The 57,671-nt window shown below is 64.1% G+C and carries 45 protein-coding genes (1 of these 45 running past the window's edge); 15 read left to right on the top strand and 30 right to left on the bottom strand.

The features are described 5' to 3' along the window. Positions 1-958: the 3' portion of an autotransporter domain-containing protein gene (locus tag M2S36_RS07305; protein ID WP_233693651.1), read on the top strand. It extends 119 nt beyond the left edge of the window; 958 of the gene's 1,077 nt are visible here — the last part of the coding sequence; its start codon lies off the left edge, out of view; the stop codon is at positions 956-958. A gap of 117 nt (positions 959-1,075) precedes the next feature. On the opposite strand, the gene glgB is transcribed toward M2S36_RS07305, so the two are convergent. The 3 genes from glgB to M2S36_RS07290 all read right to left on the bottom strand — a co-directional run bounded on the left by glgB (position 1,076) and on the right by M2S36_RS07290 (position 8,787). Further along, positions 1,076-3,286: a 1,4-alpha-glucan branching protein GlgB gene (gene glgB, locus M2S36_RS07300; protein WP_207831118.1), complete on the bottom strand. Its 2,211-nt coding sequence runs from the start codon at positions 3,284-3,286 to the stop codon at positions 1,076-1,078. After that, on the bottom strand, positions 3,287-6,604 hold the full coding sequence (treS, locus tag M2S36_RS07295) for a maltose alpha-D-glucosyltransferase (protein WP_333956895.1): 3,318 nt from the start codon (positions 6,602-6,604) through the stop codon (positions 3,287-3,289). It abuts the gene before it with no gap. A gap of 164 nt (positions 6,605-6,768) precedes the next feature. Beyond that, a complete protein-coding gene (locus tag M2S36_RS07290; RefSeq protein WP_333956894.1) occupies positions 6,769-8,787 on the bottom strand; it encodes an alpha-1,4-glucan--maltose-1-phosphate maltosyltransferase in 2,019 nt (672 codons plus the stop codon). Positions 8,788-8,927: 140 nt separating this feature from the next. Here M2S36_RS07290 and M2S36_RS07285 point away from each other — a divergent pair, with 140 nt between their 5' ends. Next, entirely contained in the window at positions 8,928-9,089 is a 162-nt protein-coding gene (locus M2S36_RS07285) for a hypothetical protein (RefSeq protein ID WP_172827510.1), read from the top strand. A gap of 140 nt (positions 9,090-9,229) precedes the next feature. Here M2S36_RS07285 and M2S36_RS07280 read toward each other — a convergent pair whose 3' ends face one another. Beyond that, on the bottom strand, positions 9,230-10,912 hold the full coding sequence (locus tag M2S36_RS07280; RefSeq protein WP_333956893.1) for an AMP-binding protein: 1,683 nt from the start codon (positions 10,910-10,912) through the stop codon (positions 9,230-9,232). Positions 10,913-11,232: 320 nt separating this feature from the next. Here M2S36_RS07280 and M2S36_RS07275 point away from each other — a divergent pair, with 320 nt between their 5' ends. From M2S36_RS07275 to M2S36_RS07260, 4 genes are read left to right on the top strand one after another with little or no spacing between them, the layout of a single operon-like run. Beyond that, a complete protein-coding gene (locus tag M2S36_RS07275; protein WP_025339821.1) occupies positions 11,233-12,396 on the top strand; it encodes an isovaleryl-CoA dehydrogenase in 1,164 nt (387 codons plus the stop codon). A gap of 19 nt (positions 12,397-12,415) precedes the next feature. Further along, the gene (locus M2S36_RS07270) at positions 12,416-14,023 is read left to right on the top strand and encodes a carboxyl transferase domain-containing protein (protein ID WP_207831107.1); all 1,608 of its coding nucleotides are present in this window, start codon (positions 12,416-12,418) and stop codon (positions 14,021-14,023) included. A gap of 2 nt (positions 14,024-14,025) precedes the next feature. After that, positions 14,026-14,841 (top strand): gamma-carboxygeranoyl-CoA hydratase, encoded by an 816-nt coding sequence (locus M2S36_RS07265; RefSeq protein ID WP_207831104.1) that lies wholly within the window; start codon positions 14,026-14,028, stop codon positions 14,839-14,841. Further along, positions 14,838-16,790, top strand: a complete 1,953-nt coding sequence (locus tag M2S36_RS07260; RefSeq protein WP_333956891.1) for an acetyl/propionyl/methylcrotonyl-CoA carboxylase subunit alpha — start codon at positions 14,838-14,840, stop codon at positions 16,788-16,790. Before M2S36_RS07265 ends, M2S36_RS07260 begins: the two co-directional genes overlap by 4 nt. A 136-nt stretch (positions 16,791-16,926) precedes the next feature. On the opposite strand, the gene M2S36_RS07255 is transcribed toward M2S36_RS07260, so the two are convergent. Together M2S36_RS07255 and M2S36_RS07250 are read right to left on the bottom strand one after the other, a co-directional pair. Beyond that, positions 16,927-17,541 (bottom strand): LexA family protein, encoded by a 615-nt coding sequence (locus M2S36_RS07255; protein WP_333956890.1) that lies wholly within the window; start codon positions 17,539-17,541, stop codon positions 16,927-16,929. A gap of 79 nt (positions 17,542-17,620) precedes the next feature. Then, the gene (locus M2S36_RS07250; RefSeq protein ID WP_284379434.1) at positions 17,621-18,328 is read right to left on the bottom strand and encodes a LexA family transcriptional regulator; all 708 of its coding nucleotides are present in this window, start codon (positions 18,326-18,328) and stop codon (positions 17,621-17,623) included. A gap of 88 nt (positions 18,329-18,416) precedes the next feature. Between M2S36_RS07250 and M2S36_RS07245 the strand changes: the two genes are divergently transcribed. Both M2S36_RS07245 and M2S36_RS07240 read left to right on the top strand, forming a co-directional pair. Further along, a complete protein-coding gene (locus tag M2S36_RS07245; RefSeq protein WP_284379437.1) occupies positions 18,417-18,728 on the top strand; it encodes a DUF6124 family protein in 312 nt (103 codons plus the stop codon). Positions 18,729-19,167: 439 nt separating this feature from the next. Then, positions 19,168-19,683 (top strand): DUF4880 domain-containing protein, encoded by a 516-nt coding sequence (locus tag M2S36_RS07240; RefSeq protein ID WP_063912627.1) that lies wholly within the window; start codon positions 19,168-19,170, stop codon positions 19,681-19,683. Between the two features lie 53 nt (positions 19,684-19,736). Here the strand turns inward: M2S36_RS07240 and M2S36_RS07235 are convergent, their stop codons facing one another. The 4 genes from M2S36_RS07235 to M2S36_RS07220 all read right to left on the bottom strand — a co-directional run bounded on the left by M2S36_RS07235 (position 19,737) and on the right by M2S36_RS07220 (position 23,830). Next, complete coding sequence (locus tag M2S36_RS07235; RefSeq protein ID WP_241105846.1) at positions 19,737-20,927, bottom strand: Bcr/CflA family efflux MFS transporter; 1,191 nt, start codon at positions 20,925-20,927, stop codon at positions 19,737-19,739. A 272-nt stretch (positions 20,928-21,199) separates the two neighbouring features. Then, a complete protein-coding gene (locus M2S36_RS07230) occupies positions 21,200-21,610 on the bottom strand; it encodes an SRPBCC family protein (protein WP_333956887.1) in 411 nt (136 codons plus the stop codon). 73 nt (positions 21,611-21,683) lie between these two features. After that, complete coding sequence (locus tag M2S36_RS07225) at positions 21,684-22,694, bottom strand: aldo/keto reductase (protein ID WP_233686910.1); 1,011 nt, start codon at positions 22,692-22,694, stop codon at positions 21,684-21,686. A gap of 215 nt (positions 22,695-22,909) precedes the next feature. Further along, positions 22,910-23,830 carry a LysR substrate-binding domain-containing protein gene (locus M2S36_RS07220; RefSeq protein WP_063912631.1) on the bottom strand — a complete coding sequence of 307 codons (921 nt, stop codon included), beginning with the start codon at positions 23,828-23,830 and terminating at the stop codon, positions 22,910-22,912. A gap of 196 nt (positions 23,831-24,026) precedes the next feature. On the opposite strand from M2S36_RS07220, the gene M2S36_RS07215 reads away from it, so the two are divergent. The 4 genes from M2S36_RS07215 to M2S36_RS07200 all read left to right on the top strand — a co-directional run bounded on the left by M2S36_RS07215 (position 24,027) and on the right by M2S36_RS07200 (position 28,014). Further along, positions 24,027-24,776, top strand: a complete 750-nt coding sequence (locus M2S36_RS07215; RefSeq protein WP_063912632.1) for an SDR family NAD(P)-dependent oxidoreductase — start codon at positions 24,027-24,029, stop codon at positions 24,774-24,776. A gap of 74 nt (positions 24,777-24,850) precedes the next feature. Further along, complete coding sequence (locus M2S36_RS07210; protein WP_108480834.1) at positions 24,851-26,149, top strand: MFS transporter; 1,299 nt, start codon at positions 24,851-24,853, stop codon at positions 26,147-26,149. 21 nt (positions 26,150-26,170) lie between these two features. Then, entirely contained in the window at positions 26,171-27,019 is an 849-nt protein-coding gene (locus tag M2S36_RS07205; protein WP_063912634.1) for a transketolase, read from the top strand. Further along, a complete protein-coding gene (locus M2S36_RS07200; protein WP_015271019.1) occupies positions 27,016-28,014 on the top strand; it encodes a transketolase family protein in 999 nt (332 codons plus the stop codon). The genes M2S36_RS07205 and M2S36_RS07200 overlap by 4 nt, the downstream gene beginning before the upstream one ends. A gap of 209 nt (positions 28,015-28,223) precedes the next feature. Here the strand turns inward: M2S36_RS07200 and mdeB are convergent, their stop codons facing one another. Together mdeB and M2S36_RS07190 are read right to left on the bottom strand one after the other, a co-directional pair. After that, positions 28,224-30,887 carry an alpha-ketoglutarate dehydrogenase gene (gene mdeB, locus M2S36_RS07195; RefSeq protein WP_333956884.1) on the bottom strand — a complete coding sequence of 888 codons (2,664 nt, stop codon included), beginning with the start codon at positions 30,885-30,887 and terminating at the stop codon, positions 28,224-28,226. A 103-nt stretch (positions 30,888-30,990) separates the two neighbouring features. After that, positions 30,991-32,013, bottom strand: a complete 1,023-nt coding sequence (locus M2S36_RS07190) for a D-cysteine desulfhydrase family protein (protein ID WP_085622669.1) — start codon at positions 32,011-32,013, stop codon at positions 30,991-30,993. 111 nt (positions 32,014-32,124) lie between these two features. On the opposite strand from M2S36_RS07190, the gene M2S36_RS07185 reads away from it, so the two are divergent. Then, positions 32,125-33,006 (top strand): LysR substrate-binding domain-containing protein, encoded by an 882-nt coding sequence (locus tag M2S36_RS07185; protein WP_063912637.1) that lies wholly within the window; start codon positions 32,125-32,127, stop codon positions 33,004-33,006. Positions 33,007-33,057: 51 nt separating this feature from the next. Here the strand turns inward: M2S36_RS07185 and M2S36_RS07180 are convergent, their stop codons facing one another. Genes M2S36_RS07180 through M2S36_RS07165 form a run of 4 tightly spaced genes read right to left on the bottom strand, consistent with a single transcriptional unit; the run spans position 33,058 to position 35,900 of the window. Then, positions 33,058-33,792, bottom strand: coding sequence for an amino acid ABC transporter ATP-binding protein (locus M2S36_RS07180; protein ID WP_046615618.1), 735 nt, complete (start codon positions 33,790-33,792; stop codon positions 33,058-33,060). Continuing rightward, on the bottom strand, positions 33,779-34,426 hold the full coding sequence (locus tag M2S36_RS07175; protein WP_063912638.1) for an amino acid ABC transporter permease: 648 nt from the start codon (positions 34,424-34,426) through the stop codon (positions 33,779-33,781). The genes M2S36_RS07180 and M2S36_RS07175 overlap by 14 nt, the downstream gene beginning before the upstream one ends. Beyond that, complete coding sequence (locus tag M2S36_RS07170) at positions 34,427-35,092, bottom strand: amino acid ABC transporter permease (protein WP_207831086.1); 666 nt, start codon at positions 35,090-35,092, stop codon at positions 34,427-34,429. A 22-nt stretch (positions 35,093-35,114) separates the two neighbouring features. After that, on the bottom strand, positions 35,115-35,900 hold the full coding sequence (locus tag M2S36_RS07165; protein WP_207831083.1) for a transporter substrate-binding domain-containing protein: 786 nt from the start codon (positions 35,898-35,900) through the stop codon (positions 35,115-35,117). Positions 35,901-36,163: 263 nt separating this feature from the next. On the opposite strand from M2S36_RS07165, the gene M2S36_RS07160 reads away from it, so the two are divergent. Continuing rightward, the gene (locus M2S36_RS07160; protein ID WP_333956882.1) at positions 36,164-36,850 is read left to right on the top strand and encodes a FadR/GntR family transcriptional regulator; all 687 of its coding nucleotides are present in this window, start codon (positions 36,164-36,166) and stop codon (positions 36,848-36,850) included. On the opposite strand, the gene M2S36_RS07155 is transcribed toward M2S36_RS07160, so the two are convergent. The 13 genes from M2S36_RS07155 to M2S36_RS07095 all read right to left on the bottom strand — a co-directional run bounded on the left by M2S36_RS07155 (position 36,851) and on the right by M2S36_RS07095 (position 54,141). Beyond that, on the bottom strand, positions 36,851-38,233 hold the full coding sequence (locus tag M2S36_RS07155) for an MFS transporter (protein ID WP_207831078.1): 1,383 nt from the start codon (positions 38,231-38,233) through the stop codon (positions 36,851-36,853). Then, a complete protein-coding gene (locus M2S36_RS07150; RefSeq protein WP_233686913.1) occupies positions 38,230-39,441 on the bottom strand; it encodes an acyl-CoA dehydrogenase family protein in 1,212 nt (403 codons plus the stop codon). The genes M2S36_RS07155 and M2S36_RS07150 overlap by 4 nt, the downstream gene beginning before the upstream one ends. Positions 39,442-39,569: 128 nt before the next feature. Next, positions 39,570-41,282, bottom strand: a complete 1,713-nt coding sequence (locus M2S36_RS07145; protein ID WP_207831074.1) for a dipeptide ABC transporter ATP-binding protein — start codon at positions 41,280-41,282, stop codon at positions 39,570-39,572. Next, positions 41,279-42,142 (bottom strand): ABC transporter permease, encoded by an 864-nt coding sequence (locus M2S36_RS07140; RefSeq protein ID WP_207831072.1) that lies wholly within the window; start codon positions 42,140-42,142, stop codon positions 41,279-41,281. Before M2S36_RS07140 ends, M2S36_RS07145 begins: the two co-directional genes overlap by 4 nt. Then, positions 42,139-43,125, bottom strand: coding sequence for an ABC transporter permease (locus M2S36_RS07135; RefSeq protein ID WP_207831071.1), 987 nt, complete (start codon positions 43,123-43,125; stop codon positions 42,139-42,141). The genes M2S36_RS07140 and M2S36_RS07135 overlap by 4 nt, the downstream gene beginning before the upstream one ends. Further along, the gene (locus M2S36_RS07130; protein WP_442969519.1) at positions 43,122-44,717 is read right to left on the bottom strand and encodes an ABC transporter substrate-binding protein; all 1,596 of its coding nucleotides are present in this window, start codon (positions 44,715-44,717) and stop codon (positions 43,122-43,124) included. Before M2S36_RS07130 ends, M2S36_RS07135 begins: the two co-directional genes overlap by 4 nt. Positions 44,718-45,127: 410 nt before the next feature. Then, positions 45,128-46,777 (bottom strand): ABC transporter ATP-binding protein, encoded by a 1,650-nt coding sequence (locus M2S36_RS07125; RefSeq protein ID WP_333956880.1) that lies wholly within the window; start codon positions 46,775-46,777, stop codon positions 45,128-45,130. Further along, positions 46,774-47,622 (bottom strand): ABC transporter permease, encoded by an 849-nt coding sequence (locus tag M2S36_RS07120; RefSeq protein ID WP_207831063.1) that lies wholly within the window; start codon positions 47,620-47,622, stop codon positions 46,774-46,776. Before M2S36_RS07120 ends, M2S36_RS07125 begins: the two co-directional genes overlap by 4 nt. A gap of 140 nt (positions 47,623-47,762) precedes the next feature. Next, positions 47,763-48,818: an NADP(H)-dependent aldo-keto reductase gene (locus tag M2S36_RS07115; protein ID WP_207831061.1), complete on the bottom strand. Its 1,056-nt coding sequence runs from the start codon at positions 48,816-48,818 to the stop codon at positions 47,763-47,765. A 45-nt stretch (positions 48,819-48,863) separates the two neighbouring features. Further along, positions 48,864-50,213 (bottom strand): LLM class flavin-dependent oxidoreductase, encoded by a 1,350-nt coding sequence (locus M2S36_RS07110; protein WP_333956879.1) that lies wholly within the window; start codon positions 50,211-50,213, stop codon positions 48,864-48,866. Positions 50,214-50,227: 14 nt separating this feature from the next. Beyond that, entirely contained in the window at positions 50,228-51,472 is a 1,245-nt protein-coding gene (locus M2S36_RS07105; protein ID WP_333956878.1) for an acyl-CoA dehydrogenase family protein, read from the bottom strand. Between the two features lie 21 nt (positions 51,473-51,493). Next, on the bottom strand, positions 51,494-52,426 hold the full coding sequence (locus M2S36_RS07100; RefSeq protein ID WP_063912652.1) for an ABC transporter permease: 933 nt from the start codon (positions 52,424-52,426) through the stop codon (positions 51,494-51,496). Then, positions 52,423-54,141, bottom strand: a complete 1,719-nt coding sequence (locus tag M2S36_RS07095) for an ABC transporter substrate-binding protein (RefSeq protein ID WP_442969518.1) — start codon at positions 54,139-54,141, stop codon at positions 52,423-52,425. Before M2S36_RS07095 ends, M2S36_RS07100 begins: the two co-directional genes overlap by 4 nt. 520 nt (positions 54,142-54,661) lie before the next feature. Here M2S36_RS07095 and M2S36_RS07090 point away from each other — a divergent pair. Then, the gene (locus M2S36_RS07090) at positions 54,662-56,773 is read left to right on the top strand and encodes a TonB-dependent receptor family protein (protein ID WP_233686921.1); all 2,112 of its coding nucleotides are present in this window, start codon (positions 54,662-54,664) and stop codon (positions 56,771-56,773) included. Between the two features lie 146 nt (positions 56,774-56,919). On the opposite strand, the gene M2S36_RS07085 is transcribed toward M2S36_RS07090, so the two are convergent. Continuing rightward, positions 56,920-57,405: an adenosine-specific kinase gene (locus M2S36_RS07085; protein ID WP_207831053.1), complete on the bottom strand. Its 486-nt coding sequence runs from the start codon at positions 57,403-57,405 to the stop codon at positions 56,920-56,922. Positions 57,406-57,671 lie beyond the last annotated feature (266 nt).

Below are 57,671 nucleotides of genomic sequence, written 5' to 3'. Positions count from 1 at the left end.
GCCCGGCTTCCTGCAACAACCGGCAGTACCACAGTTGTCGCTCGACCCGATCAGCGCCAGTGGCTTGAGTATCGGTACCTTGACTGCGTTTTCGCAGAAGATGAGCGAGCGCCATGGGCAGGCTGCACCGGACCTTGTCGCCAGCCAGTGGGCGCAGTTCTTTCCGATCGCGCCAGGCAAGGGTGCGCAACCACCAGACCAGCTGGAGGCACCCAGCCAGCAACTGATGATCGGCCCGGACCTGTTTGTGCGTGAAACTGCAGCGGGCAATGTGCACCGCGCGGGGATTTTCGTCGGGCACAACAACCTGCAGACCAACTTCAACGGCACGCGCCGGCTGCTGGGCGACAAGCAGCGCAACGCGGTGAACCTGAGCGGGGAAAGCCTGGGGGTGTACTGGAGCATGACCCATGAGCAGGGCTGGCACCTGGATGCCGTGGCCATGGGCTCGCGCATCGACGTCAATGGCCGTGGCGAGAACGGCCAGCGGCTGGACGACAGCGGCCACGCGGTGTCCTTCTCGCTGGAGGGGGGCATCCCCATCGGCCTGGGGGGCGGCTGGGTGATCGAGCCGCAGGCGCAGTTGATCAACCAGCAGTTCTTCCCCGGCAGCCGGGCGCAGGAAGAGACCTTGCAGGCCTTCGACAGCCAGCCGAGCTGGAGCGGCCGGGTGGGTGCCAGGCTGTCCGGACGCTATGAGGTACGCGGCATGCCGATCGAGCCCTATGTACGGACCAACGTGTGGTATGACTTCAGCAATGCCGAGGAGGTGAAGCTGGACCAGGTCGACAAGATCTCCAGCTCGCGCTACTCGACCACGGTGGAACTGGGGTTGGGGCTGGTGGCGCGGGTGACGCCCACGGTGGCGCTGTTTGTCAGTGCCGATTACAGCAGTGACGTGGACGACAATGACCTGAACGGGTTGATTGGCAGCCTTGGGGTGCGGATGCGGTGGTAGGCAGGTTCGGCCCTTTCGCGGGTGAACCCGCTCCCACAAGGACCGCACAGGGTCTGAAGCTTGTGCAATTCCTGTGGGAGCGGGTTTACCCGCGAAGAGGCCAGTACTGGCAACACATCAGGCTGGTTTCATTATCAGAACCCCAAGTGGCGGCAGGTTCAGGGCCAGCGACTGCGGCTGCCCATGGCTGGCTATCTCGTCACTCTCCACCACCCCCAGGTTGCCGACATTGGACCCGGCATACAGCTCTGCATCGCTGTTCAACAGCTCCTGCCAGCGCTCGCCGAACGGCACGCCAATGCGATAGCCCTCGCGCGGCACCGGCGTAAAGTTGGCCACCACCAGCACCGGCTCGCCATTGCTGCTCCAGCGCAGCCAGGCATACACGCTGTTCTGCGCATCGTCACCAATCAACCACTGGAAACCCTGCGGCTGGCAATCCTGCTCGTGCAGCGCCGGCACTTCGCGATACAGGCGGTTGAGGTCGCCCACCAGGCGCTGTACCCCCTGGTGCTCAGGGTACTGCAGCAGGTACCAGTCCAGCTCGCCATCGTGGTCCCACTCACGCCACTGGCCGAACTCGCAGCCCATGAACAGCAGCTTCTTGCCCGGATGCGCCCACATGAAGGTGAGGTAGGCACGCAGGTTGGCGAATTTCTGCCAGCGGTCGCCGGGCATCTTGTCGATCAGCGAGTGCTTGCCGTGCACCACTTCGTCGTGGGAGATGGGCAGGATGAAGTGCTCGGAATAGGCATAGATCAGCCCGAAGCTCATCTCGTTGTGGTGGTAGGTACGGTGCACCGGGTCGTTCTGGATGTAATGCAAGGTGTCATGCATCCAGCCCATGTTCCACTTGTAGGCAAAGCCCAGGCCGCCCTGCTGGGTCGGCTGGCTGACGCCGGGCCAGGCGGTGGACTCCTCGGCGATGATCAGCGCGCCCGGGGCCTCGTGGGCCGCCACGCCGTTGAGGTGGCGGATGAAGTCGATGGCCTCCAGGTTCTCGCGCCCGCCGTGGCGGTTGGGCACCCATTCGCCGGCTTTGCGTGAATAGTCGCGGTACAGCATCGAGGCCACCGCATCGACACGCAGGCCATCGATGTGGAAGTGCTTCAGCCAGTGCAGCGCCGAGGCCATCATGAAGCCGCGCACTTCGTTGCGGCCAAGGTTGTAGATCAGCGTGTTCCAGTCCTGGTGGTAGCCCTCCAGGGGGTTGTCGTATTCGTACAGGGCGGTGCCGTCGAAACGCGCCAGGCCGTGTTCGTCAGTGGGGAAATGCGCCGGCACCCAGTCGAGCAGCACGCCAATGCCGCCCTGGTGGCAGGCGTCGACGAAGGCGGCGAAGTCCTCGGCACTGCCGTAGCGCGAGGTGGGCGCGAACAGCGACAGCGGCTGGTAACCCCAGGAGCCGCCGAACGGGTGCTCCATGATCGGCAGCAGTTCGATGTGGGTGAAGCCCAGCTCCTGAACGTACGGCACCAGGCGCTCGGCCAGCTCGCGCCAGTTGTAATAGCGCCCGACTTCGCCCGCCTCATCCAGCTCGCAGCGCCAGGAACCGGGGTGCAGCTCGTAGATCGACAGCGGCGCGTTGTAGGCATGGCGCTGCGCGCGTTGCGCCATCCAGTCGTGGTCTTGCCAACCGTGGCTGAGCGCCCCGGCAACCTTGGAGGCGGTGCTCGGCGGCAGTTCGGTGGCGCGCGCCAGCGGGTCGGCTTTCAGGGGCAGTATGCCGTCCTTGCCCAGCACTTCGAACTTGTAGGTTTCGCCCACGCCCAGGCGCGGCACGAACAACTCCCACACCCCGGCGCTATGGCGCAGGCGCATGGGGTGGCGGCGGCCGTCCCAGTTGTTGAAATCGCCCACCACCGACACCCGACGCGCGTTCGGCGCCCACACCGAAAAGCACACGCCGTCGATACCATCGACCTGGATCGGCTGGGCACCAAAGCGCCCCGACAGGTCGCGGTGGTTGCCTTCGGCGAACAGGTACAGGTCCATGTCGCCCAGTTGCGGGCCGAAGCTGTAGGGGTCTTCGGTGACCTGCTCGCCGCCGGCCCAGCCGATCTGCAGCAGGTACGGGTGTGCTTCATCGAGGTGCGCGGTGAACAAACCGGGCAGGCTGCCCTGCTCCATTTCGGTGAGGATGCGCCCGTCATGCCGGGCCAGCATGCGCACATTCAGGGCATTGGGCAGGAAGACGCGGACCACCTGCCCGCCCGTACCGTCGCCGTGGGGGCCTAGTACCGCAAATGGATCGGCGTGCTCGGCGCGGGCCAGGGCGTCCAGGTCCCGTTGCCGAAGGCCGCCGTTTTCACGCGTGGTTGCATTCATCTATGACTCTCCCCAGGTACTGATCAGTCCATGCAGGCCATGCAAGGGCACGGCCAACCAACTCGGACGGTTCTCGGCTTCGTATGTGATTTCGTAGGCGGCTTTCTCCACGCAGAACAGCTCCAGTGCGGCACGCTCGCCCTCGGCCTGCTGCCAGGCGTGGGGCATGGCTGCAGTGGCCAGGCCATAGGCTTCGACAAAGGCATGCCGCGACTGGTGCAGGTACTGCCGGGCAACACGTTGCCGGGCCTGGCGGGCCGGACCGGAAAGGTCGACCGCAGACGCATTGCGCAAGATCATGGCAGCAGCATAGTCGAAGGATCGCAGCACGCCGCTGACATCCTTGTACGGGCTGTGTTTTGCCCGGCGCTCTTGCAGCGGCCGGGCCGGCTCACCTTCGAAATCGATGAGGTAGGCATCGCCCTGCACCACCAGCACCTGGCCCAGGTGCAGGTCGCCGTGCACGCGCATCAGCAGGCCGCCCTGGGCCTGGCGGGCCAGGTTGGCAATGTGCTGGGCCAGGCCGTCGCGCTGTTGCTGCAAGTCGTCGACCAGCGCCTGGCTGTCGCTGTCGAGGCTGTCGCGGTGCTGGGCCAGCAGGTCGAGGGCATGGGTAAGCTCGGCACTGATCTGCGTACTCCAGCGTTCGCTGTCGTCGGCATCGCTTGGGCGCGGCTGGAAGGCCTCGTCATTGGTCGGTGCGGCCAGCAACAGGTGCATCTCGCCCAGGCGTTGGCCGAGCAAGGCGGCAAAGCCGGTGAGTTCGGCCAATGCGTCGGTGTGTGCCTCGGCGTCGAGGCTGGAGGGCTCCATCTGGTCGCGGATGGCCCGCTCCAGGGTGTTCTGGGTCCAGGCCCAGGCATCACCCTGGTTGCTCAGGTAGCCCTGGGCGATCATCAGCAGGTGTGGCGCGCCCTGCTCGTCCACCCGGCTGACCCAGGCCAGCAACGGCGAAATATTGGCAAAGCCTGCGGCGGTCAGGTAGGCACTCATTTCCAGCTCCGGGTGCACGCCCGGGCTGACCCGGCGGATCAGCTTGAGCACCACATGGTCGCCAACCACCACCGAGCTGTTGGACTGCTCGGCGCTGAGGTAGCGCACGCTGCTTTCGTCGTTCAACGCCAGGTCCGCCAACTGCTGCGTGCTTTCGAAACACAGCTCGCCCTCGCCGTTGCCACAAGGCAGATGCATGCCCTCCTCACAGGCACGCAGCACTGCGCGGACGAACGGCTCGAGAACAAAGGCGTCGGTGATCAGGCCAACCTGATGGGTACGGCGTACCCGCGCCAGGGCGAGCTGTTGCGGCAGCGCGGTGTTGATCTGTTCCTCGGGCAGCAACCCGAACGGCAGTTGGTAGCGGTTGGCCACACCGTCGCTGAGCACTTCGATTTCACCGAGCAACACCGGCGTGGTGGCCGTGCCGAAGCGCACGCCGTAGCACAGGCGCACGGCGTCGATCGGCCCTTCCTTGCCGGCGAACCAGCGCCGCTTGGGCAGGTACTGCGGCAGGATGGCGCTTTGCAGGGTATCGCTGGCGGGGGCTTCCAGCAGTTCTTCCATGCGTTTGCGCAGTACCAATGTGGTCAATTCGGGTAACCCCTCGGTGGCCTGGATGTGCCAGCTGGGCATGCGGTCGTGGGACGCCAGCAGGAACCAGTAGAAGGCATAGGGTGGCAAGGTCAGCAGGAACGGCAGTTGGCCGATCGGCGGGAAGGCGCTGCCGCCGAGCATCTCCACCGGTACTTTGTCGGCGTAATGTGACAATTCCAGTTCAGCCGCCTGGGCGGCGCGGGAGACGTTGGCCACGCACAGGATGACCTCGGTGTTGCCCTCGGCGTCGGTGTACTCGCGCAGGTAGGCGAGGATGCGCCGGTTGTTCGGCGTGAGGGTGCGCAGGCTGCCGCGGCCGAAGGCCTTCTGCTGCTTGCGCACCGCCAGCATGCGCCGGGTCCAGTTCAGCAATGAGTGCGGGTCGTTGGCCTGGGCCTCGACGTTGACGGTCTGGTAACCGTACAGCGGGTCCATGATCGGCGGCAGCACCAGCCGCTGCGGGTCGGCGCGGGAGAAACCGCCGTTGCGGTCCGGTGACCATTGCATGGGCGTGCGCACGCCGTCGCGGTCGCCCAGGTAGATGTTGTCGCCCATGCCCAGTTCGTCGCCGTAGTACAGCGTGGGGGTGCCGGGCATCGACAGCAGCAGGCTGGTGAGCAGTTCGATGCGCCGACGGTCACGCTGCAGCAACGGCGCCAGGCGCCGACGGATGCCCAGGTTGATGCGCGCGCGGCGGTCTTCGGCGTAGTAGTTCCACAGGTAGTCGCGCTCGCGGTCGGTGACCATTTCCAGGGTCAGCTCATCGTGGTTGCGCAGGAAGATCGCCCATTGGCAGTTGGCGGGGATTTCCGGGGTCTGGCGCAGGATATCGGTGATCGGGAAGCGGTCCTCCATGGCCAGGGCCATGTACATGCGCGGCATCAACGGGAAGTGGAAAGCCATGTGGCATTCGTCACCCTCGCCTTCGCCGAAGTACGGGCGGGTGTCCTCGGGCCATTGGTTGGCCTCGGCCAGCAGCATGCGGTCGGGGTAATTGGCGTCGATTTCGGCGCGGATCGCCTTGAGCACGTCGTGGGTTTCGGCGAGGTTCTCGTTGTTGGTGCCATCGCGCTCGATCAGGTAGGGGATGGCGTCCAGGCGCAGGCCATCGACCCCCAGGTCGAGCCAGAAGCGCATCACCCCGATCACGGCCTTGAGCACTTGCGGGTTGTCGAAGTTGAGGTCGGGCTGGTGCGAGTAGAAGCGGTGCCAGAAGTACTGGCCGGCGACCGGGTCCCAGGTCCAGTTGGACTTCTCGGTGTCGAGGAAGATGATACGCGTGCCGTCGTACTTCTGGTCGTCATCCGACCACACGTAGAAGTCCCGCGCCTTGCTGCCGCGCTTGGCATGGCGGGCGCGCTGGAACCAGGGGTGCTGGTCGCTGGTGTGGTTGATGACCAGCTCGGTGATGACCCGCAGGCCGCGTTTGTGCGCCTCGGCGATGAAGCGGCGGGCATCGGCGAGGTTGCCGTAGTCGGGGTGCACGGCCTTGTATTCGGCGATGTCGTAGCCGTCGTCGCGACGTGGCGAGGGATAGAACGGCAGCAGCCACAGGGTGTTGACGCCCAGCTCGGCGATGTAGTCGAGCTTGCTGATCAGGCCGGCGAAATCGCCGATGCCATCGTTGTTCGAATCGAAGAACGACTTGATGTGCAGCTGGTAGATGACGGCGTCCTTGTACCACAGCGGGTCGTCGATGAAGGCTGCCGGGCGGGAACGCTTGGCCATATGCGACTCCTTTCAATTCCAGGTTGCTCTGGCCCCAATGCACAAGCAACTGACTTGACACGAACCCTGTGGGAGCGGGTTTNNCACCGGCGAAGCCGGTGCCATGCTCCGCGGCGCCTGCTTCGCGGGTAAACCCGCTCCCACAGCGGATGGCGTGTACCTTGTTAACGGGCCTTTTCGATGCGCCAGATGCCGAACGGCAAATGCCAAGGCTCGATGCGCATCCATTGGGTCTTGCCGTACCACGACCAACGGTGGCCGTTCATCAGGTCTTCACCCTGGGTTTCGGCGTTGTCGTCCAGCCCCAGCTCCCAAAGCGGCAATTCGAAATGCGCCTCCTGGGCGTTGTGCGGATCGAGGCTCACCGCGATCAGGATGTAGTTGTCGCGCTCCGGCGTGCGCTTGGCGAAGTACAGGATGTTGTCGTTCCAGCAGTTGAAGAACGCCACGCCCAGGTGAGTCTGCAAGGCGCGGTTCTGTCGGCGGATGCGGTTGAGCTGGGCGATTTCGGCAATGATGTTGCCGGGCTGGCTGAAATCGCGCGGGCGAATTTCGTACTTCTCCGAATCCAGGTACTCCTCCTTGCCCGGCAGTGGCGTGCCTTCGCACAGCTCGAAGCCCGAGTACATGCCCCACAGCCCCGACCCCATGGTGGCCAGCGCCGCGCGGATGAGGAAGCCGGCACGGCCGGAGGTGTGCAGAAAGTACGGGTTTATATCCGGCGTATTGACGAAGAAGTTGGGCCGGTAGCACTGTCTCCACGGCGGCTGGTTAAGCTGCTCGAAGTACTCGCGCAGCTCCTGTTTGTGATTGCGCCAGGTGAAGTAGGTGTAGCTTTGCGCATAACCAACCTTGCCCAGGCGCGCCATCATCGCCGGCCGGGTAAACGCCTCGGCAAGGAAAATCACCTCGGGGTGCTGGCTGCGCACATTGGCGATCAGCCATTGCCAGAACGGCAGTGGCTTGGTGTGCGGGTTGTCGACGCGGAAGGTTTTCACCCCTTCCTCGACCCAGCCGACCACCACGTCACGCAGGGCCAGCCACAGCGAGGGCACGGCGTCGGGTGCGTAGAAATCGACGTTGACGATGTCCTGGTACTTCTTCGGCGGGTTCTCGGCATAGCGGATGGTGCCGTCCGGGCGCCAGCTGAACCAGCCAGGGTGCTCCTTCAGCCAGGGGTGATCCTGGGAGCACTGGATGGCGAAGTCGAGGGCGATTTCCAGGCCATGTTCGGCCGCCGCGGCCACCAGGCGACGGAAGTCGTCGCGGCTGCCCAGTTGCGGGTGGATTGCCTCGTGGCCGCCTTCCGGGCTGCCGATGGCATACGGGCTGCCCGGATCGCCGGGCTCGGCTTTCAGGGCATTGTTACGGCCCTTGCGGTGCTGCATGCCGATGGGATGAATGGGCGGGAAGTACAGCACGTCGAAGCCCATGTCGCGGATCATCGGCAGGCGCTCGTGCACATCATTGAAGGTGCCGTGGCGCTCGGGGCTGTCGGTGATCGAGCGCGGGAACAGCTCGTACCAGCTGGCGAACTGCGCTGCCGGGCGGTCGACATCGACGGGGAATTCACGGCTGCGGGCCAGGTAGCTGCGGTGCTCGGCATCGCTCATCAGGCGCGCGGTGGCCGGGTCGAGAAACAGCGCCACCTGGTCGTCGGCATCCAGGGTGGAAAGGCGCTGCTGGATGGCCTGAAGTTCCTCGCGCAGGGCACCGTCGCACAACTCGATGCCCTTGCCCAGCATCAACCGGCCTTCCTCCAGCTCCAGCCTGACCTCGACACCGGCGTGGTACTTCTTCTCCAGGTCGTGACAATAGGTGGCGAACGGGTCGATCCAGGCCTCGATGCTGAACAGGTGCGGGCCCAGCTCGGTGGGAGTGAACTCGGCCAGCCACAGGTCGTTGCCCGGCGAATGCATGGGCACGCAATGCCAGCGCCGGCTGTGGGCCTGGCGCCAGCTGAGCATCACCGCCAGGCGGTCGTGGCCGTCGCTGTAGACCTTGCTGCTGACCGCCACTGGTTGGCCACTGATGGCCTTGGTGGCGAAGGTACCGGCTTCGAGCACGGGTTGGGTGTCTTCGATCACGATGCGTGGCGCCAGCAGCGCCTGGGACAGGCTGATGGCCTGGTCCGGGTGATCGTTGGCCATGGGCACGCTTTCGAAGGGCTCGTTTCGTGACATCGGACCTTGCTCCCTCAGGCTGGTAGCGGTAAGGGTTCAGAGCCGGGCACAGGCGTGGGGTTCAATAAAATTGAGCGAACGGCAGCTGCCAGGAGTCGAAGCCTGCAGCACCTCTTCAATTACCCATGCGAGGTCAGGCCATGAACATTCCCATTCCACCGGAGACACCCGACCCCAACATCGACGACCCCAGCCTGCCGCCGCCCGTGCCGGAAGAAGCCCCGGACGAGCTGCCGATCAAGCCGACCGTGCCGCCGACGGTGGGCGACCCGCCCAACCAGGAGCCACCGGTAGAGGCTTAAGGGTAGACCAGGATTCTGTGCTGGCAGGGCCGGCCTCTTCGCGGGTAAACCCGCTCCCACAGGTACAGCACCAACCTCGAAGGCTGTGCAATACCTGTGGGAGCGGGTTTACCCGCGAAAGGGCCGGCGGACCTGGCCGATCAACCGGCAGATACAGCCGAGATCTCCGCCACACTGATCTCCCGCATGCGGAACTTCTGCACCTTGCCAGTCACCGTCATCGGGTACTCGTCGACGAAGCGGATGTGCCGCGGCACCTTGAAATGCGCAATGCGCGCCTTGCACCAGCCCTGCAGTTCCTCGACCGTGGCACTGTGCCCCGGGTGCAGCTTGATCCAGGCGACGATCTCCTCGCCATAACGGCTGCACGGAATGCCGATCACCTGCGCATCGGCCACCGCCGGGTGGGTGTAGAAGAACTCTTCCAGCTCACGCGGGTAGATGTTCTCGCCGCCGCGAATGATCATGTCCTTGTTGCGCCCGACAATACGTACGTAGCCGTGCTCGTCCATCACCGCCAGGTCGCCCGAGTGCATCCAGCCGGCCGGGTCGATGGCATCCGCCGTGGCCTGGGGGTTGTCCCAGTAGCCGAGCATCACGCTGTAGCCGCGGGTGCACAGCTCGCCGATCTCGCCGCGCGGGACGATGCAGCCGTCGGCGTCCACCAGCTTGTTCTCCAGCTGCGGCTGGGTGCGACCCACGGTGGTCACGCGCAGTTCCAGGCCGTCGTCCGGGCCGGTCTGCAGCGACACCGGGCTGGTTTCGGTCATGCCGTAGGCGATCTGCACTTCGGCCATGTGCATCTGGTCGATGACCCGGCGCATCACCTCGATCGGGCAGGTGGCGCCGGCCATGATGCCGCTGCGCAGGGTCGACAGGTCCATTTGCGCACGCGCGGGGTGGTCGAGCATGGCGATGAACATGGTCGGCACACCATAAAGGATGCTGGCGCGCTCTTCGGCCACGGCGCGCAGGGTGAGCTCGGCGTCGAAGGCGTCGTTGGGGTAGATCATGGTGCTGCCATGAGTGATGCAGCCGAGGTTGGCCATGACCATGCCGAAGCAGTGGTACAGCGGCACCGGGATCACCATGCGGTCACGTGCGGTCAGGCCCAGGCTTTCGCCGACCATGAAGCCGTTGTTGAGGATGTTGTAGTGGCTGAGCGTGGCGCCCTTCGGCGCGCCAGTGGTGCCGGAGGTGTACTGGATGTTCACCGGCTGGTCGAACTGCAGGCTTTGCTGGCGCGCCGCGCAGGCCTCGACGGAGGTCTGCCCTGCCCGCTCGGCCAGCGCTTGCCAAGGCAGGAAGCCTGCCGGCGGGTTGGCGGCCAGGCTGACCACACCGCGCAGGTCGGGCAGGCGTTCACTGACCATTTCACCCGGGATGGCGCTGGCCAGTTCGGGTGCCAGTTCCTGGACCATGGCGTGGTAGTCGGACGTCTTGAAGGCATCGGCACACACCAGCCAGCGGCAGCCGGACTGGCGCAGCACGTATTCCAGCTCGCCCACGCGGTAGGCCGGGTTGATGTTGACCAGGATGGCACCGACCTTGGCGCTGGCCAGCTGCAGGATGCACCACTGGGCGCAGTTGGGCGACCAGATGCCGACCCGATCGCCGGTGTTCACGCCCAAGGCCATCAAGGCACGGGCATGTACCTCGACCTGCTCGGCCAGCTGCCGCCAGCTGTAGCGCAGGCCCTGGTGACGCGACACCAGTGCCTCGCCATCGGCAAAACGGGCCACGGTGGCATCGAAGGCCTGGCCGATGGTCTGGGTCAGCAAGGCTTGGTCCTGGCGACCGCGGGTATAGCTTGGTTGACTCATGGGTGTCCCTTCTTGTGGTTGTTCTGGGCACGACTGAAGCAAGCGGGAATACTCTGGCGCAGATTTACGTTTACGTAAAGGTGATGAGTCGATTGACAGTGACCGTCCACAGGTTTACGTTAACGTAAAGGTGAAAACGACATCGGGTTTGTCGGCGTATCACCGACCCTGTGGGAGCGGGTTTACCCGCGAATGCGATCATCCAGGCAATGACGGTGGCCCTGCTGACGCATTCGCGGGTAAACCCGCTCCCACAGGGCCGGTGGATAGCCCTTGAGCTACGGTGTTACCCAATTTCAAGAACAAGAAGGTGCCCCAGCATGCATTACCCCACCCTGAACTTCGCCCTGGGCGAAACCATCGACATGCTCCGCGACCAGGTGCGCACCTTCGTCGCCGCCGAACTGGCCCCGCGCGCCGCGCAAATCGACCACGACAACCTGTTCCCGGCCGACATGTGGCGCAAGTTCGGCGACATGGGCCTGCTGGGCATCACCGTACCGGAAGAATATGGCGGTGCCGGCCTGGGCTACCTGGCCCACGTGGTGTCGATGGAAGAAATCAGCCGTGGCTCGGCCTCGGTGGCCCTGTCCTACGGCGCCCACTCCAACCTCTGCGTCAACCAGATCAACCGCAACGGCAGCCACGAGCAGAAGCTCAAGTACCTGCCCAAGCTGATCAGCGGCGAGCACATCGGCGCCCTGGCCATGAGCGAGCCCAACGCCGGCTCCGACGTGGTGTCGATGAAGCTGCGCGCGGAAAAGCGCGGCGACCACTACGTGCTCAACGGCAGCAAGACCTGGATCACCAACGGCCCCGACGCCAACACCTACGTGATCTACGCCAAGACCGACCTGGACAAGGGCGCGCATGGCATCACCGCGTTCATCGTCGAGCGTGACTGGAAAGGCTTCAGCCGCAGCAACAAGTTCGACAAGCTGGGCATGCGCGGCTCCAACACCTGCGAGCTGTTCTTCGACGGCGTCGAAGTGCCGGAAGAAAACATCCTCGGCCAGCTCAACGGCGGCGTGCGCGTGCTGATGAGCGGCCTGGACTACGAGCGCGTGGTGCTGTCCGGGGGCCCGACCGGCATCATGCAAAGCTGCATGGACCTGGTGGTGCCCTACATCCACGACCGCAAGCAGTTCGGCCAGAGCATCGGCGAGTTCCAGCTGATCCAGGGCAAGATCGCCGACATGTACACCCAGCTCAACGCCAGCCGCGCCTACCTGTATGCCGTGGCCCAGGCCTGCGACCGTGGCGAGACCACCCGCAAGGATGCCGCCGGGGTGATCCTGTACACCGCCGAACGCGCCACGCAAATGGCCCTGGAGGCGATCCAGATTCTGGGTGGCAACGGCTATATCAACGAATTCCCGGCAGGCCGCCTGCTGCGCGACGCCAAGCTGTACGAGATCGGTGCCGGCACCAGCGAAATCCGCCGGATGCTGATCGGCCGCGAACTGTTCAACGAAACCCGCTGAGCACAGGGGACGCGCGCACATGGCTACCTTGCACACCCAGATCAACCCGCGCTCGGCGGAGTTCGCCGGCAACAGCGCGGCCATGCTCGAACAGGTCCAGGCCCTGCGCGGCCTGCTCGCCCAGGTGGCCCAGGGCGGTGGGCCCAAGGCCCAGGAGCGGCACACTTCGCGCGGCAAGCTGCTGCCGCGCGAGCGCATCGACCGCCTGCTGGACCCGGGCTCGCCGTTCCTCGAAATCGGCCAACTGGCCGCCCATGAGGTATATGGCGAAGACGTGCCTGCTGCGGGCGTAATCGCCGGCATCGGCCGCGTCGAAGGCGTGGAATGCATGATCGTGGCCAACGACGCCACGGTCAAAGGCGGCTCCTACTACCCGCTGACGGTGAAGAAGCACCTGCGTGCGCAGACCATCGCCCTGCAGAACCGCCTGCCGTGCATCTACCTGGTGGACTCCGGCGGCGCCAACCTGCCACGCCAGGACGAAGTGTTCCCCGACCGCGAGCACTTCGGGCGGATCTTCTTCAACCAGGCCAACATGAGCGCACTGGGCATTCCGCAGATTGCCGTGGTGATGGGCTCGTGCACCGCCGGCGGTGCCTACGTGCCAGCGATGGCCGACGAAGCGATCATGGTGCGCCAGCAAGCGACCATCTTCCTCGCCGGCCCACCCTTGGTAAAGGCCGCCACCGGTGAAGTGGTGAGTGCCGAAGACCTTGGCGGCGCCGATGTGCACTGCCGCACCAGCGGCGTGGCCGACCACTACGCCGACAACGACGAACACGCCCTGGCACTGGCCCGACGCAGCGTGGCCAACCTCAACTGGCACAAGCTGGGCAAGCTGCAGCGCCAGGCCCCGGTGGCCCCCCTGTACGCCGCCGACGAGCTGTACGGCGTGGTGCCGGCCGATGCCAAGCAACCGTTCGACGTGCGCGAGGTGATCGCGCGCCTGGTCGACGGCTCGGTGTTCGATGAATTCAAGGCGCTGTTCGGTACCACCCTGGTGTGCGGCTTCGCCCACCTGCACGGCTACCCGGTGGCGATCCTGGCCAACAACGGCATCCTGTTCGCCGAGGCCGCGCAAAAAGGCGCGCACTTCATCGAGCTGGCCTGCCAACGCGGCATCCCGCTGCTGTTCCTGCAGAACATCACCGGTTTCATGGTCGGTAAAAAGTACGAGGAAGGCGGCATCGCCAAGCACGGCGCCAAGCTGGTCACCGCCGTGGCCTGCGCCCAGGTGCCGAAGTTCACGGTGATCATCGGTGGCAGCTTCGGTGCCGGCAACTACGGCATGTGCGGCCGGGCGTACGACCCGCGCTTCCTGTGGATGTGGCCCAACGCGCGGATTGGCGTGATGGGGGCCGAACAGGCCGCCGGCGTGCTGGCCCAGGTCAAGCGCGAACAGAGCGAGCGCAGTGGCCACCCGTTCAGCGCCGAGGACGAAGCCCGGCTCAAGCAGCCGATCCTTGACCAGTACGAGCATCAGGGCCACCCCTACTATTCCAGCGCCCGCCTGTGGGACGACGGTGTCATCGACCCGGCACAGACCCGCGACGTGCTCGGCCTGGCGTTGTCCGCCGCGCTGAACGCACCGATCGAACAGAGCCGCTTCGGCATTTTCCGGATGTGACCATGAGCGATTTCAGCACCCTCGAAGTGATCCGCGACCCGCGCGGCTTCGCCACCCTGTGGCTGAGCCGCGAGGACAAGAACAACGCCTTCAACGCGCAGATGATCCGCGAACTGATCGTCGCCCTCGACCAGCTGGCCGAGGACGCCAGCCTGCGCTTCGTGCTGTTGCGCGGCCGTGGCCGACACTTCAGCGCCGGCGCCGACCTGGCCTGGATGCAGCAGTCGGCGCAACTGGACTTCAACACCAACCTGGATGATGCCCGCGAGCTGGGCGAGCTGATGTACGCCCTGCACCGCCTCAAGGCGCCGACCCTGGCCGTGGTCCAAGGCGCGGCCTTTGGCGGCGCGCTGGGCCTGATCAGCTGCTGCGACATGGCCATCGGCGCCGAAGACGCCCAGCTGTGCCTGTCGGAAGTGCGCATCGGCCTGGCCCCGGCAGTGATCAGCCCGTTCGTGGTCAAGGCCATCGGCGAGCGCGCCGCACGCCGCTACGCCCTCACCGCCGAACGTTTCAGTGGCGTGCGGGCCCGCGAGCTGGGCCTGCTGGCCGAGGTGTACCCGGCCAGCGAACTGGACGCCCAGGTCGAAGCCTGGGTCGCCAACCTGCTGCAGAACAGCCCGCAAGCGCTGCGCGCCACCAAGGACCTGCTGCGCGAAGTGGACGCCGGCGAACTCAGCCCGGCGCTGCGCCGCTATTGCGAAAACACCATCGCCCGCATCCGCGTCAGCGCCGAAGGCCAGGAGGGCCTGCGCGCCTTCCTGGAAAAACGCCGCCCCGCCTGGCAAACCGATGACAAGAAGGAGCCGCGCCCATGAGCCGCCCCGCTTTGACCACCCTGCTGGTCGCCAACCGCGGCGAAATCGCCTGCCGGGTGATGCGCACCGCCAAGGCCATGGGCCTGACCACTGTCGCCGTGCACAGCGCCACCGACCGTGATGCCCGGCACAGCCGCGAAGCCGATATCCGCGTCGATCTCGGCGGCACCAAGGCTGCCGAAAGCTACCTGCTGGTCGACAAGCTGCTGGCCGCCGCCAAGGCCAGCGGCGCCCAGGCCATCCACCCGGGCTATGGCTTCCTGTCCGAGAACGCGGGCTTTGCCCGCGCCATCGAAGAGGCCGGGCTGATCTTCCTCGGCCCACCGGCCAGCGCCATCGACGCCATGGGCAGCAAGTCGGCGGCCAAGGCGCTGATGGAAGCCGCTGGCGTGCCGCTGGTGCCGGGCTACCACGGCGAAGCCCAGGACCTGGACACCTTCCGCGCCGCCGCCGAACGCATCGGCTACCCGGTGCTGCTCAAGGCCAGCGCCGGCGGCGGTGGCAAGGGCATGAAAGTGGTCGAGGAGGAAAGCCAGCTGGCCGACGCCCTGGCCTCGGCACAGCGTGAGGCGCAGTCATCGTTCGGCGATGCGCGCATGCTGGTGGAAAAATACGTGCTCAAGCCTCGTCACGTGGAAATCCAGGTATTCGCCGACCAGCACGGCAACTGCCTGTACCTCAACGAGCGTGATTGTTCGATCCAGCGCCGTCACCAGAAAGTGGTGGAAGAAGCCCCTGCACCAGGCCTGTCACCCGAATTGCGCCGGGCCATGGGTGAGGCGGCGGTACGCGCAGCCCAGGCCATCGGCTACGTGGGCGCCGGTACCGTGGAGTTTCTGCTCGATGCCCGCGGCGAGTTCTTCTTCATGGAGATGAACACCCGCCTGCAGGTGGAGCACCCGGTCACCGAAGCCATTACCGGCTTGGACCTGGTGGCCTGGCAGATTCGCGTGGCCTGCGGCGAGGCCCTGCCGATTACCCAGGACCAGGTGCCGCTGATCGGCCATGCCATCGAAGTGCGCCTGTACGCCGAAGACCCGGCCAACGAATTCCTGCCCGCCACCGGCAAGCTGGCGCTGTACCGCGAGTCGGCAGCCGGCGAAGGGCGACGGGTGGACAGCGGGGTCAGCGAAGGCGATGTGGTGTCGCCGTTCTACGACCCGATGCTGGGCAAGCTGATCGCCTGGGGCGAAGACCGCGAACAGGCACGCCTGCGCTTGCTGGCCATGCTCGACGAGTTTGCCATTGGCGGGTTGAAGACCAACATCGCCTTCCTGCGGCGCATTCTCGCCCACCCGGCGTTTGCGGCAGCGGAGCTGGATACCGGCTTCATTCCGCGTCATCAGGCGGTTTTGCTGCCCGCACCGCAAGCGCTGCCGGCAGGCTTCTGGGAAGCGGCGGCCGAGGCCTGGCTGCAGGGTCAGGCCGCACATCAGCGGGAGGACGACCGCAGTTCGCCATGGGCCGAGCGCAACGGCCTGCGCCTTGGCCTGCCGGCGCGCAGCAGCCTGCATCTGGTGAGTGGCGGGCAGGACCAGGCAGTAGCCCTGGAGCGCAGCGCTGCGTCTACCTGGCAGCTGGTGGGCGAGCAGTTGGTACATGACCAGGCGGGCGTGCGTCGCCAGCATCTGGCGATCCGCCGCGGTGGCACGCTGTACCTGCACTGGGAGGGTGAGATGCATGCCATCGAAGCCTTCGACCCGATTGCCGAGGCCGAGGCCAGCCATAGCCATCAAGGCGGCCTGGGCGCGCCCATGAACGGCAGCATCGTGCGGGTACTGGTGGAGCCGGACCAGGTGGTGGAAGCGGGTACGGCGCTGGTGGTGCTGGAAGCCATGAAGATGGAGCACAGCATTCGCGCGCCGCATGGCGGCACGGTGAAGGCGTTGTTCTGCCAGGAAGGGGATATGGTCAGCGAAGGGACGGTGCTGGTCGATTTGGCAGAGTAAGCGTCCTGGGGGCCGCTTTGCGGCCCTTTCGCGACACAAGGCCGCTCCCACAAGTACCGCGCCAACCTCAAGGCATGCACCGTACCTGTGGGAGCGGCCTTGTGTCGCGAAAGGGCTGCGCAGCAGCCCCGGCAATCTAGAAGGAGCCATGCACCCGCACGACCACGCCCAGAAACTCGCAGCCTTCTTCACACAGGACTGTCGGATAGCGCGTATTCAGCGGCTTGAGCATCTTGTCTCCGCCCTCCTCGACCAACTGCCGCAATACTGCCGGCCGCCCGGGCTGCCGCGCGATTACCAACCTCCCTGGTTCTGCCGGCAGGCCGGTATCCACCAGCACACGCATGCCCTCAGGCACGCTCTTGCCACTGGCGGCATTCATCGAGTCGTTTTCCACCACCAGCCAGAACGCATTGCCGGCGGGCATATAGTCCGTCTGTTCATGGGATTTGCTTGCGTCAGGCATAGGCCCCTGCAAATCAGCCCAGCTCAGCACGGGGAAGCGATAGCTTCTACAACCCCCTGAGGCTTCAGACGCTATGCCACGCTCAACCACCATGACTTGGGCCTCCAGAGACCCCAACCCAAGCTTCTCGAGCTTTTCGTTGATGGTCTCCAGTGTCGGCCGTCGTGTACCGCGCAACCAATGCCCTACGCCGCCCTGTGTCATCCCCAGGCGTTCGGCCAGCTTGAGCTGGCTGAGGTTGTGTTCACGCTTGTAGCGTTTGAGAAATGCGATCCAGTTTTCCATGAGCGGATACTGCAGCTCCAAGACTTGCGCCATCCCTGTAGGAGCGGCCTTGTGTCGCNNGCGCAGCAGCCCCGGCAATCTAGAAGGAGCCATGCACCCGCACGACCACGCCCAGAAACTCGCAGCCATCCTCACACAGCAGCGCCGGGTAGTTGCTGTTAAGTGCCTTCAGGTACCGTTGCCCACCTTCCTCCGCCAACTCACGGAAGATCGCCGGTTTGCCCGGCTGACGAGCGATAACCAGACGCCCTGGCTCGGCATCTACCCCAGGGTCCACCAACATCCGCATACCCTGCGGCACACTGCGGCCACTGGCGGCACTCATCGCATCATTCTCGACGGTCAGCCAGAACGCCTTGCCTTGGGCCAGGTAGTCAGTCTGCTCGAACACACCTGGCTCCACCCCCTCTGCGATACCTAACTCTTCCCAACCCAGCACCGGGTAGCGGAAGCACACGATGTATTGCATGAGGTCCAGGTCGTCATCGGTGTCATCCACCTCGTAAATACCGCGTTCCTCGCCAACCTGACCAATAATGCGCAGCTGTAGGCTGACGTTGTAGTGGGGCATGCCAATCTCGACGAATGTGCGGTTCATCGACTCGATCTTCGGCTGCCGCCGCTTGTTCACCCAATGCCCGACGCTGCCCTGAGACACGCCAACGCGCTCGGCAAGCTGCTCTTGAGTGAGCCCTAGCTCCTCCATCCGGTCACGGACGAGGGCAATCCATTTATCCATATTCATCGCTGGCACGATACGGACTGCCTTCTGGCGCTCAATAAACATTCAGTATTATTTATCGGAAGGCATAAAAATACTTTAGGTATTAGTATCGACCTGGACCCTTTCCCTACTGGCTTTAGCAGGTATCAGGATGAAACCACCGAAAAACGACGAAACAGATCTCGACAGCGAAGCCGCCCGCCGCGCTCTCGACTACTACCTCAACCCCAACCCACCGCGTCCCACTCTGGACAACAAGATCTGGACCCTGCACCAGGGCGTAACCACCGACCAGGCGCAGGAGCACGCCATCGCCCTGCTGCGCTGCGCCGCCGCCACCGCACAGGAGACCGCAACCCACCAGCAGGGCAGCCAGCGCGAGCTGACCTTCGCCCTGATGCACATGATGGACATGGCCCGCGCACTGCTGGAGCACAAACGCACCGGGGAACCGGGTTTGTAGAGACGAAAAGAAGGGAGAGAACGTGATGGCCGGGTAACGGCAAAGCCCCGATTGCCGGGACAAGGAAGCGCACCGGTAAAACTTTTTTACCGGATTAGCGAAAATTCATTTGACTGGCAAATGATAACGATTATTATTGCACTCAGCTGATCGCAAGATCTGCTGGATAACCTGGAGCTTAGGTCGCTCTCAGATTATCTCCTCATCAGGCTAATCACGGTTTTTGACCCGGCTTTTTGCTGGGTCTTTTTTTTGGCTCTTCAGGCTAATGAAGATCGTGATGGCGCGCATGATAGCAAAGGTGTTTCAGGGCGTGAACGCTCATTACAAAACTTTGCGGAATCAGCACTTGAGAATCAATCTCGTTTCGCCTACGCTGATCATGCATCACGGAAGATGCCCCCACCCCTCTCCCCCTTACCAGAGCAAGGAGCTGTCCATGACCCGTCTGCTGCTGCCCCTTGAGCACCCAGGCCCTGCTGCCGAACATCATGTCGACGACGCCCTGCTGTACGCCCTGAAGCGCCTGCCACGGCGTGTGCAACAGGTGTTCCTGCTCAACCGACTCGACCAACTGGATTTCGCCAGCATCGCCGCCCGCCTCGACCTGCCATTGGCGAGCATCGAGCGGCACATGGACCAGGCACTGCAGGCCGGCCGCTCGCGCCGGGATGTGCTGGCGAGTGTTGCCGGGCAATGGTACGTGCGCTTGCAGAGCCCACAGGTGACGGCGTGCGAGCGGATTGATTTTCGCCGTTGGCTGGATGCGGACATGGCGAATCTGCAGGCGTTCCATGACACGGAACTGCACTGGCGCAGCCTGTTGGCACCGGCACGGCAACTGGGCCAGGACGGCTGGTACCGGCAAGGTCGGGCGGCACTGTCGTTGGGCGGCTGTTCGGTTGCGGTCGGACTTGGCGTGGCGGCGTTGGTGCTGTTTGGTATCTGGGCCTGATCAACACCTCAGCTACGCCGTAATCGCTTTCACCGAGGATGGCTCGCTTGCTATCAAGTTCGAGTGCTCGATAGCGTTTCCGTCAGGCATGCAAGCAGTAGCCATCCGCACAAACTGACACCCAGGAACAAAAGCCCCAGGCTCATCGGCAGTTCGCTTTCGACGCCAGCAACAAGACTGCCAGCCAAACCACCACCTACGAACAACAACGTCGTATTGAGCGACGCTGCCGCACCGGCCTGATGCGGGTAGCGCGCCAAGGCTTGGGTCGTTGCAGCAGGACGCACCAGCGTTGTCCCGGTCGTGCAGATGATCATCGACAGCAGCAGCCCCGCCACCGTCAATCCCGCTAGCTGCTCCCAGATCAACAGTGTGATGCCCCCGGCAGCTATAAGCAGGAATCCTGTCTTGATCTGAACCTGCGGGCTTACACGATTGTTCAAGTAGGTCGCAGCTGCTCCGCCAGCGATATACGCAAGCCCATAGGCGATAAATACCACCGAGAATTGATATGGCGTCAGCCCCAGGCGGTCCATCAACGCCAATGGCGCGACCACGATGAAGGAAAAATGGCAGGCAAACGCGAGGCTGGACAGCAGGGAGTGCGCAAGATAGGTCGTATCACGCAGCATGACCCAATAGCTGCGCATGCCCGAACTACGGCCTCGCGATGCAGGCGTGTCCTGCAGCAATGCATATGACAGGCATGAAACGATCACGGCTATGAAAGCGAATACCGTAAAGCTGCCTTTCCAGCCAAAGGATTGTTGGAGAAAAGCGCCTGCGACCGGTGACAACGAAATGAACAGCCCACTTGCGCTGATCAGCAGGATCCGCATGGCATTGCGCTGTCTACCACTGTACAGATCCTGCACGAGCGCCTGGCCCAGCACGAAACTCCCGCAACCCAGGGCCTGCAGCAAACGGAACGCCATGAACGTCTCATAGCGGGTTGAAAGTACACAACCCACTGCCCCTGCAATGGACACTCCCAACCCAGCGAGCAACAACCGCTTGCGCCCCATGCCATCCGACAATGGCCCGATCACGATTTGCGCCAAGGCGACACCAAACGCAAAGAAGCTCACCGAGTAGGCTATCTGCTGTGACTCGACGTGAAACTCGTCTGCGAGCGCAGGGAATGATGGCAGGATTACATCCAGCGGGAATACACCCAATAGACACAACAGAATCAACAAGGCCGAGCACAGAAAGCTCCTGGGTGAACACAAGGGCCGGTTCACGCTACTAACCCTGGTTTTCTTGTATTGCCGGAAAAGGTCACTGAAATCTCCCTGGAAGCGCCGAACCCTGATGGTAGCGACACCCTAAAGGTGTACAAACCGGACTGGGCAGTGAAACTTCCGATAGAGCCGTAGGACCTCTCCCTTGTAACTGATTGCCGATGAGTTCTGGTGCTACCTGGAAACTCTGCCGACGTGTTAGCCGGCCCCCAGCGACGTTCCAGGGTTCGAATCCTGACACTGTCGCCGGGCAAGCCCTTTCAGAAAACCGCTTAGCCTTCCAGCCCTTTCTTCAGCGCCGCCAGGCCATCTTCGTAGATGCCGGCAAACAGCGCGGTTGCTTCAGCATCGCTGATACCCACCGGCACGAACGAGCCGGACCATTCCACGCGAGAGCCGCTACCTTCAGCCACAACACGCAGGGTCGACTGGTAGTCACGCACCGGAGCCGGGCCTGTGAGGATGGTGTAGCTGTAGCTGCGGCCGGCTTCGTTGAAGTCCAGCAGGCGCTCGACGATGGTGTCGCCAGCCACGCTTTTCAGGGTACGAACGCGGCCGCCTTCGCTCAGGGTGCTTTCGGGAATGAACGGCAGCCAGTCGGGCAGCGCGTCGAAACCGCCAATCAGTTGCCAGACGCGATTGGCATCGGTTGCCAGGGTGATGGAAGCTTGTGCAATTGCCATGGTGATTCTCCTCGGGGCGTGGCCCCATTGATTCGGGGTAGACAGGGCCGCCATGCGGCCCTGCAAGATCGGTTTAAACAGCAGGTACCGGAGCCTGGGCGTTGATCAGCCCTTGCTGGCGCAGGTCGTTCCAGAAGGCCATCGGAATCACCTTGCTCAGGGCGGCGAGGTCTTCGTTGGCGTGTGCAGGGCGGGTGGAGCCCGGGATCACCGAGACCACGGCCGGGTGGGCCAGGGCGAACTGCAGGGCCGCCGCCTTCACATCCACGCCATGGGCACGGGCCACGGCACGGATGCGCTCGAGCTTGGCCAACACCGGCTGGGTGGCTTTCTGGTACTCGAAGTGCTCGCCGCCGGCGGTGACACCCGAGCTGTACGGGCCACCCACGACAATGCCGACACCCTGCTCCACCGCTTGCGGCATGACGCGTTGCAGTGCGCGGTCGTGGTCCAGCAGCGAGTAGCGGCCGGCCAGCAGGAAGCCGTCCGGACGGGCTTCTTCCAGGTCGAGGGTCAGCTCGATCGGCTCGACGCGGTTCACACCCAGGCCCCAGGCCTTGATCACACCTTCTTCACGCAGACGGGTCAGTACGCGGAAGGCACCGGTACGGGCGACTTCGAACTGGCTCAGCCATTCGTCACCGTAGAAGTCCTGGGCGATGTCGTGGATCCAGACGATGTCCAGGCGGTCGGTCTTCAGGCGGCGCAGGCTGTCTTCGATCGAGCGCAGGGTGGCGTCGGCGCTGTAGTCGTTGACGATGCGGTTGCGGTTGCCATGCTCGAACAGGCCGCTTTTTTCGCCCAGTTCACGGGCAGCCGGGTCTTCCAGTTCGTCGAGGATGATGCGGCCGACCTTGGTGCTGAGCACGTACTCGTCACGTGGGCGACCGGCCAGGGCATTGCCCAGGCGGCTTTCGGAGAGGCCGGCACCGTAAAACGGCGCGCTGTCGAAGTAGCGCACGCCGTTGTTCCAGGCGGCATCGACGGTAGCCTGTACTTCGTCTTCAGGCACGTTGCGGAACATGTTGCCCAGTGGGGCGGTACCGAAGCCCAGCGGGTTGGCGATAAGTGATTTGAGGTTCATGTGCATTTTCCTGATGAGGGAGTCGGTTGTGAACTCCAGTGGCTGCAATCCTATGCGCCACCCACCAAGACCGTCCAAGTCATATTTCGAACGACTTTAGACCTTTTATGCAACACCACTCAATCGTGCTTCACTATGCCTGTATCCCACCATGGCATCGATGCGATAGCGATCAGCCCCTTGTTGCCCCCAACAGTCTGTCGTGCGGACTGCTCTCAGTAATTGAAATCATGACCTAGCTGGCCCTGCACCCATTCAAGGAATTGTCGAACCCTGCGGGTTTCAGCATGGCCTCGAGGAAAGACCAGGTGGTGGGCACTGACGGGCGTCGCCAGGTCTTCTGCAAATACCGGTACCAACTCGCCGCGGGCGATATAGTCCTGCGCCAGCAGGGAACTCTCCAAGGCCAGCCCATACCCATGGCTGGCGGCCTCCAGGCTCATGTAGGAGCGATCGAAGCTCAGTGCGTAGGGGGACTGAGGCAACGCCACACCTTGCTGGGCGAACCATTGGGGCCATTGCACCAACGCGGCTTCCGACAGGATCAGGTTCTGCCCCAGCAGATCGCTGGGCTGCTCGATAGACGTACGCTCGAGAAGCCGTGGCGAGGCCAGCACAGTTGCACGTTCATGTCGGATGGTGCGCACTTCCAGGCTGGGCCAGTTGGGGTAGCCATGACGAATATCCAGGTCGATCTGATGACGGCCGAAGTGCAGCGACTCGTAGGAGCACGACAGGTTGATCTGGATTTGCGGGTGACTGTTACGAAAATGGTCCAGGCGCGGTAGCAACCAGAGCAGGCCGAAGCTAGGTGCGGAATGAAGCCGCAGGCAATCGAAGCCCACCGAGTTGCCAGCGCGCTCGGTGGCAGTAGCCAGGCTCTGCAATATGCCTGACACCTCGCGCAGGTACTGCTCGCCTGCCGGGGTCAGCGCAACACCGCGTGCCTCGCGAATGAACAATGGGCGACCGATCAAGGCTTCCAGATTGGCAATCTGGTGGCTCACCGCAGAGGGCGTGAGGTTCAACTGCTCTGCGGCACGTGCGACGTTGGCGAAACGAGCAACTTGCTCGAAGGCCTGAATTGCTTTCAGGGAAGGGATCTGAGGAAGTTTTCGAAGGTTGTCCAGGCTCATGACCATTCCTGAAGGATTCACAGCGGTACCAAGGCTTTTACCTTCCTGTAAGCCCCAGGCACAAGTCGAGGGCTGAATTTTTTTCAGCACCGGGTGAAAGAGGCAGCGTTGCTCGGGGTGCTGTCCGGGACGAAGCTGTGCCTATCGGTTCTGCCGGAACCGTCGCTCACAACAATAATCATCTGGAGCAACCTCGATGCTGTTAACAGGAAAATTTGCCGTGATCACCGGCGCGGCCTCTGCCCGAGGTATCGGCCGGGCAACAGCCCAGGCGTTTGCCGACCAAGGCGCCAGAGTCGCCATCCTCGACCTGGACGCTACTGCCGCAGCCGAAGCTGCCGCTTCACTTGGCGAAGGCCACCTTGGCCTGGCTGCCAACGTTGCCGATGAAGCACAGGTACGTGATGCCATCGCCCAGGTACTCGCGCAATTCGGTCGGATCGACGTGCTGGTAAACAACGCCGGTATCACTCAACCGGTGAAAACCCTGGAAATCACCGGGGCTGACTATGACCGGATTCTCAACGTGAACCTGCGTGGCACATTGTTGATGTCCCAGGCGGTGATCCCAGCCATGCGTGCGCAACGCGCCGGCAGCATCATCTGCATGTCGTCGGTGTCTGCCCAACGTGGTGGCGGCATCTTCGGTGGCCCCCACTACAGCGCAGCGAAGGCTGGCGTGCTCGGTCTGGGCAAGGCGATGGCCCGTGAACTGGGACCGGACAATATTCGCGTCAACTCGATCACCCCAGGCCTGATTCACACTGACATCACCGGTGGCCTCATGCAGGATGAGCGCCGTCACGCCATCATCGAAGGCATCCCGCTGGGCCGCCTGGGTGAGGCGCGCGATGTCGCCAATGCGGCATTGTTCCTGGCCAGTGACCTGTCCAGCTACCTGACGGGCATTACCCTGGATGTCAACGGCGGGATGTTGATCCACTGAGCATCCGGTGCATCGTGACCTGCACCTGACCCGGCGCAGGTCACGCGTTCGATAACAACAAGAGATCAGAACGAATGACCACAATAGCGCTCGATGCGGCATCCGCCGCACGCAGCAGCGCCTACCGTAAAACGGCCTGGCGACTGATGCCTTTTCTCATGCTCTGCTACCTGTGCGCCTATCTGGACAGGGTCAATGTCGGCTTTGCGAAGCTGCAGATGATGGACGACCTTGCCCTTTCCGAAGCGGTCTACGGACTGGGCGCTGGCATGTTCTTCATTGGCTACTTTCTCTGCGAGGTGCCCAGCAACATCATTCTGCACAAAGTGGGCGCTCGACGCTGGATCGCTCGCATCATGATCACCTGGGGCATCATCTCGGCGATGTTCGCCCTGGTAGAGACAGCCTGGCAATTCTATACCCTGCGCTTTTTGCTGGGGATCGCCGAAGCAGGCCTGGCACCGGGGCTTCTGCTGTACCTGACCTATTGGTTCCCGTCTTACCGCCGGGCGAAGATGACCGCGCTGTGGTTCATCGCGATTCCGCTCTCGGGCATGATCGGTGGCCCCTTGTCGGGCTGGATCATGGAGCGCTTTGCCGGCGTGCACGGCTGGGCGGGCTGGCAGTGGATGTTCCTGCTCGAAGCCATCCCCACCGTGCTGGTGGGCATCCTGGTGCTGAGCTACCTGAAGGATGGCGTCGATCAGGCCCATTGGTTGAGCGACGAAGAAAAAGCCCTGGTGCGCAAGGAACTGGCTGAAGACGAGCAACACAAGGTGAACCACGGCTCGGTGGCCGAATTCATCCGCGACCGTCGGCTCTGGTTGCTGGCGGGTATCTACTTCTGCGTGGTGATGGGCCAGTACGCAATCACGTTCTGGCTACCTACGCTGGTACGCAATGCCGGCGTCAACGAACCTTTGCACATCGGCCTGCTGACCAGCCTGCCGTACCTGTGTGCCATTGTCGCGATGCTGTTGGCCGGGCGCAGTGGCGACCGTCACCGTGAACGCCGCTGGCACCTGGCGATCCCCATGCTGATCGGCGCACTTGGCCTGAGCCTCGCCGCAGCACTGGGCAGCAGCCTGACGCTGTCGATCCTCAGTCTGTGCCTGGCTGCGGCAGGGGTGCTGTCCGCCTCCTCGCTGTTCTGGATGCTGCCCACCACGTTGCTGGGAGGTGTCTCGGCGGCAGCAGGCATCGCGGCGGTGAACAGTTTTGCCAACCTCGCCGGTTTCTGCTCGCCGTACCTGATCGGCTGGGTCACTACCACCTTGGGCAGCAATGCCATCGGCATGTATCTCATCACGGCCGTACTCATGTTTGGCGCCTTCCTGGTGTCGCGAGTACCGGCCCATCTGGTCAATCGTTGATTCGATAAAGGAGTCACCTCAATGACTGCTGTGCCTACCTACACTGAGGCGCTGCCGCTGGCTGTGCGCGCCCGAAATATCCGCCACCACGCATTGCGCATGGGGCAAGTCCAGGGCCAGGGCTATGTCGGCCAGGCTCTGGGCGCCGCCGACTTGCTGGCAGTAGCGTATTTCCATGCGCTGCGCATCGACCCCGGCAACCCCGAATGGGAGCAACGCGACCGCTTCTACCTGTCCATCGGGCACTACGCGATCGCCCTCTATGCCGCACTGATCGAGGCCGGCGTAATCCCCGAGGAGGAGCTTGAAACCTACGGTAGCGACGACAGCCGCTTGCCCATGTCCGGTATGGCTGCCTACACCCCAGGCATGGAGATCACCGGTGGCTCGCTCGGCCACGGCTTGGGCATCGCCGTCGGCGCTTGTCTCGGGCTCAAACGCAAGGGGTCGGACAGCTGGGTGTACAACCTGCTGTCCGATGGCGAGCTCAACGAGGGCTCGACCTGGGAGGCTGCCATGTCGGCCAGCCATTGGCGGCTGGACAACCTGATCGCCATCATCGATGTGAACAACCAGCAGGCGGATGGTCATTCCAGTGAGGTACTGGCCTTCGAGCCAATCGTCGACCGCTGGCAAAGCTTTGGCTGGTTCGTCCAGCGAGTGGACGGCAATGACTTGGATGCGCTGGTCGGCGCCTTCGACCAGGCCCGCGCCCACACCGGGGCACAACCGCGCGTCATCATCTGCGATACCCGCATGGGCAAAGGCGTGCCTTTCCTGGAAAACCGCGACAAGACGCACTTCATTCGCGTCGATGAAAACGAATGGGACCTCGCCCTCAAAGCGCTGGACGCCGGGAGCCAAGCATGAGCACTGTGAACTCACCCAAGAAGCGCCTGACCACCTCGGCCATGATCGCCTCGATTGCCGCCGACGGTCAGCCGACCCGCCCTGCCCCGTTCGGCCATGCCTTGGCAAGCCTGGCCGAGCAACGTCAGGATATAGTTGGACTGAGTGCCGACCTGTCCAAGTACACCGACTTGCACATCTTCGCCAAAGCCCACCCCGAGCGCTTCTATCAAATGGGCATGGCCGAACAATTGCTGATGAGCGCCGCCGCCGGCATGGCACGGGAAGGCATGACCCCCTTTGCCACCACTTATGCGGTGTTCGCTTCCCGTCGGGCTTATGACTTCATCTGCATGGCAATCGCAGAAGAGAACCTCAACGTCAAGATCGTCTGTGGGCTGCCTGGCCTGACCACCGGTTATGGCCCTAGCCACCAGGCCACGGATGACCTGGCCATCTTCCGGGCGATGCCCAACCTGATGATCGTCGACCCCTGCGATGCGCTGGAGATCGAACAGGCTGTGCCAGCGATCGCTGCCCATCAGGGTCCGGTCTACATGCGGCTGCTGCGCGGCAACGTACCCTTGGTGCTCGATCGCTACGACTACCAGTTCCAGCTGGGCAAGGCACAGGTGCTGCGCGGTGGCCGAGACGTGCTGTTGATTGCCAGTGGCCTCATGACCATGCGCGCCCTGGAGGCTGCGGAGCAGTTGCAAAAGGACGGCGTGGATGTGTCGGTGCTGCACGTGCCTACCATCAAACCGCTCGATGAACAGACCATCCTCGCCGAGGCACGCAAGCCTGGCCGCCTGGTGGTCACGGCGGAAAACCATTCGATCATAGGGGGCCTGGGGGAAGCAGTGGCGGGCGTACTGCTGCGCAATGGGGTCACACCCACCTTCCGCCAGATCGCGCTACCGGATGCGTTTCTCGATGCGGGTGCACTGCCGACTTTGCATGACCGATACGGGATCTCCACTGACGCTGTGTCGAGGCAGATCAAGGCGTGGCTTTAACCGTAACGACGGATAGAACCTGAGGCGGCGGATGGCACCGGCTTTGCCGGTGTTCGCGGGTGAATCGGGCTCCCACAAGTTACGCGCAAGGTTCAAGGGCTGCGCAAATCCTGTGGGAGACTCCATGGAATCTTTAGCGCGCCAAATGCTGAGGCAACCCGCTGGCCCCGCGGGTTGCCGGCCAAGCACGCTGGCCGGCTTGCAGATACTCAGCGGTTCCAGGGTGCCTCGGCGTGTGCGTCGATGCCATAACGCAGCCGTGCTGCGGCGTGCTTGCCAGGATCGATGCCTGCCAATGCCGCCAGGGCAATGTGCTGACGATCAACCTCGAAGAAGCGACGCAGTGCCGAGCGCGTGTCACTCCGGCCAAAGCCATCGGTACCCAGGGCGGTGAACGGCGCGCTGACATGGGCAGCGATCAACTGGGCATAAGCACGCACGTAGTCGCTGGCCGCCACCACCGGCACAGGCCCGGGCAGGCAGCGCTGCAAGTGGCTCTGCCCTTCGCACTGGCTGCCGAAAAGGCGCTGGCGCTCTACCTCGCGAGCATCGCGTGCCAGCTCCGAGAAACTGGTGACACTCCAGATCTGGCTGCTGATACCCCAGTCCTGCAGCAGCAGCTCGGCGGCGGCGATCACCTCCCGCATGATGGCGCCGGAACCCAGCAGGCGTACCGCAGGCTCCTCCGTTCCGCGCGTGCCGTACAGGCGCATGCCACGGATCACATCGTCGTGTTCGCTGTCCTGCAGCGGGGCCTGGGTGTAGTTCTCGTTGGTCACCGTCAGGTAGTAGAACTCATCGCACTGCTGCTCGAGCATGCGTCGGCTGCCATGGTCGATGATCACGGCCGCCTCGCTGGCGAACGCCGGGTCGTAGGCGCGGCAGTTAGGCACCGTCGAGGCGATGAGCTGGCTGGTACCGTCCTGGTGTTGCAGGCCCTCGCCCGCCAGGGTGGTGCGGCCAGCGGTGGCACCAATCAGGAAGCCACGGGCGCGCTGGTCGGCAGCCGCCCAGATCAGGTCGCCGATGCGCTGGAAACCGAACATCGAATAGTAGATATAGAACGGCAGCATCGGCTCGCTGTTGACGCTGTAGGAGGTCGCTGCGGCGACCCACGAAGAGACAGCACCGGCTTCGGTAATGCCCTCCTCCAGCAACTGGCCGTCGGTGGATTCCTTGTAGTACAGCAATGCACCGGCGTCTTCCGGTTCGTAGAGCTGGCCAACCGGTGAATAGATGCCAACCTGGCGGAACAGATTGGCCATGCCAAAGGTACGCGCCTCGTCGGCCACGATGGGCACGATGCGTGGGCCGAGCTGCTTGTCCTTGAGCAGGTTGGTGAAGAGCCGGACCACAGCCATCGTGGTGGAAATCTCACGATCGTCAGGGGCCAGGGCGAACCGCGCATAGTCGGCAAGCGGCGGTACCGCGATGCTGGGGGCCAGGCTGGTGCGTCGAGGCAGGTAACCACCCAGCGACTGCCGACGGGCATGCAAGTAGCGCAGTTCTGGGCTGTCATCGTGCGGTCGATAAAAGCGCATCTCCTCCACTGCCTGGTCATCCAGCGGCAGCGCAAAACGGTCCCGAAACGCCTTGAGCGCCTCGACGTCCAGTTTCTTCTGTTGGTGCGCGGTGTTGCGCGATTCGCCGGCCTGGCCCATGCCAAAGCCTTTCTTGGTCTTCGCCAGGATGACCGTCGGGTGCCCCTTGTGGCGCTTCGCTGCGTCGAATGCAGCGTGCAACTTGCGAAAATCGTGGCCGCCGCGACGCAGGCCATCGATTTCGGCCGGGCTCATGTGAGCGACCAGCGCGTGCAGCTCCGGGTCGAGGTCGAAGAAATGCGCAAGGTTGTAGGCTGCATCGTTGGCACCCAGGGCCTGGTACTGGCCATCGACGGTGCTGGCCAGGCGGCGCAGCAGAACGTGGTGGTGATCCCGGGCGAACAGGGCATCCCAGCCCGAGCCCCAGACCACTTTGATAACGTTCCAGCCAGCACCCTTGAACAGCGATTCCAGCTCCTGGATGATTTGCCCGTTACCGCGCACAGGCCCGTCAAGCCGCTGCAGGTTGCAGTTGATCACGAAGGTGACATTGTCCAGCTTCTCCCGTGCGGCAAGCGACAGTGCTGCGACCGATTCCGGCTCGTCCATCTCGCCATCGCCGAATACCCCCCAGACATGACGCCCTTCGGTCGAGGCAATGCCACGGTGTTGCAGGTAGCGCAGGAAGCGGGCCTGATAGATTGCGCTGATCGGGCCGATGCCCATGGAGCCGGTCGGAAACTGCCAGAAGTCCGGCATGAGCCAAGGGTGGGGATAGGAGCACAGCCCGCCGCCATCCACCTCCTGCCGATAACGCTCGAGTTGCTGTTGCTCCAGCCGGCCCTCCAGGAAAGCGCGGGCATAGACACCTGGCGCGGAATGCGGCTGGAAATACACCAGGTCGCCTTTGCCTTGTGCAGTATCGGCACGGAAGAAATGGTTGAAGCCCACTTCGAAGATTTCCGCGGCAGAGGCGTAACTGGCGATATGGCCGCCCAGCTCGCCATAGGCCTTGTTCGCCTTGGCCACCATGGCCAGCGCGTTCCAGCGAATGATCGAGGTAATGCGCTCTTCCATCGCCAGATCACCGGGGTACTCCGGTTGCTGTTCCACGGCGATGGTGTTCTGGTAAAGCGAGTATGGGTTGGCAGCGATTCGAGCCCCCAGGTGGCCGGCATGCTCGGCCAGGCGTTGCAGCAGGAATTCCACCCTCCCACTGCCCTCGGTGCGTGCTACGCCCTCCAGGGCATCCAGCCACTCGTTCGTCTCGACGGTATCAACATCTTCAGTACCTTGATCGGCGATCCTGGGCACTTGAATCGGGTTACTCATTTCACACGACCTCAGGTAATTGAAACGACAGCCGCGGGTGCGCCTACTCAAGGTAGACCCCACATTCATCATGCGCAGGCATAAGCACCCGGCGCACTCGTACCTATGCGCCCTGCAGGGCCGACCGATAAGCGAAGATCCCCGGCGCCCCACCGGTCATCAGCAGCAAGATGTTGTCACCCTGTGCGTACAAGCCGCTTTCCAGGTCGGCGACCAGGCCGGCGAACGCTTTTCCGGAGTAGACCGGATCAAGCAACAGCCCCTCGGAACGGGCCATGAGTTGCAACGCCGACAACATGGCTTTCGTCGGAACACCATAGCCCGCGCCGCGATGTGCACCATCGACGGCAATCATTGGCGGCTCGATAACCTGCTCGCTGCCAAGCAGTTCCAAGGTCTGCCGGGTAAGTTCAAGCGTGCGACGGTGCGATTCAGGCGCCTCGGCAAGTACTGCAAAGGACTTGATGAAGCCCGGCGCCCGCCCCATCGCAGCAAACCCGGCGGCCATGCCCGCATGGGTGCCGGAACTGCCATTGGCCATGACCATGTGCGTGAACTTCAGGCCCATGCTGGCTTCCTGCCGGGCGATTTCCAGCGCGGCCTTGGCATAGCCCAGGCCCCCCACGGCTGTCGAGCCGCCGGTGGGAATAACCTTGACCTTGCAGCCCTGCATTTGCAGTTCCTGTGCACGGGTGTCGGCCCAACTCGCCGTGGTAAAACCTTCAGGCACGATATGCACGACGGCCCCGAACAGCTCATCCAGAAGCACATTGCCGTTGTGCTCGTACTCTTCATCATCCCGGGGTACGGCACGGCCCAGCACAAGTTCGCAACGCATGCCCAGCTTCGCACAGGCTGCCGCAGTCAAACGTGCATGATTGGATTGCAGCCCACCCATTGTCACGACCACATCCACCTTGTCTCGAAGGGCCTCGCCAAGGTGAAACTCAAGCTTTCGCAGCTTGTTGCCACCGCCGCCCAGGGCCATGTAATCGTCACGCTTGGCGAACAGCTTGATGCCGCGCTTAAGCAGCCCGAGCGAATGCTCAAGGCCTTCAAGGCGCTGAATGGGTGTTGGCCGGTCGACGAGGCTGACTTGTGGAAAATGTTCGAGCAGCGAATGCAAGGGCGCCACGGGGCATACCTCATTGATGACTTGACAGTCTTCACGGTAAGCAAAAACAATTTGTTAATAAATACAGGTATTGTTCAATCATATTTAACCAGGAGTTAAAATATGGACCGCCTGCGCGCCATGGAGGTATTTGTCAGCGTCGCCGAACAGGGCAGCTTCAGCCAGGCCGCCGAGCACCTGGACCTGTCAGTGGTAATGGTGAGCAGGTATATCCGCCAACTTGAAGATGCAATGCAGGTCGAACTGATCCAGCGCAGTACCCGGCGCATGCACGTCACCGAAGCAGGCCGCGTGTTCTACGAAGAGTCCAGGCAGGCACTGGACCAGGTTCGCAAGGCCTATGAGCGCGTTGAAAGCTTGCAACAGGCACCCAGCGGACTATTGCGTATCAGCGCCCCCATGACCCTGGGCTCGTCGCTGCTCGCGCCGCTGGTTGCCGGCTTTCTCACCGAACACCCGGACGTGCGCGTTGATCTGGTGCTCAGCAACAGTGTCGTCGACCTGATGGCCGAGGGGTTCGATGCTGCTTTGCGCATTGGCAACCTGGGTGATGCAGATCTGGTGGCCAAAGCACTGCGCCCCTATCGGATGGTGATCTGCGCCGCCCCCGGCTACCTGGACAGGCACGGGCGCCCAGCCGTTCCGGCAGACCTGGCCGGGCACAGGTTACTGGCGCACTCCACATGGACCAACCGTTTCACCTGGCCCTTGCTGGACGCTGGCAAGGAATACCCCTGGCCGGAACACTGGGTGCTGAAAAGCAACGATGGCCAGGCATTGCGGCTGGCCGCCCTGGCAGGCAACGGGATCCTGCTGCAACCCGAGTTCCTGGTGGCCGAGGACCTTCGCGCAGGGCGCCTGGTCACACTGCTTGACGACTTCCTGCCCGCTACCCGCCCGGTCAACCTGGTCTATCTGCGCCAGCGCAGCGCGCTACCCAAACTGGATGCCTTCATTCGCTACATCCTGAGGCATGCGGGGTAAGGGGCCGCGCCGAATCGGCATTGGCGCCTTCGCAGGGCAACACGATGGACCCTAACCCCCTGCCACGCTACCGATGAAGTTCGCCAGCTCTGCTGTCCGGGGGGCCGCGAAAACCTCGCGCGGATGGCCCGTCTCGTGGACCTTGCCCTGATGCATGAAGACCAGCTTGTCACCGACTTCCCGGGCAAAACGCATTTCGTGGGTGACCATGATCAGGGTCATGCCTTCACTGGCCAGCTGGCGCACCACACCGAGCACCTCATTGACCAGCTCGGGGTCGAGCGCCGAGGTGATCTCGTCGCACAGCAACACCTTGGGCGACATGGCAAGCGCCCGGGCAATCGCCACCCGCTGCTGCTGGCCGCCGGAAAGGCGGTCCGGGTAGGCGTCGAACTTGTCGCCCAGTCCAACCCTGGCGAGCATCTGTTCGGCCAACTGGCGGGCCTCGGCCTTGCCGGCCTTCTTCACCACCTGGGGCGCAAGCATGACGTTCTGGCCCACGGTCAGGTGAGGGAAGAGGTTGAACTGCTGGAACACCATGCCAACCTTCTGCCGCAGCGAACGCAAGTCGGCGCGGCTGGCATCCAGGTATTCGCCATCCACCTCGATCACCCCGTCGCTGATCGACTCCAGGCCGTTGAGGGTTCGCAGGAAGGTACTCTTGCCGGAACCGCTACGGCCGATGATGGCGACCACCTCGCCCTCCTCGATCGCCAGGTCGACCCCCTTGAGCACATGGTTGTCGCCATAGTACTTGTGCAATGCGGACACTCTAAGCAGGGGCATGCAGCCTCCTCTCCAGGTAACGGGCGCTCAGCGAGAGCGGGTAGCAAAGGACGAAGTAACCCACGGCCACCAGACCGTAGATCAGGAACGGTTCAAAAGTGGCGTTGGCCAACATGCCGCCAGTCTTGGTCAGCTCGGTGAAACCGATGATCGAGGTCACCGCCGTGCCCTTGACCACCTGCACCGAGAACCCGACTGTCGGTGCGACGGCAATGCGCAGGGCCTGGGGCAGGATCACATGGCGCAACTGCTCCAGACGGCTCATGGCCAGGCTGCCGGAGGCCTCCCACTGGCCATGTGGTATGGACTCGACGCAGCCCCGCCAGATCTCGGCGAGAAAGGCACTGGTGAACAGCGTCAAGGCGATGGCCGCCGCCATCCAGGCCGACACATCGATGCCGAACAGGGCGATGCCGAAAAACACCATGAACAGCTGCATCAGCAGCGGCGTCCCCTGGAACAGCTCGATGTAGCTCCTCGCCGCGCCACGCAGCAACCGGCTATCGGAGATGCGCGCCAACAGCAGCAACAGCCCGGCAATACCACCACAGACGAATGCCACCAGCGACAGCAGCAAGGTCCATTGCAAGCCTGCGAGCAGGTTGCGCACGATGTCCCACAAGGTGAAATCCATTCAGCGTCTCCCCATCAACGCGCGTCGACCGAACCATGCCAGCAGTTGGCGCACCAGGATGGCCATGACCAGATACAAGGCCGTGGTCAGCAGGTATGTCTCGAAAGCCCGGAAGTTGCGCGACTGGATGAAGTTGGCAGCGAACGACAGTTCCTCTGTGGCGATCTGCGAGCACACCGCCGAGCCGAGCATGACGATCACGATCTGGCTCGACAGGGCCGGCCAGACCTTGGCCAGTGCAGGTTGCAGCACCACATGGCGAAAAGCCTCGAAACGGCTCATGGCCAATGCCGCCGCAGCCTCCAGTTGCCCTCTGGGGATGGCCTGGATACCCGCCCGAATGATCTCGGTGGAATAGGCGCCAAGGTTGATCACCATGGCCAGTACCGCCGCCTGCCATTCCGTCAACCGAACGCCAAGCGCGGGCAGGCCGAAGAAGATGAAGAACAACTGGACGATGAAGGGCGTGTTGCGGATCAGCTCCACGTAAAGGCCGAACAGGGCATCGAACGGCCGTAGTCGCCAGGCGCGCACCAGCGCACCAAGCACACCGATGGCCACCCCGAACAGGGTGCCGATCAACGTCAGCTCAAGCGTGAACACAGCCCCTTCGAGCAGCAGGCCGCCCTGGGCCAGCACCGGGGAAAAATCAAATTGATAGGCCATGGGTCAGCGACTCCAGGGCCGTTCAAAGGTCGGCCGGCAATGGCTGCTTCAGCCATTTTTCGGCATTGCGGTTGAGGCTGCCGTCGGCCTTGGCCGCATCCAGGGTGGCGTTGACCTTCTCGAGCAAGGCCGGCTCCTGCTTGGCCAGGCCCACGTACACGGGCGAGTCCTTGAGCTTGACCTTCATCACCGGCACCTTGCCCGGGTTCTTCTCGGCAATGACAGCCATCACCACGCTGCCGCTGGCGATCAGCTCGACCTGGCCCGACAGGTAGGCGGCGATGGTCGAGTTGTTGTCCTCGAAGCGCTTGATGATCGTACCCTGTGGGGCGACCGCGGATAACGCCATGTCCTCGATCGAGCCACGCGTGACACTGATGGTCTTGCCGGCAACGGCACCGATATCGTCGACCGACGTATCGGCCGGCCCGAACACTGCCAGGTAGAACGGTGCGTAGGGGCGGGAAAAATCGATCACCGCTTCTCGCTCGGCGTTCTTGCCCAGGCTGGAAATCACCAGGTCGACCTTGCCGGTCGTGAGGAACGGAATGCGATTGGTGCTGTTGACCGGGGTCAGCGCCAGCTTGACGCCGAGCCTGTCAGCCAGCAGTTGCGCGGTGTCGATGTCCAGGCCGCGGGGTTTGAGGTCCGGCCCTACCGAGCCGAAGGGAGGGAAGTCCTGGGGTACGGCGACCTTGAGCACGCCCCGGGCAGTGATGTCGGCCAGCGCATCGGCCTGGGCCTGGGAAACGCTCATGACGCCGCCGCAAAGCAGGGTGGCCAGAAACAGGGTACGGATGTTTTTCATGGAAAATGCCTCGGGTGCATGCGAAGAAGTTGCCTAGCCCGAAAAGCACAGGCCGTGCCAGTGTTGCCCGGCAGCCCCGGAATACGCTTTCGCCCCTTGGCATCACGCGGTCTTACTGGTCTGAACAGATAGCACCAATCGCTCTGCCATCGCCCCCCTTTCGTGCAGCCACCTGCCCCGTTGCGTCAGCGTGGGGCGAGACTTGCCAGGCAACCGCTAAAGCCTTTAAAAAGCGCAGACCCCTTGCCAGCTGGTCTGAACAGATGCTCGACACACTCCCCCGTGCAGTTCCGGAAATCGCTTTGCAGGCTATCCGCAGGCTGATCCAGGACGGCGACTACCAGCCTGGTGATGCCCTGCCCTCCCAACGTGACCTGGCAGAGCAGTTGGGTGTAAGCCGCGCCTCCCTGCGCGAGGCGCTGTCCTCCTTGAGCGCCTTGGGGCTGGTGAGCGTACAGCCGGGCAAGGGAGTATTCGTCCTGGCGCCGCCACCCGCTACCGGTTTCTCCTGGCCCTATGCCGAACAGGTATCCGCCGTCGATACGTTCCAGTTGCGCTATGCACTCGAAGGGTTTGCCGCCGGCTTGGCGGCGCTGTACCTGACGGCAGCGGACATCGATGCGCTCGAAGCCAATGTCGAGTCGATGCGCCAGGAGCTGCGTGCTGGCCATTTCGAGGCCGCCGCGCGCCTGGACTTCGCCTTTCACCGTCGCCTGCTGGAAGCCAGTGGCAACCACGCCATGCTGCAGGTGATCACCACCAACCAGGACATTTTCCTGGAGAGCCAGAAGCTGCCGTTCATTCGCCCGGAACGCGCCATGGAGACCTGGCAGGAACACCGCAAGATCCTGCGCCAGCTTGCCCGTGGCAACCAGGCCGGGGCGCAGCGTGCGATGCAAGAGCATATCCGCAACGCGGCATCGCGCACGAACGTGGTGTTCGCGTGCTGACTAGTCCGACAAACGCCGGAACACCAAACCGGAAATTCCACACATGGCAGCGCACAGCACCATCACCGTGGAGATATCTGCCACCGAAGTTTCGCTACGCCCGCCCAACCCGGCCAGCATCCCTAACAGCCCCCCTGCCAGGCTCACCGACATGGCCATGGTCAGCTGCACGGACATCGCCGACAACGAACTGGCCGCCGCCGAACGCTCACCGGGCACGTCCTGATAACTGGCAGCCCCCAACGTCGAGAACTGCAGTGAACGCACCAGGCCTGCGGCGAACAGCACCATAGCCATCAGCCACACAGCAGTATCACGATCGAAACTGGCGCACAGGGCAATCCCCACACCACTGAGCACGGCATTGCAACTGAGCACCCGTCGATAGCCGTAGCGCCGCACCAATGGCACTGCCAGTACCTTCATCAGCAGCGCGCCGACGCCGCCGCTGACCACCAGCCATCCCGCCGCCAACGGGCTCAAGCCCAGGCAGTTCTGCAGCAGTAGCACGATCAGGAACGGCTGGGCTGCCGACCCCAGGCGGAACAGCCCGCCACCCGCCTGGGCCACGCCAAAGCTGCGCAGGCGCAACAGCGACAGGTCCACCAATGGATTGGGATGTCGCCGCGCGTGCAGCAGATACCCCAACGCACAGGCTCCCCCACCGGCCACCAGCACCATCGCCCAGGCCTGCGGCAACTGCCCCAGCCCCAGCGATTCCAGGCCGAACACCAACATGGCCAGGGCCCCGCCGCTGAGCAGCAAGCCACGCACGTCCAACGGTGGCACCGGCCGTGCCGGATAGTCCGGTACATGGCGCAAGATCAGCCAGCAACCGAGCAGGCAGATAGGCAGGTTGATCAGGAAGATCCAGTGCCAGGACAGCACCGTCACCAGCAAACCGCCGAGCAACGGACCGACCAGCGGCCCCACCAGTGCCGGCAGGGCCAACCACGACATGGCCTGCAGCAGCTGCTCACGGCTCGACCAGCGCAGGATGATCACCTGCCCCACCGGTGTCATCAGAGCCCCGGCTGCCCCCTGCAGCATGCGCCCCAGGCACAGCTGCCAGAGCGTATCGGCCAGGGCGCAGGCCAGCGAGGCGCAAGTGAACAAGCCCATCGCCGACAACATGACCTGGCGTGGGCGAAAGCGCTCGGCGGCCCAACCGCTGACCGGCACGCACAGGGCCAGGGCAAGCATGTACAGCGACACCACCAGATTCATGCGCAGCCCTGGCTCGCCGAAATCGGCGGCCATCCGCGGCAGGGCGGTCATCACCGCAGTGCTGTCGAGCAGCTCCATGAACAATGCGGCACCGATGATCACCGGCACCTTGGGGCTTTGCACATGGCCGGCCAGCAAGGCCGGCTGGGCAGTCAAAACAGCCCCGAGACAGGTGGGCGAGTGCCCTTGAGCTGCCAGGCACCGACCACCGCCGCCTTCCACTGGCGGGGGTTATGATTGGCCACGGTGCGGGCGTTGCGCCAGTGGCGGTCGAGGTTGTGCTGGCGGCCGGTGGTGGAGGCACCGCCAACGTCGAACAGCGTTTGCGCAGCCTTGAGCGCCAGCTCGGCGACCAGGTACTGGGTCTGCGCCACCTCGATCGCGGCCTGCTCCACGGCGGCTTCATCCAGTTGCGCGGCCCAGGCCTTGTCGATGGTTGCAGCGGCCTTCAGGACCATGGCCTCGGCGCCATAGGCACGGGCAGCGATATCGCCTACCGACAGCTCAACATAGGGGTCATCCACCGAGCGGCTGGCCGTGCTGTGCTTGATCGGGCGGGCATGCTCGCGGGTGAAGCGGGTGGCGTCGTCCAGCGCATTGCGGGCAATACCGCCCAGCACGGTGGCAAGGAACAGCTGCAGGAACGGCGTGACGATGGTGCGCTTGCCCTCCTCCACGGTGCGCGTGCGGATATCGCTGGCCTCGACGCGCACATTGCGCAAATGGGTGGTGCCGCTGGCGGTCAGGCGCTGGCCCATGGCATCAAAGTCGTCGACCAGCTCCAGGCCCTCGCGGTCGCGCGGCAGGATGAACGACACCGGCTGCTCGTCCTCGTCCAGGGCAACGGCGCTGACGTAATCGGCGAACAGCGCCCCCGTGCTGTAGAACTTGCTGCCATTGGCGCGAAAGTGCTCGCCCTCGCGCACCAGGCGCGCGGCGATGGCGCCGTTGGCACCGCCCAGTTCCCAGCCGGCATTGCCAATCACCGCACCCTGGAGATAGCGTGCGAACCAGCGCTCGCGCTCCTGCTCGGCGCCTTCGGCCTGCGCGGCCAGCAGGCCTTCGACGAAGGCAAAACCTGGGCGCAGGGCCTGGGCCACGTTGGAATCGACCGAGGCGACTTGCAGCAGCAGTTCGATCACATCGCTGACAGTGCCGCCGGGGCCGCCGTACTGCTCAGGGATACGCACGGTGTAAAGCCCGGCTGCCGCAAGCTGGGCAATGGCCTCATGGGGCAGCTGGCGTTCGCGCTCGCGCTGCGCGGCACCTTCGCCGATTGCGGGCAACAAGGCCACGATGCGGGCCTTCAGCTCCGCGACGCTGGTGGCCGGAGCCAGGGTTGGGAAACGTTGAAATGTGGTCATGGTTCAGTCCTTTAAGTGCATCTTTCGTTTAAGCGACCCGAGCCTGGTGGGAGCAGCTGTCTTGCCAATGTCTTGAGGCTGGCGCGATCCCTGGGGAGCCGCGCAGGGCTTGACGTCTCAGTTCACCTTCAAATCGCGATCTTCCACAGGCGGGTTTCGTCGAACAGGTCGAACGCCTCGTGCACCAGGTCCAGCGGCGGCACCACCAGTTCGGCGCCGCTACCGGGCAGGCGCGGCACCGCGCCGAGCAATCGCCGGGTGTATGCGTGGGCCGGGTTATCGAACAACTGTTCGACCGGTGCCTGTTCCACCACCTGACCATGGCGCATCACCAGCACGTCGTCGCTGACATGGCGGATCACCCCCAGGTCATGGGAGATGAACAGGTAGGCCAGGCCCAGTTCGTCCTGCAGGTCGGCCAGCAGGTCGAGCACCTGGGCTTGCACCGACACGTCCAGGGCCGAGACCGGCTCGTCGCAGATGATCACCTTGGGCTCGCTGGCGATGGCCCGGGCGATTGCCACCCGCTGGCGCTGGCCACCCGACAGTTGCAACGGTCGGCGCTGGGCAAGCGCTGCCGGCAGGCGCACCTGGTCGAGCAGCACAGCGATGCGTGCGGGTCTGGCGGGTGCCTCGATACCGGCTACCTGCAACGCGTCATCAAGAATCTGCGCCACGCTCCAGCGCGGGTCGAACGAGCCCAGCGGGTCCTGGTAGATCACGCTGATCTCGCCACGCAACGGCCGGCGCACGGCCTCGCTCACAGCGTTGGCCGGGCGGTTCCAGGGTTGCCCGCGATAAAGCACCTCACCCTCGTCGGGCTGCAGCAGGCCGAGGGCGATGCGTGCCACGGTGGTCTTGCCCGAGCCGGACTCACCGACAATGCCCAGGGTGCGCCCGGCACGCAGGGTGAAATCGACACCCTGTACCACCTGCCGCACCAGCCCGTCGGGGCCGAGGTAGCGCTTGCCCAGACCACGGCCTTCGAACAGCACGTCACCGTGCGAGCGTGCCCGCGGTTCGATGCGCACGCCAACCCGCTCGGGTGACAGCCGGCTACCGCGCGGGTGCTCGGCCGGCACTGCCGCCAGCAAGGCCCGGGTGTAGGGGTGGCGCGGCTGGCGCAGCACCTGCTGCATCGGCCCCTGCTCCACCACTTCGCCATGGCGCAGCACCACCACCTCGTCGGCCAATTGTGCGACCACTGCCAGGTCGTGGCTGATGATCAGCAGCGAGGCGCCACGGGCCTTGATCTGCTGGAACACCTCGAGAATCTGCGCCTGCACGGTGGCATCCAGTGCCGTGGTCGGCTCATCGGCGATCACCAGCGCGGGGTCCAGGGCCAGGGCACTGGCGATCAGTGCACGCTGGCGCAGGCCGCCAGACAACTGCCCCGGACGCTGGCGAGCACGCAGCTCGACATCCGGCACGCCTACTCGCTCGAGCAACTCATGCACACGTGCAGTACGGGTGTGGCGGTCACCGTATCCGTGGGTCTGCAGCACTTCGAGAATTTCCTTGCCCACAGGCCGCAACGGGTCCAGCGACACCAGCGCATCCTGCAGCACGAAGCCGATGTCCTTGCCACGCACCGCCCGCCACTGCCGCTCGCTGAGGTCGAGCAGGTCATGGCCGGCGAAACTCAGGCGACGGGCGCTCACTTTCGCTCGCGCGCCGGCCAGGCCGACCAGGCAGCGGGCACTGACGCTCTTGCCCGAGCCGGACTCACCAACCAAGGCCACGCATCGGCCCGGCGGCAAGGTGAAAGACAAATCACGGACTACGCTGCCGTCATCAAAGGCCACGTTCAGTCCTTCGACGGTCAAGGTCTTGTCGCTCATGGCAGGCGCCCCTCCAGACGTTGTTGGATGTAGCGGCCGGTCACGGTGGTCGCCAGGGTGGTGAGGACGATGAACAGGCCAGGGAAGAAGGTGAGCCACCAGGCATTGGCGATGAAGTCACGCCCCATGGACAACATCGTCCCCCACTCCGGCGCCGGTGGCCGCGCGCCCAGGCCGAGGAAGCTCAGCGCCGAGGCCCAGACGATGGCCTGGCCAACGCCCATGGTCAGCGTCACCACCAATGGCCGCATGGCATTGGGCAACAACTGGCGCAGCACGATGCGCGCAGTCGGGTGCCCCAGCGCCCGCGCCGCTTCGATGTAGCCGGCGTTGCGTACCGCCAGCACCTGGCCACGGACCATGCGCGCGTACCCCGGCGCACCGCCCAGCCCGGTGGCGACTATCAACGGGCCGACGCCGCTGCCGAATACCGCCACGAACAGCAGCGCCAGCACCAGGCTGGGGAAGGCGAACAGTACTTCCAGCAACCAGCCGACCGCACGGTCCACGCGTGCGCCGCCAAGGCCACCAAGCAGGCCGAGGGCGATGGCGATGACCATGGAAATGGCCGTCGCCGCGAGGCCGATCAGCAGGCTCTGCCGTGCGCCGTGGATGATCCGCGCAAAGATGTCGCGCCCTGACTGGTCGGTGCCCAGCCAGTGCGCCCAACCGGGCGGCTGAAACGCTTGCCGCGGTACGATGGCCAATGGGTCGATGCGAGTGAACAGCCCCGGCGCCAACGCGGCCAGAAGCAATGCGAACAGGAACAGGATCGCCAGGCTTGCGCCCAGCGGCGGCAGTTTCAGATGGCGCTGCCGGCGCAACGGCGCAAGGGCTTGATCATGGGTCAGGTCTGTCATGCTGCAGCCTCCTGCTGCCGAGGGTCGATCCACTGGTACAGCAGGTCGACCAGAATGTTCGCCAGCACATAGCCAGCCGCAACGACCAGGCTTATACCGATCACCAAGGGCAGGTCCTGGGCCTGCACTGCCTGGTACAGCTGGCGCCCCACCCCCTTGCGGGAAAAGATCACCTCGCACACCACCGCACCACTGATCAGTGCGCCGATGGCCCAGCCCGACAGCGACACACCTGGCAGCAAGGCATGGCGCAAGGCGTGCCGAAAGCGCACGGCCAGGTCACTAAGGCCGCGTGTACGGGCGGTCAGGATGAAGGGTTGATCGAGAGTGAGTTCCAGCGACTCGCGGGTGACCTGGGCGATGAAGCCGGCCAGCGGAATCGCCAGGGATAACGCCGGGAGTATCAGGCTGGCGAAACTGTCACTACCGGCCGGCGGGAACCAGCGCAGGCCGAAGGCGAATACCGCCAGCAGCACCACGCCGAGCCAGAAGTGCGGCAGTGCCGCGCTGAGGGTTTCTGCCAGCGAGGCGATGCCGCCGACCAGCCTGCCGCGCCCGGCGGTGACCACTGTCAGCAGCAGCACCAACACCCAGGCCAGCAGCAGGGCGGCGATGGTCAGTTCCAAGGTCGCCCCGCCCTGCTCGGCCAGCACCCGGGTAACCGGCAGGTGCTGCGAGTAGGACACCCCCAGATCACCTTGCAGCAGACGCCCCAGGTAGAACACGTACTGCACGGCCAACGGCTTGTCGAGGCCATACTCCACGCGCGCGGCTTCAATCGCTTCGGGCGTGGGGTTGCCGCTGGGGCCACCGAGGATCGCCAGCACCGGGTCACCCGGCATCAGCCGGAGTGCGAAGAACGTCAGGGTCGCCACCGCCCACAGCACCAGCACGCCGCCGGCCAGGCGGAGGGTGGCGCGCCGGCCCAGGGCGGCCAGGCGTTCGCGGCGTGGGTCGATCACCGCGAGTGTCGTCGTAGTCATTTGTTCACCCATGCGTCATAGAGGTAGGTCACCGCCAGCGAAGGCTCCAGGCGCACGCCATGGGCGGTCTTGTAGATGCCCAGGCGCGTGCTTTGCGGGTAGGTGGTGAGTTGCAGGTACTGCGCGGCAGCCTGTTGCTGCGCCTGGAAGTAGCGCTGGCGGCGCAGGTCCGCATCCTGGGTGGCCAGCGCACTGTCGAGCAGCGCGTCAAAACCGGGGTCGGCATAGCCGGAGGAGTTCTGGTGGTAACCGCCAACCCCGGCCGGCTGCACGAAGGCGGTGGTGAAGATGATGCGTAGCACATCGGGGGTGTTGGTGTTCCAGTAGCCGATGCGGATGTCATAGTCCCAGGCGGCCTGGCGCGCGGTGACCTGGGCATCGCTCATCTGGTCCAGCACCAGCTCAAGGCCTGCCTGGCGGGTAGTTGCCTGCACCTGTTCCCACAGGGTCAGCTCCGACGGCGGTGTGCGCGCACCGATCAGCACGATGGCGCGCAGCCGCTGGCCGTTCCTGGTGCGGTAGCCTTCGCTGTCGCGGCCGGTCCAGCCAGCCTCGTCGAGCAGCCTGGCAGCGCGGGCCGGGTCATAGTCCTGGCCGCGCTCGAAGTCACCGCTGTAGAACGGCGTGGCCAAGCTCAACGGGCCACCGGCGCGGGGGAACTCGCCGAAGTACACACTTTTCAGCGCCCCCTCGACATCGGCGCTGCGAACGAAGGCCTCGCGCACACGGATGTCGTCGAACGGTGCGCGGCGCAGGTTGAAGGTGCCGTTGGTGGGGTTCCCCGGGCGCTGGGCGATGATCAGTTCCACGTCCGGGTTGCGCCGTGCTGCTTCATGCGATTCTGGTGGCAACGCTTCGATCACATCGACCTCACCGGCCTGCAGCGAGGCGAAGCGCACCGACGGCTCCTGAATGAACTTCCAGACGATGCGATCAAGGTACGCAGGGCCCTGGTGCCGAGCGGTCGGTGGCGCCCAGTTGTAGGCCGGGTTGCGCACCAGTTCCACCTGGTTCTGCCGGTCCCAGCGCACCACCTTGAACGGCCCGCTGCCGACCGGGCTTTCGCAGTTCTGGTCACGGCTGCGTTGCAGTGCGGTGGGCGACTGGATGCCGAGAAAGCCCTGGGCCAACACTTCGAGGAAGGCCGCATAGGGCGTCGCCAGGGTGACTTCGGCAGTGTAGGTGTCGAGCACCTTGGTGCTGCGGTATTGGCGGATATAGCCACCAGCGGTACTGGACTGGGTCTTGGGGTTGGCCATGTGGTCGAGGTTGGCCTTGACCGCTTCGGCATTGAACGGTGTGCCGTCGGTGAATTGCACGTCGCGGCGCAGGTGGAAGGTGTAGCGCAGGCCATCTGGCGAAACCTCCCAGCTTGTCGCCAGCCAGGGACCGATCTGGCCGTTGCTGTCCATCGACACCAGCGAATCGAGGTACTGCTGGGCAACGAACACCTGCGGCATGTCGCCAGCCACATGCGGGTCGAGGCAGGTGGGCTCGCGGTCGGTGGCGTAGACCAGGGTGCCGCCCTGCTGTGGCGTGGTGCTTTGCGCGGCGGCGTGCTGTTCGGTTTTTTCGCAGCCGAGCAAGGCCAGTGCGGTGCAGAGCGGGATCAGGGGGAGGATGGGTGTGTTCAAGGGCGCTCCTGCGGGGACTGGGCTTCGATAGGCCTGTTGCAGGAGTTGTGCCGGGTTCAAGGGATTGATTTTGCTGGGGTTTGCCGAGGGTGAGGTGCTGTTGCGGGGGCAAAGTGTCCGGGGGGTGTTGGTGGGGCGACAGTGAACTGTGTTTTGTTTGTGATCGTCGATGCCTCTCCTGAGATTTCCCGATTGGCTGTTCCTGCCACTTCGCGGGCAAGCCCGCTCCCACAGCCTTGAAGCCTGTAGTGATCCTGTGGGAGCGGCTTTAGNNCGGCTAAAGCCGCTCCCACAGTGTCCCTGCACATTTAATGAGTCATGTGCAGTTCTACAAGAGCGGCCTTGCCCGCGTCAGGGCTGGCACGGGTTTACACCGCAATCCGCGTAAACCAGCTTGGCCGCGCCGCCGGAAGATGAGGTACGGCATCGAGCAAAGCGCGGGTATAGGCCTGACGCGGCTGGCCGAGCACCTGGGCTGCCGGGCCCTGCTCCACCACCCTTCCCCCTTGCATCACCAGCAGGTGGTCACTGACCTGCTCCACCACCCCAAGGTCGTGGGAGATGAACAGGCAAGCCAGGTTCAACTCCGCCTTGAGCTCGGCCAGCAATGCGAGGATGCGCGCCTGCACCGACACATCCAGCGCCGATACCGGTTCATCCAGCACCAGCACCCTGGGCTTCATGGCCAGCGCCCGGGCAATCGCGATACGCTGCCGCTGCCCGCCCGACAACTCCAGCGGGCGACGATCGAGCAACCCCACCGGCAACTGCACCCGCTCCAGCAACCCCGCCGCCTCGGTGCGCTGCAGCGCACGCGGTACACCTGCATGCGCCAGCGCCTCGGCCAATACCCGCAACACGGTGTAGCGTGGGTCGAACGAAGCCAGCGGGTCCTGAAACACCACCTGGATCCCCTGCCGTGCCTGGCGCCGCTGCGCGGCAGACAACGCAAGCCAGTCCTGCCCGGCCAGTTGCAGGCTGCCTTGCTCCGGCCGCTCCAGCCCCAGCAGGATGCGCCCCAGCGTGCTCTTGCCGGAGCCGGACTCGCCCACCACGCCCAGGGTTTGCCCGGCGCGCAACTGCAGGGACACGTCGTTCAGCACCTGGCGCATCCGCCCGTCCGGCCCGACAAAGGCCTTGCTCAGGCCGCGTGCCTCCAGCACCACGGGTTGTTCGTCCACGCCATCCTCCACCAGTGCCAGGGCCGGCGCCGCCGGACGTTTGAAATGCACCGCCCGAGCCGCGCTCAGCAGGCGCTGGGTGTAGGGGTCCTGCGGGTCCTGCAGGATCTGTTCGACACTGCCCTGCTCCACCACCACCCCATGGCGCATCACCGCCACCCGGTCGGCCAGGCGCGCGACCACGGCCAGGTCATGGCTGACCATCAACAGGCTGTTGTCGCGCTCGCGCAGTTGCTCCAGCAGGTCAAGAATCTGCGCCTGCACCGTGGCGTCCAACGCCGTGGTGGGCTCGTCAGCGATCAACAGGCGCGGCTGACAGGCGATGGCCGAGGCGATCAGGGCGCGCTGCCGCAGGCCACCGGACAGTTGCCACGGGTATTGTCGGGCGCGGACTTCGGGTTCAGGTACGCCGACCTGGCGCAGCAGTTCGAGCACCCGCAAGCGCCGCGGTTCAGCAGACAGGTCAGTGTGCAACAGCAGCGGCTCTTCGATCTCGGCGCCGACGCGCCGCAGCGGATCGAGCGAACCCAGTGCATCCTGCATGACAAAGCCGATACGCCCACCGCGCAAGCGCTGCCAACCCGTTTCGTCGACCTGGCGCAAGTCCTGCCCGGCAAAGGCCAGGCGCTGGGCCTGCACGCGGGCACCCACCCCGGTGAGGCCAACCAGGGTACGCGCCGTCACGCTCTTGCCCGAGCCCGATTCGCCTACCAGCGCCAGGCACTGCCCGGCATGCAGTTGCAAGTCGACGCCGTGCACCACCGGCACACCGTTGAAGCTCACGCGCAAGTCGCGGATATCCACCAAGGGTGCCGGGTGCTTTTCGAAGATGCTCATGGGTTTCTGCCCTCGCTACGGCGCAGCCAGTCGCGGCCGATGACGGTGATGGAAATGACAGTCAGGGTGATCGCCAGCGCAGGCCAGGCCATCAGCCAGGGCGCGTTGGCCATGAAATTGCGCGCCACTGCCATCATCGCGCCCCACTCCGGCGCGGGAGGTGGTGCGCCGAAGCCGAGGAAGCTCAGTGCGGCGGCGGCGGTGATGGCGCCACCCAGGCCGATGCAGGCCAGGATCAGCACGGGTTGCACGGCGTTGGGCAGCACATGCCAGAACACCACTGCCAAGGGCCTGCGGCCCAGCGTGACGGCTGCCTCGACGAAGCTGGCACGCCGGATGGTCAGGGCCTGGGCACGCACCAGGCGGGCATAGCGCGGCACCGAGGCGATGCCGACGGCGAGGATCAGGTTGCTGGTGCCTTGGCCGAACAGGGTGATGATCACCAGCGCCAGTAACAGGTCCGGGAAGGCCAGCAGCACATCGACGGCGCGCATCAGCAGGTTGTCCAGCCAGGCTGGAGCGAGGCCGGCGAGCAAGCCGAGCAGCGTGCCCAGGCCGAGCCCGACCAGGGTGGCGGCCAGGCCGATGTAGAGCGATGGGCGGGCGCCATGGACCAGCCGGCTGAGGACGTCGCGGCCGTTCTCGTCGCTGCCCAGCCAGAAGGCGGGGCCTGGCGGGTGGTAAGCCAGGCGGGCGTCGGCGGCCAACGGGTCGGTTGGCGAGAGCCAGTCGGGGAAGGTTACTGCCAGCAGTATCAGGCCCAATATGATCCAGGCCAGCGTCAGGCCTGGGCGAATCTGCCACCTGCTGGTCACTGTGTCTGGTATGGATACGATTGCGTTCATGTCTGTCCTTCTTGTGTCGCCTGTACCGGCCTCTTCGCGGCTGAAGCCGCTCCCACAGGATCACCGCAAAGGCTGAATCCGTGCGGTCCCTGTGGGAGCGGCTTCAGCCGCGAACAAGGGCGAAGCCCTTGCCATGTGGGCTACGGGGCCGGGTTGGGAATACGGCGGTGCACGGCCTGGATCTCGGCCAGCACTTCATCGCTCAATTGCACATCCAGTGCGCTCAGGTTCTCCTGCAACTGCAACAAGGTGGTCTGCCCGGTGATCGCACTGGCCACGAACGGCTGGCGTATGACGAACGCCAGAGCCAGTTGTGCCGGTGTCAGTCCATGCTCCCGTGCAATCTGCACATAACCGGCAATCGCGCTGTTGGCCTCTTCGCTGCCGTAGCGATTGAACGTGCGATACACCGACGACAATCGCGAACCTTCCGGCCGCGCCCCGTTCAGGTACTTGCCGGTCAACGCTCCGAACGCCAGCGGCGAATAGGCCAGCAGGCTGATCCCCTCACGATGGCTGAACTCCGACAGACCGTTCTCGTACAAGCGATTGAGCAGGCTGTACGGGTTCTGGATGCTGGCAATCCGCGCCAGGCCCTTGTCCTCGCTGTGCCGCAGGAATTGCGCCACACCCCACGGTGTTTCGTTGGAGACACCGATATGGCGCACCTTGCCGGCCTTGACCTGTTCATCCAGCACCGCAAGGGTTTCTTCGATGGCTGCCGTTTGCGGATGGTCGTCGACGTAGGGGTATTCACGGATGCCGAAGAAGTTGCTGGTGCGATCGGGCCAATGCAGTTGGTAGAGGTCCAGGTAGTCGGTCTGCAGGCGACGCAGGCTGCCCTCCAGGGCCGCGACGATGTTCTTGCGGTCGTGGTGCGACAGGCCATCGCGGATGTGCGCCTGGCCACCGGGGTCGCGGGCCGGGCCGGCGATCTTGCTGGCCAGCAGGACTTTGTCGCGGTTGCCGCGGGCGGCGAGCCAGGTGCCGATGTAGCGCTCGGTGGTGGTCCAGGTTTCAGCACGGGTGGGCGTGGGGTACATCTCGGCGGTGTCGATGAAGTTGATGCCTGCAGCAAGGGCAGCGTCCAGTTGCTGGTGAGCATCCTGTTCGCTGTTCTGGTGCCCCCAGGTCATGGTGCCGAGGCTGAGCAGGCTGACTTGCAGGTTGGTGTGGCCGAGTGGGCGGTAGCGCATGGTATCGAGTCCTTGGATGATGCGTTGATATCTGGGCGGCAGCCCTCAGACAGCCCGTGCGGTCTCGCGCCGGGCTTGTGCAAACTGGTTCGCTGCTTTCGGCAAGCCCAGGTGATCGCGCAAGGTGGTGCCGGTGTATTCGGTGCGGAACAACCCGCGCTTCTGCAGCAGCGGTACCACCTCTTCGACGAACACCCGAGCACCTGACGGGAACATGTCGGGCATGATGTTGAAACCATCCCCCGCCCCTGCCAGAAACCACTCGGCCAAGGTATCGGCAACCTGTTCCGGGGTACCGACGGCCAACCGGTGCCCGACCAGAATCCGCCGCGACAGCTGGCGAATGGTCAGGTTCTCACTGCGCGCCAGGTTCAACTGAGCCTCCAGAAAACCATGCGACCCGCGCTCGAAATCCGCCACCGCGCCAATCCGTTCCCATGGCAATGGCGCATCCGGGTCCAGCTCGCTGGCATCGATGCCGATACGCCCCGCCACCTGCTGCAACAGGCCGTGCTCGCCATGCCAGGCATTGAGTTCGTCGAAGCGTGCATGGGCCTCGGCCTCGGTGCTGCCGATCACGGTCGACAGGCCGGGCATGATCTTCAGGTGCTGCGGGTCACGGCCCCAGGCTTTGGCCCGCGCCTTCATTTCCCGATAGAACGCCTGCCCGTCGGCCAGGGTGGTCTGAGTGGTGAAGATCGCATCGGCATAGCGTGAACCGAGTGCCTTGCCACCTTCGGAAGAGCCGGCCTGCACCAGTACCGGCCTGCCCTGCGGCGAACGCGGCAGGTTCAGCGGCCCCTTGACCTGAAAGTGCTTGCCCTTGAAATCCAGGGTGTGGACCTTGGCCGGGTCGGCAAAACGGCCGGTGCTGCGGTCACCGATGATCGCGTCCTCCTCCCAGCTGTCCCAAAGTTTCAGGGTCACGTCGACGAATTCCTCGGCCCGTCCGTAACGGTCCATATGCAGCGGCGCACCCGCCAGGCCGAAGTTCTGTGCTGCCGCATCACCGGCATTGGTCACCACATTCCAGGCCGCTCGGCCGCCGCTGATATGGTCCAGTGAGGCGATTCGCCGGGCCAGGTTGAAGGGTTCGTTGTAGGTGCTGGAGCAGGTCGCGATCACGCCGATGCGCTCGGTGGCGGCCGCCACTGCGGTGAGCAGCACGGTCGGCTCCAGGCGCCCGCCCGGCTGGGCGGACACATCCGGCGGCAACGCCGGGCCATCGGCAAGGAAGATCGCATCCAGGCAGCCGCGCTCGGAAATACGCGCGATATCGCGGTAATAGTTGACGTCGATATAGGCGTCGATTGCCGCCTCACCCTGGCGCCAGGCGCCGGAATGCGAGCCGAAGCCGAGGATGTTCATGCCCAGGCTCATCTGTTTCGTGGTCATGGCGGTTCTCCTGATCAGACTGCACTGGCTTCGTCGCCGCTGCCCTGCCCTTCGCTGGCGCTGGCGTGAAGGGCGCGCCAGGCCTGGGCCGGGCTGATGCCATTGAGGTAGTAGTTGCCCAACGCCTGCTCGCGGTAGATCGCCGGGTTGTGCGAAGCCAGGGTCCGGGCATTGCGCCAATGGCGGTCGAGGCGCCGGGCATTGCTGGTGGCCGATGCGCCGCCGACTTCGAACAGCAAGGTGCTCGCTTCCAGCACTTGCGGCAGGACGATCTGCTGCGCCTGAAAGGCGTGGATCTCGGCGTCGGTGTAAAGCTGCTCGGCCACCTCACCCTGCTGCCCGGCTTCGTGCACCGCCTGCAGGCTCTGGCCCACGGCGGTGACTTGCGCATCAGCGGCGAAGGCCAGGCTCGACAGGCGACCGATAACCGCTTGCACCCGCGGGTCTGCGGCCGGCTGCGACTGCCCCGGCACACCAAAGGCACGGGTGCGGCCCTGGACGAACGCTACGGCATCGGCCAGCACTGCACGGCCGATGCCCGCCAGGGTGGCCAGGTGCACCGCCTGGTAGAACGCGGTGAGGTAGGATTCGGCGCGCAACTCGCCCTTGGCAAAACGGCGCAGCAGGTGCTGCGGCTGCACGCTGACCCGGGTGAAACGGGTGGTGCCACTGCCGGTCAGGCGCTGGCCGAAGCCGTCCCAGTCATCGACCCGCTCCACGCCCGGCGCACCGGTCGGCACCACGAGGCTGACAAAGTCGTCGCCATGGTTGGCCACTGCCGCCACCCAATCGGCGTACAACGTGCCCGTGCAGTAGTACTTTTCGCCGTCCAGGCGGTAACCGCCCTCGTCTTCGCTCAACTGCACGGAATTGCCGGTACTGTCGGTGCGTTCGGCCATGGCCGCGCCCCACAGTTCACCGGCGACCACGCGGGCGAACCAGTAGTCCTGGGAGGCGGCGTCGCCGGACGACAGCCGCCCTTCGACGAAGCCGAAGTGGGCGCGGAAAATCTGCGGCAGGTTGGAGTCGGCCTGCCCCAGACGCACCAGTTGGCGCAGCAACTGCGGCAAGGTTGCGCCTGAGCCACCGTGGCTGCGCGGCACGCGCAGGGCACCGAAACGGGCTTCGCGTAGCCAGGCCACCGGCTCATGGGCCAGGGTGCGCTGCTGCTCGCGGGCCACCGCGCCTTCGGCGATACGCGCGTAGATCGGCGCAAAACGCGCGTCCAGCTCGGCATCGGTAATCGTGGTTTGACTCATGATGGTTCCTTTCAGGTGAATTCAGGAGCGTGCGGTGCGCGGGTCGATGGCCTGGGTCGCCAGGTCCACCAGCAGGTTGACCAGCACGTAGATCGCTGCCGCCAGCAGGGTGACGCCGAGCACCAGTGGCACGTCCTTGGTGGCGGTAGCGTCGAGCATCAAACGGCCAATGCCTTGGCGGCCGAACAGCAGTTCCAGCACCACGGCACCGCCGAGCAGGCTGGCGAACACGTAGCCGGCCAGGGTCACCAGCGGCACCAGGGCATGACGCAGGGCATGGCGCAGACGCACAGCGATATCGCCCATGCCACGGGCACGGGCCTGGGTGATGAAGGGTTGTTCCAGCACCTGCTCCAGCGCCTGGCGCAACACCTGGGCAAGCACCGCCGCGATCGGCAGCGCCAGGGCCAGGCTCGGGAGTACCAGCGAGCGCCAACCGCTGGACCCGGACGGCGGCAACCAATGGAAGTAGAACGCGAAGGCCAACAGCAGCAGCGTGCCGATCACGAAGTTGGGCGCCGATGACAGCAACAGCTCGATGCCCGACACCACCGCCCGCAAGCGCCGCCCACGGTTGGCGGTGAGCAGCGCCGAGGCTACCGCCAGCAGCACTGCCAGCACCGCCGCGCTGCTGGCCAAAGCCAGGGTCGCGGCAGCCTGCTCGCCAATCGCCTGGCTGACCGGTATGCGCAACCGGTACGACTCGCCCAGGTCGCCCTTGGCCAGGCGCGCCAGGTAGTGGCCGTACTGCACCCACAGCGGTTGATCAAGGCCGTACTCGGCACGCACCTGGGCCAGCAGCGCTTCGCTCGGCATGGCATCCGGGCCGCCGAGGATCGCCAGGGCGGTGTCGCCACCACTGTGCTGCATTCCGAGGAAAGTCAGGCTGGCCGCCGCCCAGAGCACTATCACACCGTCACGCAGGCGGCGCAGCAAGATCGACAGCAGCTTCATGGTTGCTCCTTTGCCAGCCATACGCTGGTGAACAGGGGAACATTGTGCGAACCATCGAACAGCACGCCGCCGATTGCGTTGCGGTAGGCCAGCAGCATCTGGCTTTCCACCGAAGGCACGGCCGGCACGGTCTCGCCCAGGCGTTGCTGGGCCTGGCGATACAGCTCGCGGCGTTGTGTCGGGTCGGTGCTGCGCCGGGCGTCGCCAAGCAACCGGTCGAGGGTGGCGTCACGGAAGTGGCCGACGTTCTGGCCGATCATTCGTGCGCTGGGGATGGATTGACTGTGGTAGAGGATGAACAGGCCATCGGCCGTGTTGGTGTGCCAATAGCCGCCGCCGATGGCGTCGAAGTCGCCGCGGTAACGCAGCTCCATGACCTTGCTGAGCGGCAGCAACTCGATGCGCAGGTCGAAGCCGACCTTGCGCAGGTCCGCCTGGGCTGCCACCGAGACATTGGCCGGGAACGCCGGGTTGTCATAGGTCAGCAAGGTCGCCCCGAGGCGCTGGCCACCACGGGTGCGATAGCCTTCGGTGTCACGGCCGGTCCAGCCGGCAGCGTCGAGCAGGTGCCCGGCTTCGGCCGGGTCGAAGGCCAAGGCATCGCGGGCCACCGGGTCATAGCCGGGCGTATTCACGGCCAGGAAATCCCCCTTGGCCAGGTACTCGCCGAAGCCGGAGATCCACGCCAGGCCATCACGGTCTATGGCCTTGGCCACGGCCTGACGCACCCGCACGTCATCGAACGGCACACGCTCGACATTGAAGGTGATGCTACGCGACGGGTTGCCCTTGCGAATGCGGTTGCGCAGGGTCAGCTGCGGGTTGGCGCGGATCGCTGCGGCATTCTGCGCCGGTGCGTCCAGGGCCATGTCGTTGTCGGCGGCTTCCAGCGAGGTGTAGCGGATCATCGCTTCAGGCACGTAGCTCAACTCGATGCCGTCCAGATACGCCTCGCCCTGGTGGTTGATCGCTGGCGGCGCCCAGTCGTATCCCGGGCGACGGACAAAGCTGGCACGCTGGTCGCGCACCCAGCCGGTCAGCACGAAAGGCCCGGTGCCGATGGGCTGACTGGCGATGGTCTTCGGCGCTTCGAGGATCTGCCGCGGCGAGATCATCCCCAGCCAGGCTTGCGACAGCACATCCAGAAACGGCGCATAGGGCGCACGCAGGGTCGCCTCGAAGGTGTATTCGTCCACCACCCGTCCCTGCAGGTACGGCGCGATATAGGCGGCGGCCAGTGGCGACTTGGTCGTCGGGTCACGCATGTGTTCGAGGTTGACCCGCACGGCCTCGGCGTTGAAGTGCTCGCCATCGCTGAACGTGACGTCGTCGCGCAGGTGGAAGGTGTAGGTCAGGCCGTCGGCGCTGATGTCCCAGCTTTTCGCCAGCCACGGCGTGAGGGTGCCGTCCTCGGCCTGGTACACCAGGCAATCGAACAGGATGCGGCCCATCCACTGCATGTTGCCATTGGACAGCGCGTGGATATCGAAGCTGCCGGCGTCGGTCGCTGCCGACACGCGCAGGGTGCCACCGCGCTTGCCGGGCTGCTGCTCGACGAAATCGCTGACCGGGTAGCGCATCACGCCGTTCACTTCGCTGAGCGCTTCGCCCTTGAGCAGCGCCTGGCTCTGCGCGGACGTGGCGGGTGGGCAGGCGGCAACTAACAGCGCACTGGCCACCAGGCATGTATTGAATAATCGGCAATTCAGCTGCACAAGGGGCCCTTTATATAGACGGCTACATAAAGGGCTATTGCAGTTGTCGTGCCAGCGCTAACACTGCGCATTCATTGAGGTTAGTTCAAACGGCCTGACGCATTAACCATACAAACTGTTTCATCCCTGTTGCGCTGACAACATCCAACCCTGTGGGCTGCGCTGTCGCGTAAATAACTGAAATTGCAATCAATCCGCGTCCCCTGTGGGAGCGGCTTTAGCCGCGAAGAATCCAACGCGTTGCATGGCACCGGCTGCGCCGGTGTTCGCGGCTAAAGCCGCTCCCCCAGGTTGCGCCATAGCATTCGGATATTTGTATATAACCTGCACTGTTCCGCAAACAACAGGGGCGCAACAAAATTTGCTTTTTTATTCAGCACTTCACACTAAAACTTTGGCCATACCCCCAAACTTCCGGCCTTTCACCAGCTGGCACAGAAACTGCTCTCACCCATTCCGACAGGCCTGACTATTCCCATAGAACGCCGAGGATCTACGATGACTTTCAAGGAATTCAACGATGCGTGCGATTCAACCCCACCCACTGCGCCTGGCCATCCGCCACGCCGCCCTGGCCACCGCGGCCACGGCCCTGCTGGCCCCGGTCACGGTACTGGCCGCTGACCAGACCCTCGGCACGGTAACCGTGCAGGCCGCCAAGCAATCCGAAGTGCAACAGGCCGCCAGCGCCTTGGCCGAGGTGCCCGGCGGCACCAGCGTGGTCGACAGTGAAGAGGTCGCCAAGGGCCGCACTGCCACCCTGCAGGACACCCTTGGCTACCAGCCCGGCGTATTCGTGCAGTCCACCGGCGGCAACGACGCGGCGAAGATCTCGATCCGCGGCTCCGGTGCCAACACCTCGCCCGGCTACTTCCGTGAAGGCATCAAGTTCCTGTTCGACGGCCTGCCGCTGACCGGCCCTGGCGGCACACCCTACGAATTCCTCAACGCCAGCGGCGTGAACTACACCGAGATCCTGCGCGGCGCCAATGCCTTCCAGTATGGCGCGCTGACCCTCGGTGGCGCGGTCAACTTCGTCAACCACAGCGGCTACAGCGCCCCTGGCCTGCGCCTGCGCGCCGAAGCCGGCAGCTACCACTACCAGAAACAGAGCATCAGCTACGGTGGGGTCGAGGGCGACCTGGACTACTACCTGCAAGCCGACAACTACCGCAACGAGGGTTATCGCGACTACAGCCTGTCGAAGAGCTCGGGCATCGTTGCCAATGCCGGCTACCGCTTCAGCCCCAAGCTGGAAACCCGCCTGCTGCTGCGCTACCGCGATGAAACCCACAACGACCCCAGCGCCACCACCCTCAACGCCGCACTGCACCACCCGCGCCGCGCCAGCGCCACCGCCGAGAGCAGCGGTGCCGGTGCGCGCCGCCCGGGCAGCATCTGGGTGGGCAGCAAGACCACTTATACCTTTGACGACGATGCACGGCTGACCTTCGGCCTGTCGTATCACGACTATCGCCATACCAACAGCCCACGCAGCCCGAGCAATCCCAGTTACTGGGACTGGCACGACCTCGGCCTGTTGCTGGGCTATGACCGGGTCGACTACCTGTTCGGCCACGAAAGCCGCAGCAACATCGCCGTCACCTCCACCCAGCACCTGCGTGGCGGGGTGAACTCGGCCAACGACGACAAGGTGTCGCTCAAGCAGGTCAACTACAAGGACTCGTTCGACCGGGTGATCGCCCTGGGCAACGACCTCAACCTGGTCGACAACCTCTGGCTCACCAGCGGCGTGTCGTTCATCAACGTGCGGCGCAAGATCAACATCGACCACGCGGTGAACCCCAACACCACCAACTTCCCGCAGCACGTGGACTACGACAACTGGAGCGTCGCCCCGCGCATTGGCCTGCGCTACGAGTTCAGCCCGAACCTGCAGGTATTCACCAACTTCAGCCGCAGCATCGACCCGCCTGCTTCCTGGGAATACTCGGGCTCCGGCCCGACCCTGCCTTACATCCGCCCGTTGGTAGAGCAGAAGGCCAACACCTTCGAGGTCGGTATCAAGGGCTCGCACGGCATCTTCGATGGCAGCCTGGCCCTGTACCGCTCGTGGATCCACGACGAGCTGCTGAACGTGCAGATCATCCCCGCCACGTCATCGTCGGCAGCGGTCACCGGCGCCTTCAACGCCTCACCAACCATCCATCAGGGTGTCGAAGCCGGCCTCAACACCCGCCTTTGGGAAAACCCTCAGGGCGACCTGGTCCGCTGGCGCCAGGTGTACACCTACAACGACTTCTACTACCGGCATGACGACACCTTCGGCGACAACCAGTTGCCGGGCGTGCCCAAGCACATCTACCAGGGTGAACTGCAGTACCAGGACCACAGCGGCTGGTACACCGGCGTCAACGTACAGTCAGCCTCGCGCACGGCAGTGGACTATGCCAATACCCTGTATGCGCCGTCGTACACCATCTGGGGAGCGAACCTGGGGTATGAGGCGCCGAAGGGCAACTGGAAGGTGTCGCTGGACCTGAAGAACCTGGCGAACAAGGCGTACGTGACGGCGGTGACGCCGGTGTACAACGCGCGCGGGCAGGATACTGCGTCGTTCTGGCCGGGGGACGGGATTGGCGCGTACGTGGGGGTGGAGGTCAGGTACTGAGCCGTTGATGCGGCCTGGTGTTTGACGACACGTCCAATCAAAGGGGCAACATCTGAAAGACGATGCTCTCGGTGCAAACCTGCCGACAGCATCGTCCTGATGCTGTTACCCCTGCGGGCACCGCTCACGCGTACCCGCGCGGCAACTCACAATTTGTAGCCGATCTGTCGTAACAAGCCCTTGCGCCACACAATGCCTTCATCATCTTCAATGTCAGTGGCGCGAACCCCGTCCACTACCCCCAGGACTGCGCGACCCTGTTCCGTCTCGGCGAGAATCACTTCTACCGGATTGGCTGTCGCACAAAAAATGCAGCACACCTCTGGAACCAGCTTGACGGTGTTCAGCACGTTCAGTGGATAGAACCCATCACCAAGAAAAATGATGAAACTATGGCCAGCCGCAATGTTTTGTGCATTTTTCTGGGCAAGCTCAATCATCGCGGTATCGGTGCCAGACCAGCGCACCAGGTGTTCGCCGGACGCTTCACAGAAGGCCAGGCCAAACTGAATACCTGGCACCGCATTTACCAGCGCTTCATGGATGTCCTCGACGGACTTGATGAAGTGCGTCTGGCCAAAAATGAAGTTCGTCGATTCTGGCTTGTCGATTTTCTGAGCGATGAGTTGCATCAAACACCTCCTTTCACGCTGTGGGCAGAAGGCTCTGGCGATAGATCAAGCTTAGCCACTCAGGGGCGACTGTGGCCTGGCTGCGGGACTCTCCCTGGATGCAGCCCATAACGAAAAATGCCCCGTATCTTTCGATACGGGGCATTCTCTTGACGGGCTCTGGCAGATTGCCAGACTTTACGCAGCGTGCGCATGCCCTTTTTTCACAACTTGCAGACAAAAAAGAAAGTCTGCAAATCTTTAATCTGGAGCGGGAAACGAGACTC

This window comes from Pseudomonas sp. SF2 (assembly GCF_036858055.1).
Lineage (GTDB): Bacteria > Pseudomonadota > Gammaproteobacteria > Pseudomonadales > Pseudomonadaceae > Aquipseudomonas.
Note: the sequence above shows the minus strand (reverse complement) of the source record. Positions and strands in the feature narration are given on the sequence as shown.

Bases quoted from the DNA above. Each gene is read 5' to 3' on its own strand.
- glgB (WP_207831118.1), bottom strand. From the start codon at position 3,286: ATGAATGCAACCACGCGTGAAAACGGCGGCCTTCGGCAACGGGACCTG.
- treS (WP_333956895.1), bottom strand. From the start codon at position 6,604: ATGGCCAAGCGTTCCCGCCCGGCAGCCTTCATCGACGACCCGCTGTGG.
- M2S36_RS07290 (WP_333956894.1), bottom strand. From the start codon at position 8,787: ATGTCACGAAACGAGCCCTTCGAAAGCGTGCCCATGGCCAACGATCAC.
- M2S36_RS07285 (WP_172827510.1), top strand. From the start codon at position 8,928: ATGAACATTCCCATTCCACCGGAGACACCCGACCCCAACATCGACGAC.
- M2S36_RS07280 (WP_333956893.1), bottom strand. From the start codon at position 10,912: ATGAGTCAACCAAGCTATACCCGCGGTCGCCAGGACCAAGCCTTGCTG.
- M2S36_RS07275 (WP_025339821.1), top strand. From the start codon at position 11,233: ATGCATTACCCCACCCTGAACTTCGCCCTGGGCGAAACCATCGACATG.
- M2S36_RS07270 (WP_207831107.1), top strand. From the start codon at position 12,416: ATGGCTACCTTGCACACCCAGATCAACCCGCGCTCGGCGGAGTTCGCC.
- M2S36_RS07265 (WP_207831104.1), top strand. From the start codon at position 14,026: ATGAGCGATTTCAGCACCCTCGAAGTGATCCGCGACCCGCGCGGCTTC.
- M2S36_RS07260 (WP_333956891.1), top strand. From the start codon at position 14,838: ATGAGCCGCCCCGCTTTGACCACCCTGCTGGTCGCCAACCGCGGCGAA.
- M2S36_RS07255 (WP_333956890.1), bottom strand. From the start codon at position 17,541: ATGGAAAACTGGATCGCATTTCTCAAACGCTACAAGCGTGAACACAAC.
- M2S36_RS07250 (WP_284379434.1), bottom strand. From the start codon at position 18,328: ATGTTTATTGAGCGCCAGAAGGCAGTCCGTATCGTGCCAGCGATGAAT.
- M2S36_RS07245 (WP_284379437.1), top strand. From the start codon at position 18,417: ATGAAACCACCGAAAAACGACGAAACAGATCTCGACAGCGAAGCCGCC.
- M2S36_RS07240 (WP_063912627.1), top strand. From the start codon at position 19,168: ATGACCCGTCTGCTGCTGCCCCTTGAGCACCCAGGCCCTGCTGCCGAA.
- M2S36_RS07230 (WP_333956887.1), bottom strand. From the start codon at position 21,610: ATGGCAATTGCACAAGCTTCCATCACCCTGGCAACCGATGCCAATCGC.
- M2S36_RS07225 (WP_233686910.1), bottom strand. From the start codon at position 22,694: ATGAACCTCAAATCACTTATCGCCAACCCGCTGGGCTTCGGTACCGCC.
- M2S36_RS07220 (WP_063912631.1), bottom strand. From the start codon at position 23,830: ATGAGCCTGGACAACCTTCGAAAACTTCCTCAGATCCCTTCCCTGAAA.
- M2S36_RS07215 (WP_063912632.1), top strand. From the start codon at position 24,027: ATGCTGTTAACAGGAAAATTTGCCGTGATCACCGGCGCGGCCTCTGCC.
- M2S36_RS07210 (WP_108480834.1), top strand. From the start codon at position 24,851: ATGACCACAATAGCGCTCGATGCGGCATCCGCCGCACGCAGCAGCGCC.
- M2S36_RS07205 (WP_063912634.1), top strand. From the start codon at position 26,171: ATGACTGCTGTGCCTACCTACACTGAGGCGCTGCCGCTGGCTGTGCGC.
- M2S36_RS07200 (WP_015271019.1), top strand. From the start codon at position 27,016: ATGAGCACTGTGAACTCACCCAAGAAGCGCCTGACCACCTCGGCCATG.
- mdeB (WP_333956884.1), bottom strand. From the start codon at position 30,887: ATGAGTAACCCGATTCAAGTGCCCAGGATCGCCGATCAAGGTACTGAA.
- M2S36_RS07185 (WP_063912637.1), top strand. From the start codon at position 32,125: ATGGACCGCCTGCGCGCCATGGAGGTATTTGTCAGCGTCGCCGAACAG.
- M2S36_RS07180 (WP_046615618.1), bottom strand. From the start codon at position 33,792: ATGCCCCTGCTTAGAGTGTCCGCATTGCACAAGTACTATGGCGACAAC.
- M2S36_RS07175 (WP_063912638.1), bottom strand. From the start codon at position 34,426: ATGGATTTCACCTTGTGGGACATCGTGCGCAACCTGCTCGCAGGCTTG.
- M2S36_RS07170 (WP_207831086.1), bottom strand. From the start codon at position 35,092: ATGGCCTATCAATTTGATTTTTCCCCGGTGCTGGCCCAGGGCGGCCTG.
- M2S36_RS07165 (WP_207831083.1), bottom strand. From the start codon at position 35,900: ATGAAAAACATCCGTACCCTGTTTCTGGCCACCCTGCTTTGCGGCGGC.
- M2S36_RS07160 (WP_333956882.1), top strand. From the start codon at position 36,164: ATGCTCGACACACTCCCCCGTGCAGTTCCGGAAATCGCTTTGCAGGCT.
- M2S36_RS07150 (WP_233686913.1), bottom strand. From the start codon at position 39,441: ATGACCACATTTCAACGTTTCCCAACCCTGGCTCCGGCCACCAGCGTC.
- M2S36_RS07145 (WP_207831074.1), bottom strand. From the start codon at position 41,282: ATGAGCGACAAGACCTTGACCGTCGAAGGACTGAACGTGGCCTTTGAT.
- M2S36_RS07140 (WP_207831072.1), bottom strand. From the start codon at position 42,142: ATGACAGACCTGACCCATGATCAAGCCCTTGCGCCGTTGCGCCGGCAG.
- M2S36_RS07135 (WP_207831071.1), bottom strand. From the start codon at position 43,125: ATGACTACGACGACACTCGCGGTGATCGACCCACGCCGCGAACGCCTG.
- M2S36_RS07125 (WP_333956880.1), bottom strand. From the start codon at position 46,777: ATGAGCATCTTCGAAAAGCACCCGGCACCCTTGGTGGATATCCGCGAC.
- M2S36_RS07120 (WP_207831063.1), bottom strand. From the start codon at position 47,622: ATGAACGCAATCGTATCCATACCAGACACAGTGACCAGCAGGTGGCAG.
- M2S36_RS07115 (WP_207831061.1), bottom strand. From the start codon at position 48,818: ATGCGCTACCGCCCACTCGGCCACACCAACCTGCAAGTCAGCCTGCTC.
- M2S36_RS07110 (WP_333956879.1), bottom strand. From the start codon at position 50,213: ATGACCACGAAACAGATGAGCCTGGGCATGAACATCCTCGGCTTCGGC.
- M2S36_RS07105 (WP_333956878.1), bottom strand. From the start codon at position 51,472: ATGAGTCAAACCACGATTACCGATGCCGAGCTGGACGCGCGTTTTGCG.
- M2S36_RS07100 (WP_063912652.1), bottom strand. From the start codon at position 52,426: ATGAAGCTGCTGTCGATCTTGCTGCGCCGCCTGCGTGACGGTGTGATA.
- M2S36_RS07090 (WP_233686921.1), top strand. From the start codon at position 54,662: ATGCGTGCGATTCAACCCCACCCACTGCGCCTGGCCATCCGCCACGCC.
- M2S36_RS07085 (WP_207831053.1), bottom strand. From the start codon at position 57,405: ATGCAACTCATCGCTCAGAAAATCGACAAGCCAGAATCGACGAACTTC.